The organism is Metabacillus malikii (assembly GCF_030813355.1).
Classification (GTDB): domain Bacteria; phylum Bacillota; class Bacilli; order Bacillales; family Bacillaceae; genus Metabacillus; species Metabacillus malikii.
This window is the reverse complement of record NZ_JAUSUD010000018.1, coordinates 1-57,671: the sequence shown is the minus strand read 5'-3', so window position 1 is coordinate 57,671 and position 57,671 is coordinate 1. Positions and strand designations below refer to the sequence as shown.

The window sequence follows — 57,671 nt, the reverse complement described above, 5'->3', positions numbered from 1 at the left end:
TCTTATGGGGCTTTTCTCGCTTATACCGAAAACACTTGAGACTTCATAAAGGCCTGATACGAAAAAGGGGCTACACCCATTCAGCGTAATATCTGAAAAACTACTCTATATAATACTTTACATAGGGTAGGGGGGTATGGTATTATAAATTCAAGATTAAGTCGTAGGTATCGTAATAAATCAAACACATAATCTGCAATTGATTTATCAATAAAAGGAGAGATAATCTATGGAAAAAATAACTGTAACAGTAAGTGGAATGTCATGTGGTCACTGTGTCAATGCTATAGAGGGAAATGTAGGGAATTTAAAAGGTGTATCAGAAGTAAAGGTTCACTTATCTGAAGGAAAAGTCGATGTAGTATATGATTCATCAGTTATTTCCTTAGATGAGATAATCGAAACAATTGATGACCAAGGTTATAAAATAGTATAAGTAATGACAATAAATAAAATTTGAAACGTGCTAATTTTGCACGTTTCTCTTTGGAGCAATATATACCACCAAGGGGTATAGGAGGGAATGAAGATGGCGCAGGACCTTAAAGAAGCAGTACTCCCGATAACAGGAATGACATGTGCTGCGTGTGCAGTTCGAATTGAAAAAGGGCTTAAGAAAGTGGAAGGTGTAGAAGACGCGAATGTAAACTTCGCACTTGAAAGAACATCGATTAAATACAACCCTGATGTAGTTCACATAGAAGATTTTAAAAATAAAATCAACGATTTAGGCTATGGCGTCGTTGAGGAAAAGACAGAGTTAGATATTATCGGTATGACATGTGCAGCTTGTGCGACTAGAATAGAAAAAGGTCTAAATAAAGTCGAAGGTGTAACAAAAGCATCAGTTAACTTAGCGTTAGAAAGTGCAACAGTTGAATACAACCCATCTTTAACAGGTACTAACGACTTAATTAAACGTGTTGAAAAGCTAGGTTATCAAGCAGCAATTAAAGATAACCAAAAAGATGAAAGTGCAGATAGAAAAGCAAAGGAACTAGAAACACAACAAGGGAAGTTTTTCTTCTCGCTTATTTTATCGATTCCACTTTTGTGGGCAATGGTTAGTCACTTTCGTTTCACATCATTTATATACTTGCCCGAGATGTTTATGAATCCTTGGGTACAGCTAGCGCTTGCTACACCTATCCAATTTATTGTTGGGAAACAATTTTATGTTGGGGCTTATAAAGCTATACGAAATAAAAGTGCAAACATGGATGTGCTTGTTGCGTTAGGTACATCGGCTGCTTATTTCTATAGTTTATACCTATCTATTGCTTCGATTGGCAATGGAAGTCATCATATGGTGGAATTGTATTATGAGACGAGTGCGGTTCTTATTACGTTAATTATTTTAGGGAAATTATTTGAAGTGCGTGCAAAAGGACGCTCATCTGAGGCGATTAAAAAATTGATGGGTCTTCAAGCAAAAACTGCAACAATTGTCCGTGACGGAATCGAGCAAGAGGTTGCATTAGAGGATGTTATCGTTGGAGATATTATTCTAGTAAAACCAGGAGAAAAGGTTCCCGTAGATGGAGAAATTATTGAGGGACGCTCTGCAATTGACGAATCAATGCTAACAGGTGAAAGTGTTCCAGTTGATAAAACAGTTGGCGATACAGTCATTGGTTCGACAATTAATAAAAACGGATTTCTAAAGGTAAAGGCAACAAAAGTTGGGCGTGAAACAGCATTAGCTCAAATTATAAAAGTAGTGGAAGAAGCACAAGGTTCAAAGGCACCAATTCAACGTTTAGCTGATCAAATTTCTGGCATCTTTGTCCCAATCGTAGTCGGTATTGCAATTGTTACATTCCTCATCTGGTTCATTTGGGTAGTACCTGGAGACTTTGCAGAGGCACTGGAAAAATTAATTGCGGTGCTCGTTATTGCCTGCCCATGTGCACTTGGGTTAGCAACGCCAACATCAATAATGGCCGGTTCAGGAAGAGCTGCAGAATTTGGCGTATTGTTTAAAGGTGGAGAACATCTTGAAAGAACGCACAGGTTAACAACTATTCTACTAGATAAAACAGGGACAGTTACAAATGGTGCTCCTGTTTTAACAGATGTACTAGTTGAGCAGGGTATTGACGAAAATCAATTTTTAACTCTTGTCGGAACAGCTGAAAAGCAATCTGAACACCCACTTGCAGAAGCGATTGTAGCAGGAATAAAAGAGAAAGATATTAAACTCACTGAAGTTGAGGATTTTGACGCGATACCAGGCTACGGAATTATTGCAAAGGTTTCGGGTCATGTTGTTCTAATCGGTACAAGGAAATTAATGATGCAGCATCATATTAAGGTTGAACATGCCCTTAGTACAATGGAAAACCTTGAAGAAATAGGGAAGACTGCAATGCTAGTTGCTATTGATAATCAGTATGCAGGACTTGTTGCAGTTGCAGATACAATAAAAGATACATCAAAAGCAGCAGTCAAACGCCTTAAGGAAATGGATCTAAATGTTGTCATGATTACAGGAGATAATGAGAGAACAGCCAAAGCGATTGCAAAAGAAGCGGGTATTAACACAGTTATTGCTGAAATCCTCCCAGAAGGAAAGGCAGAGGAAGTGAAAAAGCTGCAACAGCAAGGTGAAATCGTTGCAATGGTTGGAGATGGGATTAATGATGCACCTGCTTTAGCAATTGCCGACATAGGCATGGCAATTGGAACTGGAACAGATATTGCGATGGAAGCAGCGGACATAACCCTAATTCGTGGGGATTTAAATAGCATTGCTGATGCAATCTTTATGAGCAAGAAAACGATCCGAAATATTAAACAAAACTTGTTCTGGGCATTTGCCTACAATGCACTTGGTATTCCTGTCGCCGCACTAGGCTTCCTAGCCCCTTGGTTAGCAGGAGCAGCCATGGCCTTTAGTTCTGTCTCAGTTGTCCTAAATGCTCTTAGATTACAAAGAATCAAACGATAATGAAAGGGGAACTTTAGATGAAAAAGTGGATTATTTCAGCCTTTCTATATTTATCAGTTGTCATCATCGGATACTATGCCTATGGAGCTCTTATAGGATAGAATTAGTAGAAGAATTGATTGAACCTAATTATTTGAAACTTGTAATTAGTAAGCTATGTCAGAATACAGTAAAACAGAATATATCGTAATTGTCTTCATATTAATTGGAGAATAAACATCGAGAAGCTAGGGGTTACTATTTATATAGTAGCTCCTTTTTACATTAGGAAAAATAGCGAAGACTACATAATTATGCATCAATTTTTTGATCTCATTGGCCACTAATTAATAATAGTAAATACTAGAGAATCTGTATTTAGACTATAATTTTCAACTGATACCATCTATAATAAAGAAATGTGTTTTCTGTTAAACATTAGGTAAGGAGTAGAGGTAATTGGCACAGTTATTCTTTAAATACGGTGCAATGAACAGTGGGAAATCAATTGAAATCCTTAAAGTTGCCCATAACTATGAAGAGCAAAATAAACATGTATTAATCTTTACATCAGCTGTTGATACTCGTGATGAGGTCGGTATTGTGTCTTCAAGAATTGGACTAAGAAGAGAAGCGATACCGATTCATGAAGAGACGAATATATATGAAATCGTGAAAATTAATGAATTTAAACCTGCCTGTATTTTAGTAGATGAATGTCAGTTTTTAAATAAAGAGCATATATTACAACTCGCAAAAATTGTCGATGAATTGGATATTCCTGTTATGGGATTCGGACTGAAAAATGATTTTCAAAATGAACTTTTTGAAGGCAGTAAATACATGCTTTTATATGCTGATAAAATTGAGGAAATGAAAACGATTTGTTGGTTTTGTGAACGCAAGGCGATAATGGCACTTAGAGTTGAAAATGGAAAACCAGTGTATACAGGTGAACAAATAAAGATTGGTGGCAATGAGTCTTATTATCCTGTTTGTAGGAGATGTTATTCGAATCCTCCTTTATAAGAACAGAGCTGGTAAGTATTTTTAGCCCTAAAAGAAGATAGGGCTATCGACTTATGAAAAGTACTTAAGTCGATAGCCTCTTTGTATAACATAAGCGGTCAGTTAATCAAAGCTCAGAAAATCCTTTTACAAATCCCTCTATAAATGAAGGTAACTCAAGAATGAGTAGAGAAGCAATGATGCCAATTCCAATTCCATTAAATAAACGATTCTTCTTCACTTTACCAACCAGAAGGAAAACTATCCCTGATAATAGGATGAATATTGGTAATAAATAAATAAGGATTTCTGTCATCGTACTTCACCTCCTGAGTAACAGTCGATTACTTTTTACCCTTATTTTACCATATATCAAATTCATCTGTACGAAATGTTTAAAGAAATCTCCCTCTCTAAAACAGCAAGTATACAAAAGTTTTACAATTACTTCATATTCGATTAATAATTCTATTTTATAGTTAAACTATCAAGTGAATATTTAATAAAGGTGCAAATTGAGAGACCTCAAATAAGATGTATAGCGTTATATACATGTTATTTGAGGTCTTTTTGTTTTTGGGGTTAAGCACTGAGATTCACTGATTTATCATTCTAATTCTAAGAAATAGGGAGGAAAGGAAAATGAAATTATTTGTTAAGCTACTAACTGTTTTTGTATTAGGATTTTCTTTAGCTGCTTGTGGAAATGCAGGTGATGGTCAGTCTAATGTTGTCTCATCTGGGAAAGAGCAGAAAACGGTCATCGAATATTGGCATGTTAATGCGGAAACACAAGGTGGACAAGCGGTAACCGATTTAGTAGAAGAGTTTAATAAACAAAGTGACTCAGTGGAAGTTGTTGCAAAGTTTAATCCTGATATGTATAAAGGGTTAATGCAAAATCTCCAAGCAGAAGCAGCAGCAGGAAAGGCACCTGCCGTTGTACAAGTTGGCTGGTCATTTCTAGATTATTTTTCAAATAACTTTGAGTATGCTTCACCACAGGAAGTCATTGAGGAACACTTTCCGGAAGATAAAACATTTTTAAAAGACTACTTCCTAGAAAATGTCATGAGTCTAGCGAAAAATTCTGATGGAGAGCAGGTTGGCATTCCTTATTCCTTAAGTAATCCAGTTTTATATATCAATCGTGATTTATTAAAGGAAGCTGGATTAGATGAAAATGGTCCAAAAACTTGGGAAGAAGTGAAGCAATTTTCAGAGCAAATAAAGGCAAAAACAGGGAAATACGGTTTCTATCTTCAAGAACCAGCAGACAACTGGGGTACGCAAGCTTTACTTGAAAGCAACGGTGCAAGAATGATAACTGACGGGAAAGCAAGCTTTGCATCTCCTGAAGGTATTAAGGCATATGAAGTGTGGGCAGATATGGTGGCAGCTGAAGAGGCATTGCATATTGCTTGGGATCAAGGAATTCAAAGTTTCATAGATGGAAATGTGGCAATGGCCTATACGACAATTGCACAACGCTCAAACATTCAAACAAATTCAAAGTTTGATGTTGCAGCGATTAAGTCACCTGCTTGGGAAGGAAAAGAGGTCAGATTGCCTGCTGGCGGTGCGATGTTAGCCATTACTGCACAAGAAGAAGCACAGCAGAAGGCTGCATGGGAGTTTATGAAGTTTTTATATAGTGTTGAGTCAATGGCTAAGTGGACAGAAGGAACAGGTTATGTACCGCCACGTTCTGACGTTGCAGAAGCAGAAAATGGCTTAAAAGCTTATTTAGAAGAAAATGAAATGATGCAACCGGCAATTGAACAAATGGATGGCGTTGTTCCGTGGGCTTCTTTCCCAGGCGATGCTGGTCTGCAGGCAGAGCAATTACTATTAGATGTACGTGACCAAATATTAGGTGGAAGTATCTCTGTTGAAGAAGGTCTAAAGAAAACAGAGAAGCAAATTAATGAACTATTAAAATAGGGAAACTAGAGAGGTAAAGGATGGACCCCAAAAACAATAGCGATATAAGTAACAATCTGCTAATGATGTTTGCGGGGTCTGACAAATGGTTTAGAGTAACACTCTCTACTATAGGGGGAAGTCATGAGTACCTTTGGAGTCGAACTGAAAAATTCATTTCTAAAAAGGATAAGTGTAAGTAAGCAAGCGTGGGTTGCCTATAGTCTGTTAATTCCATCGCTCATCGTGTTTACGATTTTTATGTTTTGGCCATTTCTATACACAATATACTTAAGCTTTTTTGATTGGAATATGATTAGTCCAACGAAGGAATTTGTCGGCCTTAGTAATTACGTCGATGTCCTTAGTGATCCGAATACGTATAAAGTTTTTGGGAATACAGCGATATATATCGTATTGCTCCTGCTTATTAACTGTTCAGTGCCATATGTGTTTGCATTTGTCCTCGACCTTGTGTTAACAAAGTTCAATGGCTTTTATAAAAGTGCCATGTTTTTGCCGGCATTTATATCTTTAGTTGTAGGCTCCATTTTATTTACGTGGATTTTAAACCCAGTTTCTGGACCGCTTGCAATCATATTTGGATGGTTAGGTCTTGAGATACCAATTTGGAGTAAAACAGACGGTTGGGTCATTCTCGTTTTAACTATCATTACGTCTTGGAAAATATTTGGATATAATTTCATTTTATTATACGCCTCAATCAATGGGATTTCACGGGAAATCATAGAAGCAGCACGTGTTGACAATGTGCCGCTATGGAAAATATTCTTTACAATTGTCGTACCGATGAGCGGCTCAACAGGTATCTATATTTTCATTATTACGATCGTTCAAGGGCTTCAATATGTTTTTACACCGATAAAGGTTATTACACAAGGTGGCCCCAATTACGGTAGTTCGAATGTTATCTACCATGCATATCATGAAGCATTTGTTCTATACCGAACCGGTCATTCGGCAGCCCTGTCAATTTTAACAATGTTGATTTTTTTATTGTTATTAATTGTAGAATTCAGGTTTGTTGAAAGAGGAATATATTATGAAAATTAACCGCTTGCTATCAATACCGTGGCATTTTATCTTTATTGGCACAGTGATTATCTTAATCTTTCCGGTCATCTTTGCAGTAGGGACTTCATTTCGACCGTTGGAGGATGCCTATAATGACGTATTGAATTTCATTCCGCTTCAACCGACATTAGAAAACTATTCAATCTTTTTTGAGAGTTTACCAGTTATAAAGATAACATTGAACACCTTTATTATTGCATCCGTTGTGACATTATTCAAAGTAGTAACTTCATTTTTAGCAGCCTATGCATTTGTGTATTTTACTTTTAAAGGGAAAGAACTGCTGTATTTTGTTTTACTCAGCACAATTTTTATCCCATTTACAATCACGATGATTCCGAACTACTTAGTCGTTTCTGAATTAGGGTTAGTTAACAGCGTATGGGGAGTTATTTTGCCACAGCTTGCAGATGCAGTTGGCATCTTTTTAATTAGGCAATCGATGAGAAGTATTCCTTATTCACTTATAGAAGTAGCCCATGTCGATAAGATTGGACATGCTCACATTATGAAAGACATTGTACTACCATTAGTTAGGCCAGCAGTTACAGCATCAGGAATATGGTTCTTTATTACTGCTTGGAATGAATATGTCTGGCCAGTGCTCATTCTAAAAAGCACGGAGCAATATACATTGCCATTAGCATTACAAATGTACATTAGTACAGAGGGCGGCACGAACTTTACCGTTGCAATGGCAGTCTCTGTTATCACAATGTTAATCCCTCTTACACTTTATTTACTATTTCAAAAATATATAATCGGAACATTTACTTCATCGGGTATTAAATAGGAGGTGGGAATGTGAAAAATATACAATTTGACCATGTCGGAAAATCATATGGTCCCACAGAAGTTGTAAAGGGCTTGCATTTTGATATTAAAGAAGGAGAGCGACTTATTCTGTTAGGGCCATCAGGCTGTGGTAAATCAACGACATTACGGATGATTGCAGGGCTTGAGGACATTACAGCAGGCAACCTTTATATGGATGGGAAGCGGGTTAATGATATACCGAGCGGATTACGCAATGTTGCAATGGTTTTCCAAAACTATGCATTATACCCACATATGACAGTACGACAAAACATTCTTTATGCATTAAAGGTACAAAAAATGTCTAAGGCTGAAATGGATAGAAGATTAAACAACGCTTTAGAGATGCTGCATCTCAAAGAATATGAAAATCGTTTGCCAAAGGATTTATCAGGTGGACAACGGCAACGTGTTGCATTAGCTAGAGCCGTTGTGAAAAATGCCGATTATTTTTTACTTGATGAGCCGTTATCAAACTTAGATGCCCAGCTGCGTTTATCGGCGCGTAAAGAGTTGATAAAAATTCATGAAATGTATCGGCAAACGATGGTATATGTGACACATGACCAAGTGGAAGCAATGACATTTGGTGACCGGGTTGCATTATTGCATGAAGGAAGACTGCAAATGATTGATACTCCTGAAAATGTGTACCATCGTCCAGCAAATTTATTTACAGCAAAATTCATTGGTTCTCCGCCAATGAACTTAATCAACGTGAATATACAAGACAGTAATGCTTATATCGGAGGACAAGCTATATCACTAGATTTGATGTGGTTAAAACAACTGTCAAAAAGCAAAGGTGACAAAGTTATTCTAGGGATTAGACCCGAGCATCTAGCGATAACAAATACTCCAGGTGACCATTCGCTAGGAGGGGTTGTGAAATACGTTGAGAATTACGGTCCATCCTACGGAGTCTCAATTGATATGGAAGGTAACGAGATTGTCGTGATGAGTGAGGAAAAACAGTGGAGTCCAGATGAGAAAGTATATGTGAAGTTTCCAATGAAGCATTTGCATATTTTTGATGAAGAGACTACAAATTCAATAGGTTATCCGGAGCAATTGGACAGGGAAGAAGATACGACATTAAAAATGAACACGATTGGAGTGGGCTAAATAATGAAAAGTGAAATCTGCTATTCAGATTTACCATTATTAATGAGAAATATAGAGGGGAATGTTGATGTATTAATTGAAAATGGAGCTGAAAAAATTGAGTTGCTTATGGATGGTGAGAGATGGAATGATATGGAGTTGCTATTTGCAAGCTTAGCACCTAAATTAAAGGAAAAAGCCGTTGGGTATACCGTTCATCCTCCTGCATGGGACACAAATCTTACGAGTGAGAACAAAGCGATTAGGAGTGCATCTTTTTCAGAATATAAAAAGGCTATTGAGTTCGCAGGGTTAATCCAGGCTAGTCATGTCGTCATCCATCCAGGCTTCTGCTTTTCACCAGTCTTTAACCGAGAACTTGCAAAACAACGTGCATTTGAAGCGATCGGGGAACTATGTGAAGTTGCAAGACCGTTGCAAGTGAAGCTAGCGGTTGAAAATGTTGGCTACAATGGTGAATCTCTTTTTACACAAGAAGAGTTTATTAGTTTCCTAGATTCGTTGGATGATACGGCAGGTTATCTCCTTGATGTCGGACATGCGCATTTAAATGATTGGGACATTCCTGCTGTGATAAAGGCAATAGGGGACCGTTTACTTGCAGTTCATCTCCATGATAATAAGGGTAATGCTGATGACCATTTACCGATTGGTGAAGGAACGATTGAGTGGGAGCCGATTTTTGAAACATTACGTGAATATACAAAAGAATGTCAGCTTATTTTAGAATATGCACCAGGTACTAGCTTAGACGCATTACGAGAAGGTAAGGAACTTCTCAAGAAAGAGCTTCAACTTAAGAAGGCGGATTTGTTGGTTGATCCATATTGATGATTTTGCTGCTTATTGCTTTGATTTAGATGGAACAATCTATGTAGGAAAGCAATTGTTACCTGGTGTGAAAGAAACAATTCATCAATTAAGGCAACAGCAAAAGCATGTGTTATTTATTACAAATTCCCCAACCCAAACACGTAGCGAGTGTAAACAGCGATTGCAAGAACTAGGGATACTGTCTGATATTGAGGAAATATTAACTGCACCGTATGTAGCTGCTCGTTATTTTTTAAAGTGTGCTCCTAATGCGACAATTTATATTGTTGGTGAACGCTCAGTTGAGGCTGAATTTGGTCATTATCAGCTTCGAACAACTCGCGAGCCTTTACATGCAACACATGTCCTAGTAGGCTTGGATCGCGAATTTACGTATGAGAAGTTAAATTGTGCGATGAATGCTGTACGAAATGGTGCGAAATTAATTGTAACAAATCCAGATCAGGCATGTCCGGTTCCAGGAGGCTTTATCGCAGATACCCTTTCGATTGCCCGAGCAATTGAAGTTGCTGCAGAACAAACCATATCAGACATAATCGGAAAACCATCGGTACACTATGGTGACTTAATTTTAGAAAAACTAAAAATACCGAAAGAGCTTTGTCTCATTATCGGGGACCGTCTAGAGACAGATATTTTGCTAGGAAAGACAATGCAAATGGCAACCTGTTTAGTGTTAACAGGTGCATCATCAATAAAGGATATTGATCAGACAGGTATCCGCCCGGATTATGTATTGGATAATCTAAGTTTACTTTTTAAGAATTCGATTCACATATAATGAAGTCGGGCAGTCGTTGAAGGCTGCCCATTTTTTTATTGTCAGGAAATTATAAAACTCTTCTACTGTGGATAAGCGCTTCGACGTCCAGCTCCAGCGCCTAGCCCCTCTAGGGTCTAGCCACTAATGAATTGAAGACAAAGAACGTCTTCTATTCATTAGCGTCTTATTTGCCCTAGGCAGAACAGGCGCTTGCGCTTTTGTTCTGCGTTTACACAAACTTAAAAAATCTTTACAACCCCTTAAAATATCTTTTACAAAATTCGAGTAGTATTGACAATGTATAGGAATAAATAAGGAGGTACATATGAATAAAGAACGAGTAAAACGTCAGGGGAAAAGACTATTTCTCCTCATTTGTATGGTAACGATTGTATTTTCGAACTTTTTAACATTCATTCCAAGTAATGTGTATGCAGAAGAGGTAACAGAGGAAGTAATCATAACAGAGCCTAAAACACATACACAACCGAACGACCAAGACCCTAGTCAAAATAATGAAAATGAAACGATCCTCGAAGTAGAAACACCAATTGAAGGTGAGGTGCCTAGAGAAGAACATGCAGCCCAAGAGGAAGCTCAAACAGAACAGCAAGAAAAAGAATCAACCAATGAGCAAGATAAACAACCATCTAATGAAGAGCCACAACAACCACCTTTAGAAGCAAATCCAATACCAGAAAATGAAACAACCACTCCTGAACAAAATGAACAGGACGAGCCTACGAAGACAGAAGATACAGAAGACTTCAACAAAAATGCCCAACTTTTAATTACAGAATTATCGCCAAACTCAAATGGTGCTGATAACTATGAGTACTTTGAAGTTTACAACAATTCAAATCAGCCATTATCTCTCGTAAACTATTCATTTATCTATCGTTATACAGACAGTGGGAAAGAGATTTCCTTTCAAGTACCAGCTAAAATCATTCAACCAGAGGAAACGTTAGTATTCTGGTATAACACAGCAGAGCTTTCACTAGATGAGTTTAATAGCCATTTTGGTATTCAATTAACGGAAGAGCAAGTTGTTCAATTTAAAGAGGGCTTTCCTGGGTTTGCGAATGGTGGAAATCGTACTGCCGTAATCAAAGATAGTGAAGGCAATGATATAACAGCTGCAGGGTACTTACCAGGTGAAACTGATAATACCGGTCTAGTTGTGCAATACAAATATGCTCAAGGCAAAGCAGAAATGGAAAAGCATCAAGTGCTTGCACAACCAAGTCCGGGAGCCATTGAAAAGCTTCAAGTCCCAGAACAAACAGTAGCATTACCAGAGCAGCCAACTGATACAGAAGCACCGATTATTTCACATAAAGCGGTAACAAAAGGAAACCAACTACAACCACTTACATTTGAAGCGATTGTCACAGATGATCAAGCAGTCCATACTGTTACACTTCATATTAAAGCTGAAGGTGATAACCAATTTACCCAAGTACCGATGAAAAAAGGCACTGAAAATGAGTCATCATTCTCGGTTACAATCCCTGGAACAAAGATTCAGAAGAATATGATTTACTATATCGAGGCAACTGACGGACATAATTATGCAAAAACAGATGAAATTAAAGTGGAAATTAACATACCTCAGGAAACGTTTAGTAAGCAACCGCTTTTAATTACAGAGCTTGCACCGAATTCTGAGGGTGGCGGTACGGACTACTATGAATTTTTTGAACTGTATAATAATACGAATCAGCCTTTAGCAATATCAAACTACACATTTATTTATAAATACACGGATACAGGTAAAGAGGTTCCATTCCAAGTTCCAGCAAAAACAATTAATCCTCAAGAATCAGTTGTACTCTGGTTTAATAATGGAAAACGAACTTTAACACAATTTAATGCAACATTTAGCAGTAACTTAACTCCAGAACAAGTTATCGAATATACAGATCCAGCATTTCCAGGCTTTGCAAATGGTGGGAACCGGGCAATTGTCATTAAGGATAATACTGGTGCAGAGCTAGTTTCCGCTTCCTATTTAGGTAGTGAAAATGATAATACGGGTGCAGATATTCATTATACTTTTGCGACAGAAGGAACAGAAATGGTGAAGTACCAAGTGCTTGCAACACCAACACCTGGAATGATTGATTCTGTACAAGTTCCGACTAAACCTGTTGAACTTGAAGAAGTGCCAGTAGATGAAGAAGCACCTGTGATTACACATACACCTATAAAGGAAGCAGAAGCATTCTCGCCTGTAGTAGTTGACGCTTCCGTCACAGACAATCTTGCAAATCCATTTGTTACACTCCATTACAAAAAGGAGGGTGATGAATCTTATACAGCTTTAACAATGACCCTGAATGCTGAAACATCAACATATTCAGCTGTTATTCCAGGAAATATAATAGATGAATCAATTACTTACTATGTAGAAGCATCAGATGGTACGAATACTGCAAAAACAGAAACGTATGCCATAGATGTGAAAAAGAGTGAAGTAGACTATACAAAGATACCGAAGTTTTTAGTGACCGAAGTTGTACCTGATACAACGAACGTCGGTTCAGCTGATGGGTATGAATTCATTGAAATCTATAACAATACGGATAAAGATTTAAGTTTTAAAGATTACAAGATTCAATATCGATATGGAACAGACCCTGCTAGTGATGTTGTTTGGCCGTCTATTCCAGATGATGTCGTCATTCCATCACAACGTACACTCGTGTTTTGGATCATAAATGGTCAAAACACAGAGGCAACTGTTGCAGACTTTAATGCGAATTATGGGACAAGCCTAGTTGAAAACAAGGATATTGTCCGGATTTATAGTGATGGGATGGCCAACGGAAGTACACGGGGCTTAGTCGTTGCAACTAATACAAAGGAAGAGATTTCTGTTGCCTATTACAATGAAGAAGTAAACATTGATGACACTGTACCTGATAAAGGGATAGTCTACAAATACCCTGAAGATGGCTCTACTAAGTCAGTAAAAGTGAGTGCAGGGATTGAGGCAGCAACACCAGGTCATGTCGAACCATTCCAAGTGCCAAAGCAGCAAATCCATATTGAAGATGATTCGATCGCACCTCAAGTTGTAAATAAAACAACTGTTACGGAAGCAAAGGAAACAGATGATATCGAAATTGCTGCAGAAGCGACAGATAATATTGGCGTTAAATCAGTACGCCTTTTATATCGAACGAATCAACAGGAACATTTCAATGAAGTTTTACTACAACTTGATTCTGAAACAAATCAATATAAAAGTATGATTTATGCAGCAGACCTTATTGCAAAAGAGGTTGTTGAGTATTATTTTGTAGCATCAGACGGGATAAATGAAACGAAAAGTGAACCTTATCAAATAAAAATACTAAGTGATATTGACAGTTCAGACCTGCGTTTAAACATCAAGAATAACGATATTCTTTCAGGAACAAAAATAGTCAAAGGTACTTCAAATCATGACAAAGCAGACGATTTAAAATTGCTAATCGATGGAGAAGAAAAGCAGGCAGAAACGTTTAAGGCATTGGAGCACCAAGCATATATAGCATTAGAAGTAAGCGGCTTAAATATGTATTTCAAAAATGCCGTGACAATGGGTGAGGACATCCTCTACTTAATGGATAAAGATACGTTAGCAGGGTGGAAAACCTTCACAATTCCAGTTGATGCAGACCGTTTAAATTTGGGGGAAAATACGTTAACAGTCAGAGCAGGTAATAAAGCATCACCTTTTCAATTAGAAGAAAGTGAAGAAAATCGTGATGATTATAGCATACGAAACATCAGACTTATCCTTGCAGATGGTACAGTTTTAAGAGACCCGGCAAAAAATGACCCCGCAAAGGTATTTGATATGGGGGATGATGGAACGTATCGTCCGTTTGAAGACTTCAAGTTCACAATTAATGAAGAGCATACGGGAGCAAAATCATATGCTTGGGATACAACAGCTGTTGCAGATGGTGAGCACACTGTAACCGTTAAAGATAGTAAAAGTGAAGTTTCTTCGGTCATCCAAGTCGATAACACAGCACCTAATGTGAAAACGACCGTTGAAGAAGGCAAAGACTATAAAGGTCCTTTCACAATTGATACAGATGTAACCGATGAAATTGCCGGTGTACAGACCGTAAAAGTACTATTAGACGATAACCAAATAACAGTGCCGTATGAAACGGCTTCATCAAAATTAACACCAGGTGAACATACGTTAACAATTATCGCTGAGGATAAAGTCGGGAATAAGACAGAAGAAAACATTCGTTTCTCAGTCAACAATGAAAATCCGTATGCTCCAGAGCTTGTTTCACCGGCAGATGGTTTATCAACAAGAGTTGACGGTGACCCGAACCTAAAGGTAAAAGTATCAGACCCGACAAATGATGAAATGGATGTAACTTTCTATAAAGGCTATCAGTATGATGCTGCCGATACAAAGCATATTAAGGCGTATAAACATGCAAATGAAATTGAACCGCCATCTGTAATGGTTCCAGACGGTGAGGAAAGTTTGACATCTGAAGACATTTCCTTAATTGCTGAACAAGATGGAAACTATTTAACAACGAATTCTGATACAAAGTTCCCTTATCATCGTTTTGATGTCACAATTGATAACTCAATTGATGAGAATGATGAAATTGAACTTTCCTGGACAGGTCATTCCTTAGAGGGACGGAAAGTATCGATGTATGCCTGGAATCACGAAACAAACAAATGGGATATAATTACGTATAAAATCGCAGGTACCGACGATTTCGAACTAAAGGGCAATGTCACTTACAAAGAATATGTGAACGATTCAAACATTAACGTACTCGTTCAAGATGAAATCCCAAGCAGTCCAGATGAATATGATTACACATTTGTTTGGATGTCAGATACACAGTATTATTCAGAGTCCTATCCGTATATTTTTGAAAAGCAAACAAATTGGATTGCAGAAATGCAAGAAGAAATGAAAATCAAATATGTATTCCATACAGGTGACTTAGTTGATGAATCTGACAAAGTAGAACAATGGCAATATGCTGACAAATATATGGCCGTATTAGATGAACACCAAATCCCATACGGAGTATTAGCAGGCAACCATGATGTAGACCAGCTATCAAACGATTACACAGAATACTATAAATGGTTTGGTGAAGACAGATTTAAAGATAAAGACTATTATGGTGAATCGTATAAAAACAACCGCGGACATTATGACCTCATTTCCGCCAATGGTAATGACTTTATCATGGTGTATATGGGCTGGGGCGTAGAAGCTGAGGATCTGGAATGGCTAAATAAAGTGTTAAGTGAATATCCAGATCGCAAAGCAATCCTAAACTTCCATGAATATCTACTCGTTTCCGGAAATAGAAGTCCGATAGGTGAAACAATCTATACAGAAGTTGTAGAAAAAAATCCGAATGTAATGGCGGTATTAAGTGGTCACTACCATGATTCTGAAACGTTAGTTAGTAAAATTGATGATAATGGTGATGGAGAGGCAGACCGCAAAGTATACCAAATGCTTGGCGATTACCAAGGTGGACCTGAGGGTGGTCAAGGATATATGAAACTCTTACACTTTGACCAAGACAATAATCGGATCATCGTCAACACGTACTCACCGTACTTAGATGATTACAATTTCTATGACCCAGAAGAATTCCCAGGAAAAGATGAAATGATTATCGATTTTGATTTACAAATTGATGAAAAACAAGTCGCAACAGACTATTTTACTGTTAATGTAAAAACAGACGAGAAAATAGGAAATCAAGAAAATATTCAAAGTGGTGACACAGCTGAAGTCACATGGAAAGGTCTTACTGAAAATGAGACATATTCTTGGTATGCAGTAGCGAAAGATAACTACACAGGTTCTTCACAATCGGCAATTTGGTCATTTGTTAAAGGGGAAAATAACAAACAGGGTCCTGATGACGGAGAGCAACCAGGAGAAGGAGAAGAACAACCTGGTGAGGGTGATGAACAGCCAGGAGAAGGAGAAGAGCAACCTGGTGAGGGTGATGAACAGCCAGGAAAAGGAGATGGCCAACCTGGTAATGGTGAAGAAAAACCAGGAGAAGGAGAAGAACAACCTGATATGGGTGAAGAGCAACCAGGGGATAAAGAGCAACCAAGTAAAGACGAGGACAAATCAGGTCAAGATGACAATGCTCCAGTCAAAGATGGCGATAAGACAAATACTGGCGACAATAAACAACAAGAGAGACCTGCTAGCCCTTCAGATACTATCAGTAAAGACAAAGGTAGTTTCAATGTATTACCTCATACTGCAACAAATCAATTAAATTATTTACTAGTTGGCTTTATCATTCTAGCAATAGGGCTTATTGCTAGGAAAAAAAGAAGTAGTTCCAACTAATAATATAAAGGCTGTCTCAAGTTCAGAGGCAGTCTTTTAATATTGAATAAAATCACAAGTACTTTGATATAAAACTATAAACTATTTTTATGTAATTGGTATCTTTTTCCTAAAACTAATATCACTTGTAAAAAAATGTATAGTTACTAAAATAATTGTAGTGAGATTACTGGGTTCAACAATAGGTTTCGTATTCAATATTAATTTCTACTTTCTAATCGTTTTGGAATGGTTGCCCCTACAGTACTAGTTTTACACGGGGTTAAGGAAAACCAAAGTTTAAACACCTGTGAGGTCTCACTTTTCCTTCATATCCTGAATAAGTCTCTCAACTACTTCAACATACTTTGAAATTTAAATGCACAAAACCACAAACTACTAGAAAAGTCTATTGTAAAGTCAATAAGTAGTTATTCAAAATTGGTAGGAAAATATAAGTTTGCTTAAGGTCAATAATTTAGAAATATTACAATAAGGGTTGATAAGATGTTAAAAATATTTAGATTGCTCATACTTGTAATTTTTATGAGTACATTAATTACTGCTTGTAGTACTAATGAAAGTTCCAGTATCGAATCATTTTTCAAACAGGTAGACTTTGAAAATGTGAAGACCTATTTTAATGATGGTAAAGAGGGGTTCATTTTATTGGCTACAGACAACGATGAATATTATATTCCTACAGTAAAAAAAATAGCAAATGAAAAGAATGTACAAATAATTATGTATAATCCTTACCAACCTAATGGTAAAAGTGATAATGAAGATGGGCAATCTATTTGGCCTGAACCGTCAGAAGATGATATACCAGGAGGGGGCTTTCTGTATTATCTAAAGGACAATAAAGTCGTAGGTGAGTTGGAGGTTAATAGGTTTGAAAATTCACAATTAACTATTGAAGTCCAAAACTTTTTAAACTTACATAAGAAAGAAAGTTACTGATATAAAGGCTGTCTAGTAATTAAGACAGCCTTTATAAAATTGTATAAAGTCAAAAGCCAAAAATAGTACTAATAAAGTTTTTACGTTTTGGTTTTGGGGCTGGAGTTTGGTCAAATACTAGAACATTTTCCTTAATCGTTTCACGCTTTTGTTTGCTTTGCTCGAGCTCGGCAACTTTTTCCTCTAATAATGAAATCTTCGAAAGCAGTTCTTCCATTTCCTTACGATGCTGTAAGACTTGGAAAGAGACGACATCATCAGCTTTGCTTCTTACCTTTCGTTCAAGTTCATCGATGCGCTCATTCATTGCCTGAAATTTGGATATGTCATAGTTTGGAGTTGTTTTTGCAGTTCCTGTTCGTTGTTCTTTTTTTGTTGGAGTTTGTGTAGTTTGTTGACTTTCGTTTTGTGATTGTAATTGAACCTCTTTTAGACGGTTCACATCATCTTCAGTAAATTGATAGTGCCCAAGCTCATTTTTCATTAATTCAATTCCTAATTGGTCTACCCATCTCATTAAAGTACGTCTAGATACCCCAAGCTCTTTTACGACTGTAGCTGTATTCATACCGTATTCCTCCTTGAAAATTAGTAGTGTTGAAGAAGGAAGTTTATTCCCCTTCGAGCCAGCGACTATTAACTTCTCCCCAGAATAAGTCTTTCTTGTATAACTACCTTTTCTACCTTTTAAGCTCGTTCCCTTCACGTTAGACAAAACAAGTTCTCATTCGGCAAAGAAAGTGGAAGTTTTACATTATATGAATACAGCATGTCGATGTATGCTTACGCCTCGTACAATTCGATAGGAAGTCCATCTGGGTCTTGGAAAAAGGTGAACTTCTTATCTGTTATTGGGTCAATGCGAATTGGCTCTATCATAATACCTTTTTCTCTCAGTTCGTTAACAGCATCCTCTACATTTGGTACCTCAAAAGCTAGATGTCTCAACCCTGCAGCTTCTGGGTGTGTTGGACGTTTCGGAGGATTTGGGAATGAAAATAACTCTATTTGGTAAACATCATTTACTAGTAGGTCTAATTTATAGGAGTTCCGTTCTTCTCGAAAAACCTCATTTAAAATGGGCAACTCGAGAGTTTCTGTATAAAATGCTTTTGATACTTCATAGTTTGAACAGATAATTGCGATGTGATGGATTTTAGTGATGTTCATATAATAACCTCTCTTCATAAAGTTTTTATGCCTAGATGTGGCCCTTATCCTTTGTCAATTTGCTTTTGACGCTTTATGTAACCTATACTATAATTATAACGTTATACATGAAAATAGAGGTGAAACATGTATGTTAGATCGTTTACAATCGGTAGAAGACCGTTATGAAAAATTAAATCAGCTATTAATGGATCCGGATATTATAAGTGATTCAAAAAAATTACGTGAATATTCAAAAGAACAATCAGACTTACAAGAAACTGTTGAAGCGTATAGAGAATACAAAGAAGTTCGTGAACAAATTGCTGATACAAAATCAATGCTTGAGGAAAAGCTTGATGCAGAAATGCGTGAAATGGCTAAGGAAGAGTTATCTGAATTAGAGGACCGTGAAGAGGAGCTAACGGCACGCTTGAAATTACTTCTCGTTCCAAAGGACCCTAACGATGATAAAAATGTTATCATGGAAATCCGCGGTGCAGCTGGTGGAGAAGAGGCGGCGTTATTTGCTGCAAACTTATATCGCATGTATAGCCGTTTTGCTGAAATGCAAGGCTGGAAAACAGATGTCATGGAAGTGAATGCAACTGGAACAGGCGGTTATAAAGAAATTATCTTTATGATTAACGGAAAAGGTGCGTATTCTAAACTTAAGTTTGAAAACGGCGCACACCGTGTTCAACGTGTCCCTGAAACAGAATCAGGTGGCCGAATTCATACTTCAACGGCAACTGTTGCCGTGTTACCTGAGGCAGAAGAGGTAGAAGTAGAAATTCATGAAAAAGATATCCGCGTTGATACATTTGCATCAAGTGGCCCAGGCGGACAAAGTGTTAACACGACAATGTCGGCTGTACGTTTAACACATCTACCAACAGGTACAGTTGTATCATGTCAGGACGAAAAATCACAAATTAAAAATAAAGAAAAAGCAATGAAGGTCCTTCGTGCACGTGTTTATGATAAATTCCAACAAGAAGCACAAGCCGAATATGACCAAAACCGTAAGCTTGCAGTTGGTACAGGTGACCGCTCTGAACGTATTAGAACCTATAACTTCCCGCAAAACCGCGTAACGGACCACCGCATTGGTTTGACGATTCAAAAGTTAGACCAAATTTTAGAAGGAAAGCTAGACGAAGTGATTGATGCACTTATCGTTGAGGATCAATCAAGCCGTCTCCAAGCTGCTGAAGATTAATAGTCGATGAAACATGTATTCGAAGCCCTAAATTGGGCTTCTTCTTTTTTAAATGAAGCGGGAAGAGATGAAAATGCGGGGGAATTGCTGTTAAGACATCACCTGCAAATGAACCGGGCTACACTGCTTTCTAATTTGAGACAGGTCCTCTCAAATGAACAGCTTATCGCCTTTGAAGCGGACGTCAAAAAACATGCAGATGGAATACCTGTGCAATATCTAATCGGTTATGAGGAATTTTATGGGCGGACATTTATTGTCAATGAAGAGGTATTAATTCCTCGACCTGAAACAGAAGAGTTAGTAGAAGGTATCTTACAGCGAACAGAGGCATTGTTCCCTGGTCATGAACCATTAGAAGTCGTTGATGTTGGAACAGGAAGTGGAGCAATTGCGATTACACTAGCACTTGAAAACGCAAGATACCGTGTAAAAGCGATTGACATTGCACAGGAATCGTTGCATATTGCAGAACAAAATGCTGAACAATTGAAAGCAAACGTTACGTTCCTTCATGGTGATTTGCTAGAACCGATTGCATTAGATAAAGGAAGACCGAAGCTAGATATTTTAGTCTCAAATCCGCCGTACATACCAGATGCAGAAATTGAGACTCTTTCAACTGTCGTCAAAGACCACGAACCAATCCGAGCACTTGCCGGGGGAGAAGATGGATTAGACTTTTATCGAAGACTAATCCAAGACATGCTCCCACTACTCAACGAAAAAGCACTCATCGCCTTTGAAATCGGTGCAGGCCAAGGAACAGACATCAAAACCCTCATCAGCAAAGCCTTACCAACTGCAAAGGTTGAAATAGTCTATGACATTAATGGCAAAGAGCGTATGGTTTTTGCGGTTAAATAAGGGGGACAAAATAAGCAGGGACAAATGTCGAGGGACAGTCCCCCGCTCTTTTAACGCGTTAAACCAATGAGGGACTAAACCGTTGAGGGACAGTCCCCCACTCTTTTAACGTGTTAAACCATTGAGGGACAGTCCCTCACGCCTTTAATGCGACAAAGTGGGGACATTCCCCTATAGAGTTTAGATGCTTGATTATATAGTTATTAATTTTTAAGGGGACTGTCCCCGGGTAAATAGTAGAATTATATTTTTTAAAAAAGTAGTTTAAGATTCTTCTGTCCTGTCCATACTGTTTACCAAGGGAGGCGGAAGATGATGAAAAAACAATTACTTGCATTTATATATATGTTTCTATTATTAATTGGGGCTGTAGCAAATGTGTATCGTGAGCCGATGTCGGCTAGTACAGCTAGCGCACAAGAGCCAGTGGTGATTCCGGATGAGGCCATTCGTTTACGAATTCTAGCAAATAGTGATTCAGATGAAGACCAAGAGTTAAAAAGGAAAATTCGTGATGAAGTTAATGAAGAGATTACAGAATGGGTTGCAGAATTAACTTCAGTTGAAGCAGCTAGACAATTGATTCAATCACGATTACCAGAGATAGAAAAAATTGTTGAACGTGTGCTAGAGGAAGAAAACAAACAGCTACCATATTCAGTAGATTTTGATAATGTCAGCTTTCCAACGAAGCTTTATGGAAATTTCATATATCCAGCAGGCGAGTATGAAGCAATTTTAATTAGCTTAGGTGAAGCAAAAGGTGCGAACTGGTGGTGTGTCTTATTTCCACCATTATGCTTCCTCGATTTCTCAAATGGAGAAGCAGTCCAAGCAGCAGAAGTAGAAGAGGAAGATACAAAAAAAGATAAGAAAAAGACAGAGAAACTTACTTCCCTAGTCGTAGATGAAGAGGAAGACAAAGAAGAAGAAGTAGAAGTGAAATTCTTCTTAGTAGAATGGTTTGAAGGATTATTTTCATAAGGAAAAAAGATGGGGACAGTCCCCATCTTTTTTAATGGGCTAAAAGAGGGGGACTGTCCCCAAAAAAAAGAGAATATTAATAGATTTCCCCTCATAGAGTTGTAGTAGGAAAATAACGATAATGGGGTGGAAATGATGTTTTATCAATTAAAGGTTGCTGAAGAAAAGGATTTAGCGAGATTACTAGATTTTGTTGAACGAGCTGGGTTAAGTTCGAGTGGGATTGAACTTATGGTTGATTATTTTGTGATGATGGAAAATGGGGAACGAGAAGTTGTTGCATGTATCGGTGTCGAGCCGGCAGAAGATGTCGGGTTATTACGGTCACTCGTTGTCTCAGACACACTACAACAAGCCCATATTTTAACATTATTCCAAAGCATACAAACGTTAGCAGAACAAAAAGGATTAAAGCAGTTATTTTTAGTTACAAATAAAGAGGCTTCTGTACAATTCTTACAATTAATGGGGTTTACAGAAACTAATCCTGAACAGATTCCAAAACATCTATTAACAAATGAACATATTCAGAGCTCAATGAAAGAGGAAAATACAAAAATAATGGTAAAGTCCTCATAATGTGGATATATCCACATAGTTTTCCACAATTACCACAGCCTTATCCACAAATTGTGGATAAGGCTTGTTTTCATTCTGTTGATTTTATATACTACAAAGACGTATATGCTATGATTAGTAATAGAATTGAACGGTGAAAAGGGAGTTAGAACGAAATGAAAACAAAAGTATGGACTGTGGGTGAATCGGAAAACTTATCCACTAGTTATTCACATATTACACAAGCGGCACAATTATTACAGGAAAATGAGGTTGTCGCCTTCCCAACAGAAACAGTATATGGGCTAGGTGCAAATGCATTTTCAGATGATGCAGTACAGAAAATTTTTCTGGCAAAGGGGAGACCGAGTGATAATCCACTTATTGTCCACATTGCCTCAAAAGATAAGTTAAATGAAATCGTTAAAGATATCCCTGATTATGTGTATAAGTTAGTAGATGCTTTTTGGCCAGGTCCATTAACGTTTATCTTACCAAAAAAGGGTGAGCTGTTATCCACATATGTGACAGCAGGACTTGAAACGGTTGGGGTTAGAATGCCTAATCATCCTATCGCACTCGAACTTATTAAGGAAGCAAATGTACCAATAGCAGCACCGAGTGCCAATCGTTCAGGAAAGCCAAGTCCGACACTTGCATCACATGTATACCATGACCTAAATGGGAAAATCAGTGGGCTTGTTGATGGAGGTCCCACAGGTGTTGGAGTCGAGTCAACAGTGTTAGATTGTACAACAACGATTCCAACTATATTACGTCCGGGTGGAATTACAAAGGAACAGATAGAGTTTATTGTTGGCGAGGTTAAGGTCGACAAGGCATTAATCGAAGAAGGACATGCCCCGAAGTCTCCTGGAATGAAATATACACATTATTCACCAAATGCACCTGTTATTCTTGTAGAAGGTAGTGAGGAATTCCTCCAAAAGCAGATTAACCAATTTATGCAGCAAGGAAAAAAGGTTGGGTTATTAACAACAATAGAGGGATTAACTAAATATAAAGCCGATAAGGTCATTACGTGTGGAAGTAGAGCAGACCTAGAATCCGTTGCAGCCCAGCTATATGATGTGTTAAGGAAATTTGATGAGGAAGATGTTGACCTCATCGTTAGTGAAAGTTTTCCACAGTTTGGTGTGGGTGAAGCGATTATGAATAGATTGTTAAAAGCAGCAGGTAATCATGTCATCGTTGAAAATTAATAGAAAAAACCGAGGTGTGTGCAAGCCTCGGTTTTTTTGTTATAAGAAACAATGTGGCTAGTATAGGACTAGCTTTAGTCTTCTGGATTGTTTATAAAACCATATTCATCGAGCATATGTAGTAGGCTGGTATTTATAACCCATATCAAATTTTCATTATTCAACTTGTGACATTGCTTTTTACATAACATTTTATATGTATCTTCATCAGTATAGGAAAAAGTATGTAAGAGATATTCGAGTTTAAAAGAATGTAATTTTAATAAAGAATTAGCTACTTCAGTGGTTATTTCCTCTATACTACCGATACAAGAATATGAATCTACTATACGTTTATAACGAGAAGTCCTCCGACTTCTTTCTTTTAGAATATCTATATGTACTGTAGAGTCTTTAAAAGTAGGATTATCTAATGAGTCTGTGTCTTTAAAAGACTCGACCATTGGATAATTAATAAACAATTTACCTCTATCGGTAGAATCGGAAAAGTTGTCTAATAGAATTTCAAGCTTATTAGGGTCAAATTGAGGATCATGAGGGTCGAAGTCAAATATTAAAATAATATCTGTGAAATCTGCCTCATTCAATAAGGATTCACCTTCTAAATTCAGATATTCATTTAAGAATAAAGGAAGGTCAATAATATCAAATTCTATATTACCATCTGAATCAGCGTAATCATTTTTTAATCTATTATAGAAGGCATAGATATGTGTCTTATAAGCTACAATTTCTACATTATTAATACCATATAGATTATAAAAGTGTTCAAATAGATCTTTCTCTACTTTTTCACCTTCAACTAAGAGTAATATTTTTGACCTTTCCATTTATTTTTTCACCTCATTTGCTAAATTCACCACTTTGATATAACTTTTCTAAGTTATGTCCCTGTCTTAACTCTCTTAAAGTCGCATCTGCAACTGAAGTTATCTTGTCGTTCAGCATTAATAGATAACAATCTGGACGCATAAATTTGTTGTTCATTAAATCGGTATTGTGAGTGGTAACAAGAATTTGACAATCCTTCTGCCTTTTTAATGCTTGCAACATTCCCACAGAAAGTTCATAGTGAAAGTTTGCATCAAATTCATCTATAAACAAAAATTTGATTTTATTTAAATTTTTCACTATAAGGTACATCGATGTTAAAGCTTTAGTTCCACTTGATGCATTTTTAACAAATTCTATTGGACGACTATAATCGAAGTAAAGCTTTTTTTCTCCATCAGGAGTTATATCAACCTTTAGTTTTATATTTAATCCGCATTCGTTTAAAAATCTTTCGAAATCTTCGACTAAATCCTTATTGATAATGGTATGTACGATACCTTTATCAATAATTTCAGGACCTCTGAACTTAACGATGTTATCTGAAGGTCTTAAAACTGCGATTCCGCGAATATAATTGTTTAAGTCTTTTAATATCATTAATTCATGTAACTTAGAATTAGCTAAAATATACCTTAAAAGAGGAATTTGATTATCCCATTCATCAAAATTAAGATGTTGCAGCTCTTTATATTTTTTTAAATTATCTAAATTACCATTTTGTGATTCAAAGTTAAAGTCATAGAGAAGATTATTATCTATACTTAAACTTTCATATCTTAGTTCAACAACAGATTTTTTTTCATAGATATATGTTATTTCTTTATTGTTAATTAAAAATGTATACTCAAACCGGGCAAATCCATTTTTGTTATTGGCATTTAAAAATCCGACACTACCACTTTGACGCTTTTCGTTAGCAAGGACAGTATATCTTATATCAATCAAAGCATTTCCTAAATTGGTCTTACCAACAGCATTTTTCCCATACATAATTGCTTTACTTATTAGTCCATCGTTGATACATTCTTCATTAAATTTATAATCCCTTACTTTTGAAAAGTCTAAGGTAATTGGTTCATCAAAAACCCTGTAACTTGTTACAGTGAACTTTTTTAACAAGTATCTCACTCCCGTAATTTTTTTACGACATTATTAAGTATATAATAACAAATATATTTTTATACATCTAATGAAAAAGTTATATTATAGGAAATCGTTGAATTCTAAACTCGTCTTTCTTCGGAAAAAGGTGTTGAATGAAAAATAGTATATGCGTAAATTAATGGTTTAGAGGAGAAACAAAGTAAGTGGCTAGATGATAAAACACTGAATGTAGGAGGAAACGGCTATGAAAAAGGATAATGAACATGTATTAAGTGAATTTTTATCATGGATAAACAATTATCCAGTCTTAACGACAGCCTTATCTTTAATCCTGATACTTATTTTACTTTTAAGTTCCATTGAAGCCGGGCAACATATGGTGATACAACCTGGGGTTGAACATGAATATAGCATTTTCATCATGCCCTAACCTGTTTCATAAGTTCTAATCCAAATCGGACGTGCATAAGGTTAACTATGCGTGTCCGAGGAGGGTAATTATGACGTTAGAAACAATCATGAGTGAACTCATTACATTATTTATTATGGCATTGGCGTTAGGAATGGACGCATTCTCCGTTGGCTTAGGCATGGGCCTAATTAAGCTTCGAATGAGACAAATTTTATACATCGGGATTACAATCGGTGTATTTCATATATGGATGCCATTAGTCGGGATGTTTATCGGTCGTGTATTATCTGATACCTTTGGCACGATTGCAACCTTATTAGGTGGGGGACTGCTCATATTACTAGGTGTACAAATGGTTCTTTCTTCATTTAGTAAAGAAGAAAAACCGTTAATTACCCCAGTTGGCTTTGGCTTGATTGTGTTTGCACTAAGTGTCAGCCTTGATAGCTTTTCGGTAGGCTTAAGTTTAGGTATTTATGGGGCAAAAACCTTCTTAACTGTTGCAATTTTCGGATTAGTCAGTATGGTGCTGACTTGGATTGGTTTATTAGTTGGAAAACGTGTCCAATCATGGTTAGGTTCTTACAGTGAAGCGTTAGGTGGAAGTATTCTGCTTGCTTTCGGAATCAAGCTGATTTTTGGGCTATAAAAAGAAAAAGAGGCTGAGACATAACAAAAAAACTAGTTAAATACGAATATTGTATTTAGGGGTTCAATGTTACAAATTCTGTAAAAGTTATTGGAGCGGAAGTGCGAGACTCCTGCGGGATGCGTGGGAGAGGTGAGACCCCACAGGAGTTTACTCCGAGGAGGCTCACCACCCACCCCGCGGAAAGCGAGTACTGCAGCGGAAATCAACCAGAACGTCAACTCTGTAAAAACAGCACGAAGGTTGTATTGAATATAAAACCTTTTGTCCCAGCCTCACCATACGTGAGCTACGAGAGCTTATGTAAAAAAGTCTCTTCATACTTATCTTTTAAACTAGTAAGTTCTAAGCGGTCACCTATCAGGATGATGATTGGGGCTTGAGAAGAACTGATTTCTTCTATTTGAAGATGACCTGATGCATATTGAAAAGAATAGAGTGCATCTGTTTCATCAAATTTCACAATTCCTTTACCTCGTAACACCTCTTTAGGTAATTGCTTCAGCCACTTTTCAAATTCCTTCTTAGAAAACACCGGTACCTCTGTAAATTTGACTGCTTTCAATGTAGCGTGATGATGGTGTGAACAAGTGTCTCCCGAACCGCATGTACACTTTGAACTGTTAACATCTAAAGTTTGGACTCTAGCCTTCAACAATTCCTCTACCTCAACATTTCCAAACGTCGAGTTCAATATTGGAACACCAGTTGCTTGTTTTTCAATAGAAGCGACCACTTTCTTCATTTTTCTATCTGCAACTAAATCGACTTTATTCAAAATAATCAACGATGCACATGTAATTTGTTCCTTTAATAATGTCCGTATTTCTTTAGAACTTGAAAAAACACTTTGATAATCGAGGTATTGACTTGCATCTACTAAGCTTATAATCGATTGAATCGAGTAGTGGTCAATCATTTCCGGACTAACAATTGCTTCAACAATTTCATTAGGATTAGCAACACCAGTACCTTCTATAAAAAGGACATCCACCTGGTGCTCTATGAATTGATGGAGGGTTTCTTTTAAATCGTCTTGCATCGAGCAGCAAATACAGCCATTCAACAATTCTACCGTTTTTTCTAAGGCAAAGAGATGTTGTTCAACATTTGTATCACCTAGTTCATTCAAAATTACTCCTACTTGCTTCCCTTGTTGACGAGATGCTTCTACTAATTTTTTTAAAACAGTCGTTTTCCCGCTGCCTAGGAAGCCGCTAATAATATATACATCAATAGTATGACCCATATGGTCCTCACTCCTTTATATACAAATAGGAAACGTTACGATTAATAATTAATCATACGTCATTCCTAACTATTCGACAACAGCATTTGCAAAGATTTTACAAAAACTTTACATAATCTACAAATTACGTAAAAGATTCCTTAACATTTTAAAACTACCATTATATTTGTATGGTAAAAAACTAAAGGAGGAAAAATAGTGGTAGTAAAACGAGGATTATCGAAAAAACTCATTACACTAGGCGTTTTATCAACATTAGTAGTTGGTAGTTTCGCAGGCATGAATCAAGAAACTGTTAAAGCGAATACCGAAGCTTCACCGGAGATAAAAAACGTCATCTTTTTAATTGGTGATGGTATGGGGCCTTCTCCTATTACAGCTCATCGTTATATGAAAGATGACCCATCAACACCAGAAATGGAGTTAACGGAATTTGACAAACATTTAGTCGGCATGCAAACGACATATCCTGACGATCCTGCACAAAACATAACAGATTCTGCATCTGCTGCAACAGCTATGGCATCTGGTATTAAAACGTACAACAATGCAATCGGTATGGACCCAGATAAAAATCCATATGAAACCGTTTTAGAGCAAGCGAAGGAAGACGGGAAAGCAACAGGATTAGTTGCGACGTCTGAAATAACACATGCAACACCTGCTTCTTATGGTGCACACGATGAAAGTCGTAAAAATATGGATGCGATTGCAGACGATTATTACGACGAGCTAGTAAATGGTGAGCATAAAATTGATGTCCTATTAGGCGGAGGCTCTAAAAACTTTATCCCTGAAGACGGCAGAAAAATTGATGACCGCAACTTAGTTGAGGAATTCAAAAATGATGGGTATAGCTATGTCACAACGAAAGATGAATTATTAAATGATGAAAATGAACAGGTTCTAGGCTTATTTGCAACTGGAGGTCTTCCGAAAATGATCGATCGTCCTGATAACATACCTTCTTTAGAGGAAATGACTCAAGTTGCAATTGATAAGCTAAGCAAAGATGACCAAGGCTTCTTCTTAATGGTTGAAGGAAGCCAAATTGATTGGGCTGAGCATGATAACGACGTCGTTGCAACGATGAGTGAAATGGAAGACTTCGAAAGAGCCTTCAAAGCAGCAATCGACTTTGCCGAAGCAGATGGACAAACATTAGTTGTCACAACTGCAGACCATGCTACAGGTGGTCTATCACTTGGAGCAAACACAAAAGCATCACCAAATGGAGATTACAATTTCCACGTTGGACCTATTAAAGCGTTTAACAAAACACCAGATTACATCTCTGCTGAAATTTTCGCTGCAGGAGAAAATGCTGACGTAGAAGCAATCCTGAAGAAATATATTGATTCTAATTTCTATAAACAAATTTCTGCCGAAGAAATTCAAGCAGTAAAGGATGCTGTTGCTGCTAAAAATGCAACTGAAATTGATAATGCAATTGAAACGATTGTCGATGAGCATTCTGTAACAGGATGGACAACGGGCGGACATACAGGAGAAGACGTACCGGTTTACGCTTTCGGCCCACAAAAAGAACGTTTTGAAGGATTAATTGACAATACGGATCAAGCAAAAATTATATTTGCTCTATTAGAAGAAAATAAAATGCCAAATACTGCAGAACCAGGTGACGGAACAGAAGAACCAGGTGACGGAACAGAAGAGCCGGGTCATGGAACAGAAGAACCAGGTGACGGAACAGAAGAGCCAGGTGACGGAACAGAAGAACCAGGTGACGGGACAGAAGAGCCAGGTGATGGAACAGAGAAGCCGGGTGACGGAACAGAAGAACCAGGAGATGGAACAGAGAAACCGGGTGACGTTACAGAGAAGCCAGGCGATAATACAGAAAAGCCGGGCGATGACACAACAGGTCCTGGTAATGGTACAGATGAACCAAAAGATGGAACAGATAATCAGGGTGATAAGAAAGAAAATCCATCAAATAATTCAGGCGGGCAAAAGCCATCAAACGATTCCAAGGGCATCTTTAACCTACCGCAAACAGCAACAAATGTTTATAACCTGTTAATAATAGGACTTGTTATTTTAGCGGCAGGTGGTGGATTTATCCTCTATCAAAGGAAAAAGGCGAAAGCGGGAGCGTAATAGAATAGAAGGTTTCTAATGTTACAAATTGAGGAATGCCTAAAAAGGTGTTCCTGCATAACAAAACAGGAGGTAAACGAATGGTTTTTAATAGAGCATTGACAAAAAAACTAGTAACTGCTGCCGTGCTGTCAACAGTTGTCATTGGTAGCTTTGCAAGTCTTAATCAAGATTCTGCAAAGGCCGAAGATGAATCAGCTTCGAAGGTGAAAAATATTATCTTTTTAATTGGGGATGGTATGGGTCCTTCTACAATTGCAGCACATAGATATATAAAGGACAACCCTTCTACAAAGGAAATGGAAAAAACAGAGTTTGATAAATACTTAGTTGGGATGCAAACGACTTATCCGGAAGACCCTGCACAAAATATCACTGATTCTGCATCTGCGGCAACAGCGATGTCATCTGGTTATAAAACATACAATAATGCAATCGGAATGGATAACGATGGGCAAATTTATGACACAGTCCTAGAGCAAGCGAAGCGCGATGGAAAAGCGACTGGGTTAGTTGCCACATCTGAAGTAACACATGCTACACCTGCTTCTTATGGGGCCCATGATGAAAGCCGTCGTAATATGGATGCAATTGCAGATGATTATTTTGACGAGATGATTGATGGAAACCATAAAATCGATGTCATTCTTGGTGGTGGGTCTAAAAACTTTATCCCTGAAGAGGGCCGCAAGAAAGATAGTCGTAATTTAGCGGAAGAGTTTGCCGCTGATGGCTATAGCTATGTAACGACGAAAGAAGAATTGTTAAACGATGATAATGGCCAAGTATTAGGGCTATTTGCAAATGGCGGTTTACCTAAGTTAATCGACCGCGATGATTCAATCCCTTCATTAGAAGAAATGACAAAAACAGCAATTGAGCGTCTAAGCAAGGATGAGGAAGGCTTCTTCTTAATGGTTGAGGGCAGTCAAATCGACTGGGCAGAGCATGATAATGATATCGTCGGTACAATGAGTGAAATGGAAGACTTCGAAAGAGCATTTAAAGCAGCAATCGAATTTGCAGAACAAGATGGGGAAACATTAGTTGTCACAACTGCGGACCATGCAACAGGTGGTTTAACGTTAGGGTCAAACACGAAGGCAGCGGCAAACGGGGACTATAATTTCCATGTTGATCCAATAAAGGCATTCAAGAAAACACCTGATTATATTTCTGCGGAAATATTTGCTGCTGGAGCAAATGCAGATGTAGAAGGAATCATGAAGAAATACATCGATGGAAGCTTCTATAGCCAAATTACAGCTGAAGAAATTCAAGCTGTTAAAGATGCAGCAGCTGCTGTTAATGGAACAGAGATTGACAATGCAATTGAAGCGATTGTAAATGATCATTCTGTTACAGGCTGGACAACTGGTGGGCATACAGGTGAGGAAGTACCTGTTTATGCATTTGGACCAGAAAAATCACGTTTTAAAGGATTACTAGACAATACAGAACAAGCACATATTATCTTTGATTTACTAGAAGAAAATAAGTAAGACTTACGTAGAAGGTGACTCAAAAGGGTAGATAGACCCTTTTGAGTCAACCACACTGATCTCATTTTTATAATATCCTCAATGTATTCTCACGTATTAAAGAGCTATTCCCAATCTTAATGTGATGCTTAATAGAAAAATAGAGTACTTGGATAAAGGGGTTTTAACATTGAAAACGACAATGCTTAAGCAGTCAAAAGAACTAATCGGGTTAGTTCTTGTCGCCATTTTTATATACTTTTTTACATTTTGGGATTATAAAGAATTTCAAACACTCGTCTCCATTCCACAGCAATGGCTTAATTTAAATACAATTTTCCTAAGTATCGTCATCGAAGCAATTCCATTTATTTTATTAGGTGTATTTGTCTCCTCGCTCATTCAAATCTTTGTTTCAGAAGATATGGTGAAGAAATATATACCGAAAAATGCTTTCATTGCATTGTTACCTGCTGCGTTGCTAGGTGCAATATTTCCTGTCTGTGAATGTGCGATCGTTCCAGTTGTTCGCAGATTAATAAAGAAGGGAATGCCATTACATATTGCATTCGTCTTTTTAGCCTGTGCACCAATATTGAATCCGGTAGTCGCTGCGTCTACTTATTTTGCCTTTCAATCGAATATGTCAATTGTCGTTGGAAGAATGGGTCTAGCCTTTGTTCTATCAATGGTCATTGGTCTTGTTATCTATTTATTCTTTAAAAATAGCAACCAATTAAAAGTAACGTCAGAAGAGTTATTAGGTAACCAACCAAAGGAATCCAATCCTTTGCAAGTAAATAAATGGAAAGCTACATTTTACCATGCAAGCGATGAATTTTTTGATATGGGTAAATACTTGATTTTTGGTGCATTTATCGCAAGCTTATTCCAAACGTTCTTAAACAGAGAGGTATTATTATCATTAGGTTCAAATGAATATAGTTCACCTCTTGTGATGATGGGTTTTGCATTTGTTCTTTCATTATGTTCTGAGGCAGATGCCTTTGTTGCTGCTTCCTTTGGTAGTATGTTTGCGCCTGGTGCCCTATTAGCATTTCTAGTTTATGGCCCAATGCTCGATTTGAAAAATACGATTCTCTTATTCGGATATTTTAAAACGAAATTTGTCCTAGGCTTTATCGCGATCGTTACAGTTATTGTCTACTTAGGTGTCATCATGTACCAATGGATATTTTAATGAAATGGAGGGAAATCGATGGAAAACAATCATGATTTAGGATTCCAAAAATTCATTCGCGGCATTATTTTAGTAGGATTTACATTATTACTTTTTAAATTAATATTAACAGGAGATATTACAAATTTCATTGCACCTAAAATGTTGCCCTTTGTCTATTTTGCTGCTGCAGTATTTTTAATCTTAGGTATCTTACAAATATGGAGAAGTGACTCCAAAAAAGAGCTAGACATTTATTGTGATTGCGGCTTAGACCACAGTGGAAAAAGCTCACCAATTAAATCACTCGCAATCTACTCGGTATTTTTATTCCCGGTTTTAACGGGCTTCATGTTTCCAGAAGTCGTCCTAGATAGCTCTGTTATTAAAAATCGGGGGATAAATCTAGGTACAGCTAGTGTTCAGGCAGAACAGACCGAAACGACAGAAAGCTCAGCAGAAACGAAAACAGAAAAAACAACAGCAACTCAAGAAGCAAAGAGTGCAGATGATATGTACCTTGAAGGCTTATTAAATAGTGACAAAATTGTCGTCACAGATGCAGAATACTCAAAAATTACAAACTATATCGAAATGAACCTCGACAAATTTGAAGGCAAAGAAATAGAACTCGTAGGCTTCGTATATCGTGAGCCTGACTATAAACAAGATGAAATGGCAATCTCAAGGTTTACGGTTTCCTGTTGTGTAGCCGACCTCCAAGTAATGGGAACTTTAGCAACAGGAGAAGCAGCAAAAAACTTAAAAAATGATGAATGGATAAAAGTAACAGGAACAATCACAAAAACAACTCGTAATGAGCAAGAGCTTCCATTGATAGATATAGGGAATATTGAAAAAATTGAAGCACCATCAGATCCGTATATTTATGTGTTTTAACAATTTCAATAGAGATATTTAAATTTGGGTTTTGCTCAAAAAACATTTAGGAAATGATAAATAAATTGAAGAAGCGATAGCGTGATTAGCAACTAGAATGGTGATTAACATTTTTAATAAAAACCGTTCAAAGGCCAAACTTATCTGGGTTTGGCCTTTGCTTATTTCTGAAAATTACGATTAGAATAGATAACTAGACTTGTTTAATAATTTTCTCTCAATAAAGAAATTATGGAACAATGTATGGATAATGTTAATCATAAAAAATACTCTTCATATAAAAACAATGCATTTTACCTAAGGCCTCGTTTTAGCAGCTATAACGGCTATAACGTAAAAGAAGCGCTAGAGCTATTTGCCCAAAGATTTGCACTTGTAGCTACAACGGTGAAAGAAGAGCAATCTATATACCCGTATACTCTGAATTGGAACTACAACGGTAAAAGAAACGCTATCTATATGCCCGTATACTCTGAATTGCAGTTGCAACGGTAAAAGAGACGCTATCTATATGCCCGTATACTCTGATATGGAGCAGCAACGGTAAAAGAGACGCTATTTATATGCCCGTATACTCTGATTTGGAACTACAACGGTAAAAGAGAAGCTGGCTATTTGCCCAAAGACTCGCATTTGGAACTACAACGGTAAAATAGAAGCTATCTATATACCCGTATACTCTGATATGGAGCAGCAACGGTAAAAGAAGAGCTATCTATATGCCCGTATACTCTGATATGGAGCAGCGACGGTAAAAGAGAAGCCGGCTATTTGCCCAAAGACTCGCATTTGGAACTACAACGGTAAAAGAGACGCTATCTATATACCCGTATACTCTGATATGGAGCAGCAACGGTAAAAGAAGAGCTATCTATATGCCCGTATACTCTGAATTGCAGTTGCAACGGTAAAAGAGAATCCAGCTATTTGCTCAAAGATTTACATTTTTAGCTACAACGGTGAAAGAAGAGCCCGGCTATTTAAACAAAGACTAACATATGGAACTACAATGGTAAAAGAAACCTCAGCTATTTAACCAAAGACTCTCATTTCCAGCTACCACAGTAAAGAAGCATTAGCTATTTGCCCATATACTCGTATTAGCAACAACAACGGATAAAGAATATTGAAAGTCATCTTGTAGGCTTGCAGAGATTTTCATTCAACATAATTTCACTCTTGTAATCAATTAAGTTTAAAGCGAGTATATCTTTTCTTTCTCCTTAACAAATTTTCACCGAGTTTTATGTTTTATGAAATAGTTTTTTCTTTTAGTACAGTAGTTCATTAAGAAGTGCAATCTTAATCCAAAACTTGTCCATTAGATGTTTTTTCGACCAAAAAGATAAATCTATGCATCGATATAAAAATATTGCATTTATGGGTCCAGTTTAGTTTTTAACAAACAATCCCAAAAGCAAGAAACCAAGTCTTTACTACCTATCATGAGATTTGTACTTTCATATTTACTGATTTAAAATATGTAAGAAGGTAATATCGTTTATGACAGATGAATATACTAGCAGATTCCTTGCATAAACATCTTTTCGAATAGGTAAAAGGAATTACAAAAACTACAAAATGCATCTATTTTCTTAATAGCGTTTCCATTATAATGGTATAGAGGAGTGTTTTTATGACGAAAGTACTATTTGTTTGCACAGGGAATACGTGTCGTAGTCCAATGGCAGAAGCGTTACTTCGACATATGAAATCATCAAGTCAAATAGAGGTGAAGTCTGCGGGGGTCTTCGCGATGGATGGGTATGAGGCGTCACCTAATGCGATTGAGGCATTGAGTGAAAAGGGCATTAGCTGTTCACACCAGTCTTCGAGCCTTTCTAAAGACTTAGTAGATTGGGCAACGATTATTCTAACAATGACAAATGGTCATAAACAGTCCGTCATCGATTATTATCCCGAAGCTGGTCGGAAGACATTTACCCTTTCGGAATATGTAAGGAAAGATGATAGTGAACAAATCCAAGATATTTCAGACCCATATGGCGGTTCACTGGCTAACTATCGTAAAACATTATCAGATTTAGAAGGTTATATTGAAGAACTCATTGAAAAGCTTGAAAAATAGGGGAGAAAAAAATGGCGCAACGAAAAAGATATTCATTTAGTCTTAAATTAAAGCTCGTTGTCTTTACAACAGTACTTGCATTAATAACGTATTCTTCAAGTGCGTTTTTTATTTACTATGTATCCAACTTCACAGAAACGATTATGAATGAAGAAACATTTATATTAATTACTTTATTATTAGGTATTATTTGGTCAGGTGTGTTGACCTATTTTGGAGCAGGGTTCATAACGAGAGCTTTGCACAAACTGGAAGAAGCAGCATACCGTGCAGCTGATGGTGATATTCAGGAAGATGTTGAGCTGCCAAAGAGTGATGATGAAATTAAAGGATTAACAATTGCCTTTAATCAAATGCTCAAGAATATGCGCGATATGGTTCAAAGTATTGAAGGAAACTTCCACGAAACAAGTGAACGTGTTAGTCAGATGACAAACTCATCAACCAACCTAGCAAAACAAGCAGAAGCGATTTCTACGACTGTCCAGGAAATTTCCAGAGGTGCAGACCAATCAGCAACATCAATTCAAGAAACAGCAGCATCGATTGAAGATATTATCGAATTTGCTTCCCAAGTAGAAAATAAAGCGATTACGTCTGAAAAAATGTCAAAAGAAATGGTTGATTCACTAACAGAAAGTAAAAAGGTATATGATTCGCTTATTACGGGTATTCAAAAGCTTGCCAAAGAGAATGAAACATCAATGATTTCTGTACGCCGCTTAGAAGAGCATGCAAATGAAGTTTCGATGATTGTCTCCCTTGTTGGTGACATTGCAAACCAGACGAACTTGTTAGCTCTTAATGCATCAATCGAGGCGGCTAGAGCGGGCGAGCATGGAAAAGGCTTTGCTGTAGTTGCGGAAGAAGTACGGAAATTAGCAGATGAAAGTGGCAAAGCCGTTCAAGGGATAACAAACTTAATTGAGAATATTCAGCAAGAGGTCCATAATGTTGTTGGTCAAATCGGTGAACAGGTCGAAATTGCCAAGGCACAAGCTGAAAATGGTTTAACATCTGGTAAAATGCTCGATCAGACAAGTCAATCGATTATCGAAGTCGCAAACGCTGTTTCACAAATTAGTGAGCTGATTCATCAACAAATGGATTCCTTGCAAATGACAGGTGCCCAATCCGAAGAGGTTGCTGCAATTGCACAGCAATCATCAGCGGGTGCGCAAGAGGTGGCAGCAACGATTATCGAACAGACCGAAAATATCGAACAGATGAGAGAGTTAAGTACAAAACTTGCGGAAAGTGCGGACAAACTAAGGAAAACCATTGATCGTTTTAATATTCAAACGGTAGAATAAAGATAAAGGAAAAAACTATCATATTTATTCATTAGGAGGACAAAATGAAAGTAGCGATTGCATCGGACCATGGTGGCATAAACATACGAAAAGAAATCATCTCATTATTAGAGGAATTAAATATTGAATATAAAGACATGGGCTGTGAATGTGATACATCAGTAGACTATCCTGATTACGCACTCCCTGTAGCAAATATGGTTGCAAACGGTGAAGTAGACCGCGGTATTCTTATTTGTGGGACAGGTATTGGGATGAGTATTGCAGCAAACAAAGTAAAGGGCATCCGTTGCGCCCTCGTGCATGATACATTTAGTGCAAAAGCAACACGTGAGCATAACGATACAAATGTTTTATCAATGGGTGAGCGTGTGATTGGCCCAGGTCTTGCAAGAGATATCGCAGAAATTTGGTTAACAACAGAATTCCAAGGTGGGCGTCATGCTACACGTGTAGGAAAAATCAGCGAGTACGAAAACGAACATCTATAAAAAAGGAAGCGTATATAAAATGGAATATCTCGACAAGTGGCAGCGAGAATTAACGGTCATTTTTTCTGACCTTCAAGCCGAAGCACAGCTCAAAAGGGGCGACCTCCTTGTTATTGGCTGTAGTACTAGTGAAGTAATTGGTGAACGCATCGGTACAGCAGGTTCTGACGATGTCGCAAAGATGATTTTTCAAACATTGTCAGAGGAAAGTGAAAAGCTCGGATTTCATCTTGCCTTCCAATGCTGTGAACATTTAAACCGCGCACTAGTCATTGAAAAACAAGTCGCACTTGAAAAAGGCTACGAAGAGGTAACGGTCATTCCAGTCCGAAAAGCGGGTGGTGCGATGGCGACTTATGCCTATCAACATCTAGCCAATCCAGTTGTCGTCGAATTTATCAAGGCCGATGCTGGAATCGACATCGGTGATACATTCATAGGTATGCATCTTAAACATGTCGCCGTGCCACTACGGAGTACGATCAAGCAAATTGGCTCTGCCCACGTAACAATGGCGAAAACTCGACCAAAGCTAATCGGTGGTTCACGAGCAATATACGAAACAAATTCTGAAAATCAATCATGTCATTAAGTAAAGAGGGTTACTCTAAACAGGACTGACTTCTTACCATAAGAAGTTAGACATCGTTATGAGTTGCTCTCTTTTTTGTATTGTTTTGACCTCCAATCGAAAACAAGCTGAAGGACTCATAAAGTGAATAAGTATTTTTTACTATTTGACCAATAGTTTCTCTAAATATATGATAAATTAGTAGGATAAATAATAACTGATTTGTACCCGGTGTGACCGTCTGGAAAATCCCCAACTCAACAAGTGGAAGATAATGGACGCTAACACCCTAATTGGTTCGACTAATAATAAATCAGTGGGGCAACCCCGACTGATTTAAGTTTCACTTTATGATAAGGAGCGATAAATTTGTACGGTAGGATTAATAGAATTGCCGTTTCACTTGTTGCAACACTCATGATTGGTGGCTGCGGCGGAAACCAAGTAATAACAACGAATGCTAATGATGAAACAGGTGCAAATCATGCAGTATTTATGAGGTCAATTAATATAGATAAAGAAATAAAGGCCTTTGAATCTAAACAAGGTGAAGGAAAAGAAATAAATAAAATAGAAGATGAATCACTAGCTGAGGCAGCAAAGGAAGCAACGATACCAAAGGCATCAACCGAAACTGAAGCACCAAAGCAAAAAGCGCCTCAACAGGAAACTAGTGTGAAACAAGCCAAAAGTATAGAACGTGTTGACATCCAACAGAGCCAAGGTCAAAAAATCACCAAAGAAATAAAGAAACCTATTCCCAAAATATCAAACAATAACACCGAAATCATACAATCCATTTTACCTGATGAAAACTCAAAACCACGGACAACTCCGATAACACATGTATTAATTCATTTTTCAAGCAATGTAGTGAACAATCCAAAAAACCCTTTCATTGTAAATGATATACGACAAGTTTTTATTGATTATGGAGTGTCTGCCCATTACCTCATTGACCGTAACGGAAAGATTCATCAATTCGTCCCAGAAAACCGTGTCGCGTACCATGCCGGGAAAGGAAACTTGAAAGCATTCCCGCAATACCGTGACAAAATGAACGACTACTCAATCGGTATCGAACTTATGGCAATCGGTACAAAGGAAGAAATGAGTATCATGATGTCTGAAGAAAACTATCAAAAAATACCGCAAAACTTTATAGGTTATACGAGTGAACAATACGACTCATTAAACGGATTACTAGATGAGATTCTTACACGAAACAACATGATCTCCCGAGATAGACAACATATAATCGGACATGACGAGTATGCACCAGAACGTAAGACAGATCCCGGTTCACTATTTGAATGGTCTAAAATCGGCTTCTAGTCTTAAGAAAATTCAAACTTTTAAGTTGACAGGGCAGAGAAAAGTAACGAAAATAGGTTGTATCTATCTTTTTCATAATAAAAAGTAACAAAACGAATGATAGAGCTATTAGTATTTGGTAATATTCGTTTTTAAGACGAAAAAATGTAAGAATTTCTGAAAAAAATGAAAAATATTTAGAAATCTATTACATTCTTGCTGATTACCGTGTACAATATAGATGGAATTAGACGTTTATAATTAATTATTTTGCTATTCATGAAGGGAGATACGAAATCAGTATGAAACATTTACCAGAACAAGATGCAAAAATTTTCGAAGCGATTCAGCTTGAACGTACTCGTCAAGAATCTAAAATTGAACTTATTGCTTCAGAGAACTTCGTTAGCGAAGCAGTAATGGAAGCGCAAGGATCTGTCCTAACAAATAAATATGCAGAAGGTTACCCAGGTCGTCGTTATTATGGTGGCTGTGAACATGTTGATGTTGTAGAGGATATTGCAAGAGACCGTGCGAAACAAATCTTTGGTGCTGAATATGTCAATGTTCAACCACACTCAGGTGCACAAGCGAACATGGGTGTTTACTTCACGATTTTAGAAACTGGTGACACTGTTTTAGGGATGAACCTTTCACACGGTGGTCACTTAACACACGGTAGCCCAGTGAACTTCAGTGGTGTTCAATACAACTTTATTGAGTATGGTGTTGATGAAGTAACACATCGCATTAACTATGACGACGTGAGAGAAAAAGCGTTAAAGCATAAGCCGAAATTAATCGTTGCTGGTGCAAGTGCATACCCAAGAGCAATTGATTTCAAAAAATTCCGTGAAATTGCTGACGAAGTAGGCGCATATTTCATGGTTGATATGGCACATATCGCAGGATTAGTTGCTGCAGGTCTACATGAAAACCCAGTACCTTACGCTGATTTCGTAACAACGACAACACATAAAACACTTCGTGGCCCACGTGGTGGGATGATCCTTTGTAAAGAAGAATTCGGTAAGAAAATTGACAAGTCAATCTTCCCAGGAATTCAAGGTGGCCCACTAATGCACGTAATCGCTGCAAAAGCTGTTTCATTTGGTGAAGCTCTTCAAGATAGCTTTAAAACATATGCACAAAACATCATCGACAACGCAAAACGCTTAGCAGAAAAATTACAATCTGAAGGATTAACATTAGTATCAGGTGGTACTGATAACCACTTATTACTAGTAGACGTACGTTCTCTTCAATTAACAGGTAAAGTCGCTGAGCATGTTCTTGATGAAATCGGAATTACAGTGAACAAAAACACAATTCCATTCGAAACAGAAAGCCCATTCGTAACAAGCGGTATCCGTATCGGTACAGCTGCAGTAACAAGCCGTGGCTTCGGTGCTGAAGAGATGGACGAAATCGGCAGCATCATCGCATTCGCACTTAAAAACCACGAAGACGAAGCAAAACTTGCAGAAGCAAGACAACGTGTAGAAGATCTTACAAGCAAGTTTCCTTTATATCGTAACTTATAAGATTTGAATGTGAGAAAAGACGACATGTGTATTGTCGTCTTTTTTGTGTGATGGTAAGAGAACTTTTTATGGGGCGTGAGGAGAGACTTGATGAAGATGTTTTATTGAAGAAGTACATTTCTAGGGTTTTTGCTGAAAAGAGCTATTCGTCCTGGTAGTGAAGTCCATTTTGAATTTTCACAGGTAGAGAATGTTCTTCATAAAGTGGATGAAGGAGATTTTGAATGATTCCGGGAAGAGAAATGTGCTTCATAAAGTGGATGAAGGAGATTTTGAATGATTCCGGGAAGAGAAATGTTCTTCATAAAGTGGATGAAGGAGATTTTGAATGATTCCGGGAAGAGAAATGTTCTTCATAAAGTGGATGAAGGAGATTTTGAATGATTCCGGGAGGAGAAATGTTCTTCATAAATTGTATGAAGCCGATTTTGAACGTACTGACGGAGTGAAATGTTCTTCATAAGGCCGATGAAGGAGATTTTGAACGTACTGACGGAGCGAAATGTTCTTCATAAGGTGGATGAAGGAGATTTTGAACGTACTGACGGAGCGAAATGTTCTTCATAAGGCCGATGAAGGAGATTTTGAATGTTCGCACGGAGCGAAATGTTCTTCATAAGGCCGATGAAGCCGATTTTGAACGTACTGACTGAGCGAAATGTTCTTCATAAGGTGGATGAAGGAGATTTTGAATGTACTGACGGAGCGAAATGTTCTTCATAAGGCTGATGAAGCCGATTTTGAATGTTCGCACGGAGTGAAATGTTCTTCATAAGGTAGATGAAGCCAATTTTGAATGTTCACACGAAGAAAAACCGCCTTCACCCCGCCACTAAATGATATTCTCTCTGCACCCACTATAATCTATTAATCCTCACTTTCAATCAATCAAAAAGTCATACCAAAAATTCAATTCGAAGCCCTACCTTAAAAGAACTGCCCTACAATCATCAGTAAAAAAAGAACGTACATACACGCCCATCAATACTCCAAAACAGACCCCAAGCCCAGCATTCTCTCATACATAAAAATCACCTCAACCTGTCACACCATAGACAATAGTCCCAGAAATAATGAATAAATCCTTTGATAGAACTTGAAACTATAATCGATATTCTGTAAAATTTATTGAAGTGTCTATGAAAAGGAGATGATTTGGTGGGGAAAGTATATGTTTTTGATCATCCATTAATTCAACATAAACTTACATATATTCGTGATAAAAGTACAGGAACAAAGGAATTTCGTGAGTTAGTCGATGAAGTTGCAAGTTTGATGGCATTTGAAATTACAAGAGATTTACCATTGAAAGAAGTAGATGTGGATACGCCTGTAACGACAGCTAAATCGAAAATTTTATCTGGTAAAAAGTTAGGGATTGTCCCAATTTTGCGCGCAGGTTTAGGAATGGTTGATGGGATTCTAAAACTAATTCCAGCTGCAAAAGTTGGACATGTTGGGTTATATCGTGACCCTGAAACACTACAACCGGTTGAGTACTATGTTAAATTACCATCTGATATAGCTGAACGTGAACTAATCGTTGTTGACCCGATGCTCGCAACAGGTGGTTCTGCTGTTGAAGCAATTAATAGTTTGAAAAAACGCGGTGCGAAAAATATTAAATTTATGTGTTTAATCGCAGCACCAGAAGGCGTTGAAATTGTAAAAGAAGCACATCCTGATGTGGATATTTACATTGCTGCATTAGATGAAAAGTTAAATGATCACGGATATATCGTTCCAGGCTTAGGTGACGCTGGAGACCGTCTATTCGGAACAAAATAATAAAATGAGGAATCACAATTTGTGGTTCCTTTTTCAATAAGTAAAAAAACCACACTAATTTCCGTCTCTCATCATTAGCTTTAAACCCCACCCCTTCCACGACCTTACATTGTTTATAAAAAATCGTGCAAACTAATAAGGAGGTGGAATAAATGAGAAAAATAATCTTAATAATCAGCATGATAAGCACTCTAATCCTCTTCGCAACAAATGTACACGCCATAACCTATCCAAATCGACCCCCATTACAAGAAGAGTCCGATGGGACAACACTTAAAAAGGTCATCGTCATCATAAACGAACAAAACGAAGCTGACTTTCAAGCTCAGTTAAAAAAACACCCTAATATAAAAATTCGCCAAAAATTTAAACATGTTTTTCGTGGCTACTCGATTGAAGGTCCACATAACGAAATTGAACAAATGACAAACAACCGCGCTGTGCTGCAGTCAAGTGAGGTTGCCACCTATTCTGCTCATATTACTGAAAGTGTACCATTTATCGGTGGAGATGAAGTGAGAGGCTTATTCGACCGTGATAATCATCGCTTAACGGGTAAAGGAGTCAAAGTTGCAGTCATTGATACGGGCATTGATTACAACCATCCAGATTTGTCGCGAAGTTACCATGGTGGTTATGACCTCGTTGACAATGATGATGATCCGATGGAAACCGGTGGTGGTGATACTGTACATGGTACGCACGTAGCTGGAATAATTGCGGCAAATGGAAAGCTGAGAGGTGTTGCGCCAGAGGCAGAAATTATCGCATACCGGGCGCTAGGTCCAAGTGGCATGGGCACTTCAGAGCAGGTTATTGCTGCGATTGATAAGGCGATAGAAGCGAAGGTAGATATCATTAACCTCTCTTTGGGCAATACGATAAATGGTCCAGATTGGCCAACAAGTATTGCACTTAATCGTGCCGTTGAAGCAGGGATTGTTGCGGTTACCTCAAGTGGGAATTCAGGTCCGAATGTTTGGACGGTCGGCTCTCCAGGAACATCAGCAAAGGCAATATCAGTAGGGGCATCCTCACCTCCGTTAGAAATGCCCTATCTTGATATCCCGGGACTTGACGAGCTTGTGCCTATGAACACACTGCAAGGTGCAGCAGCTTGGAATTTAAAAGGATTAAATCAGGTTACCTTTAAAAATATAGGTGAAGAAACAGATTTCAAAAAGTCGGTTAAAAACCAAATCGTTTTAGTAGACAGAGGGAAGATATCTTTTACAGAAAAGGTAGTGAACGCGAAAAAGGCGGGGGCAAAAGCTGTAATTATTGCAAACAATGTGACAGGTAATTTTTCCGGTGCGTTAGAAATTGAACTAGATATTCCAGTTGTTTCAATCTCAAAACAAGCAGGTGAGCGACTGAAAGCGAACCTTGCTAAAAATCCAAAAATCCGCACGGTGTATAAAAAAGAAGAAGACGTACTTGCACCGTTTAGTTCAAGAGGGCCTGTTACAAATACATGGGAGATAAAGCCGGATTTAGTTGCTCCAGGAGTAGCGATAACAAGTACAGCACCGAACGGGTACTTAGCTTTACACGGCACAAGCATGGCGGCACCACATGTAGCCGGGGCATGTGCACTAATTAAACAAGCGCACCCAGATTGGAATCCGCAACAAATAAAAGCTGCACTAATGAATACGACAAAACAACTGAGAAACAAAAATCAACAACCACTAAAGCCAACTGAACAAGGGACAGGGCGTTTGGATATAAAAGCAGCTATAAATGCGGAGGTACTCATTTATCCAGGTTCACTTACGTTTGGGCAGTATAAAACGACATCTCAGCGCACGAAAAAAACGGAAAAAGTTACACTAGAGAATATGACTGATTATCCACAACGCATCTCAATTAAAATGCCGAAAGCTGAAAAGGGCATTCAATGGCATTTACCATCATCAATAACACTTCAACCAAAGGAAAAAAAGCATGTTGAAATATCATTAGATATAACACCTAGTGTTATAGAAGCAGGAATTCACGAACAATGGCTAGAGGTAGAAACATCAAAAAGATCGATCCGACTTCCTTATATATATGTCGTTGATGAACCTGATTATCCGAGATTAATGGGCTTTGATTTTGTACAGGGTGATAACGAGGACTCATATAAGTATCAAGCATATTTGCCAGGTGGTGCGGATGAATTCGGTATTGCAGTATATGACCCTGACACACTGGCGTTTATTTGTTTCCTCGACCAGCGAAAGAATGTAAACCGCGGGTTAATCGAAAGGGAGATAAAATTAAATAAGAAATTGAAAAAGCAGTTGTATAAGGTTGTAGTTTTTGCTAAAAAAGAGGAGAAAGAAGACCATATGGAAATGAATATTTTACTTAGTGAATAATTCAGGTAAATTAGTAAGTCAATAGAAAAAAAGACAAAATTGTGAACGATTTGTGAGAATATGACAAGATTGTGAATTTTTTAACTTTAACAGATTGACACGAACTATATGCTATTGTATGCTAAACGAGGGTATTGTGATAAGGTTTTCAATATCACGAAAATGCCCTCTGAAAAACCCCTCTAACCATTATAAATCAGCAAGTAGCGAGGATTTATATGAATGAGACAAAAACAACGATTTCCCATTAAAGGATTAGCAATAAAGTCAGCAATTTTATCACAATTAGTAGGTTGTATATTAATTGGAACATTCGGTGGAATGTGGATAGATAGCTACTTTAAGACAAAACCGGTGTTTTTGATCGTTGGCCTTCTGCTTGGACTAGCCACCGGCGTTTACGCTATAATTAAATTAGTCTACCACTATTTCTCAGGAGAATAAACAATTCATGTCTGATATGCATCTGATGTTTCACAGGTATCGTAAATACATATTTTATTTACTGGCTCTCTACGTTGTAGGTTGGGGCTTTACGGAATATCAGTCTGTATTCCTAGGTTTAATTCTTGGGACGAGCATAAGTTTATATAATTTGTGGGCAATGGTAAGGAAACATAGACTATTTGACAAGGCGTTGCAGGAAGGTAAAAAAGTATCTCTAGGAACTGCGTCTAGAATGGCAGCTGCAGTTGTTGCTGTGTTCTTTTCATTAAAGTTTCCAGAATATTTTCATTTAATTAGTGTGGTTATTGGATTAATGACGATGTATGTTGTCATTATGATAGATTTTTTCATTCAACATTCACGTACATAGCTTGGAAGAGAGGTGAATCTATTTGGATCACGGAGCTCCTGTGAAAGAGTTTTTAGGTTTAACTTTTAATTTATCAAATGTTTTAATGATAACGGTAGCAAGTGTTATCGTCTTCATTCTAGCAATTGCGGGAACTAGAAATCTACAAATGTATCCAACAGGAATGCAAAACTTCATTGAATGGATAGTGGATTTCGTTAAAGGCATTATCGGCAGTACGATGGATTGGCAAACAGGTGGCCGTTTTATTACGCTAGGTATGACCTTATTAATGTATGTTTTTATATCAAATATGTTAGGTTTACCATTTGCCGTTGTTGTTGATCACGATTTATGGTGGAAATCACCAACTGCTGACCCAGCTATCACTCTGACTCTAGCAGTCATGGTTGTAGCACTCACACATTACTATGGAATTAAAATGAAGGGCTTTAAACAGTATGGAAAAGAATTCTTTAAACCAATGAAATTTATGTTCCCACTGAAAATCATTGAAGAATTCTCAAACACACTAACGCTCGGTCTTCGTCTCTATGGTAATATATATGCAGGTGAAATTCTTTTAACACTACTTGCTGGACTAGCTGTAGGAGGCTATGAATCAAGTATCTTTACAGGTGTGTTAGGAACAGTCGTAGCGGCTGTACCGATGATGATTTGGCAAGCATTTAGTATTTTTATTGGTTCTATCCAAGCATTCGTATTTACGATGTTAACAATGGTTTATATGGCACACAAGGTGAGTCAAGACCATTAATTATAAATAAACAAGTAATTTATACTCAAGGAGGAATTATATAATGGGAGCTTTAGCTGCTGCAATTGCAATTGGACTAGCTGCATTAGGTGCAGGTTTAGGTAATGGTATGATCGTTTCAAGAACTGTAGAAGGTATCGCGCGTCAACCAGAAGCGAAAAATGACCTTCAAACAACGATGTTTATCGGGGTTGCGTTAGTAGAGGCGATTCCAATCATCGCTGCTGTTATTGCATTTATCGTAATGTTCCAATAATTTTTATCTTAAATAAAACTGGTTCATAGTGGCGAAGTCGTCTCAAGTGAGAACCTTCGCCTTTGCTTTATGTCTATATGAAACTACAAATGTTTAAAATTACTGTGTAAATGAATATAATAGGCTCTTATTATAGCCAATTAATAAATCGTTACAAATTTAGTAAGGCAAATATCATAACCCATCGTGGAACTCTTGAAGGGAGTGAAACCGAGCTATGTTAAAAGTTGATCTTGCACTAGGCGCTGCTGCAGGCCTAAATACGGGCGATATCGTATTCCAACTTGTCATGTTCTTAATCCTTCTTGCACTACTTAGTAAGTATGCGTTTGGGCCAGTATTAGGCATGATGAAAAAGCGTGAAGACCATATCGCAAACGAAATTTCAAGCTCAGAAGAAAGAAATAAACAAGCACAAAAACTAATCGAAGAGCAAACTGAGCTATTAAAAGAAGCTCGTAAAGAAGCTCAAGCTTTAGTTGAAAATGCGAAAAAGCTTGGTGAACAGCAAAAAGAAGAAATTATCCAAGCAGCTCGTTCTGAGGCTAATCGTTTAAAAGATGGTGCTTTAAAAGAAATCGAAACACAGAAAGACCAAGCTGTTGCTGCATTACGTGAGCAAGTTGCATCTCTATCTGTACTGATTGCTTCTAAAGTCATTGAAAAAGAATTAAATGAACAAGAACAAGAAAAATTGATTAACGACTACATCAATGAGGTAGGCGAAGGTCGATGAGTAAGGAATTAATTGCAAAACGGTATGCGGTTGCATTGTTTCAACTAGCACAAGAACAAAACCAAGTAGATAAAATTGAAAGTGATTTATTAGTTGTAAAGGAAGTATTCGCAGCTAATAAAGAACTTTTTAATGTATTCAATCATCCAAAGGTGAGTGCTGACACGAAGAAGTCAATCTTAAAAGATTCATTTTCAGCTCTATCTGAACAAGTTGTTAATACATTATATCTTTTAGTTGACCGTCATCGCATTGCGAATATAAATGAGATTGTTTCATATTTTGTTGAAATCGCAAATGAAGCACGTGGCACCGAGGATGCAATTGTATATTCAGTTCGTCCGTTAACAGACGTTGAATTGTCAGCAATTTCAACATCTTTTGCTAAGAAGATTGGCAAAGTTTCTTTACGCCTGCAAAACATTGTTGATAAAAACCTGTTAGGCGGCGTTAAATTAAGAATCGGTAATCGTATATATGATGGTAGCATAAGCGGTAAGCTTGAACGTATCGAGCGACAATTAGTCGCAAATAGATTGTAGATAGGGGTGAAACTCATGAGCATCAAAGCTGAAGAGATTAGTGCGCTTATAAAGAAGCAAATTGAAAACTATCAGTCAGAAATAAAAGTTAGCGACGTTGGTACGGTTATCCAAGTTGGGGACGGTATCGCTCGTGCTCATGGCCTCGACAATGTCATGGCTGGAGAGCTTTTGGAATTCTCAAACGGCGTTATGGGTATGGCTCAGAACCTAGAGGAAAATAACGTTGGTATTATTATCTTAGGGCCTTTCACTGATATTCGTGAAGGTGATGAGGTTCGCCGTACAGGACGTATCATGGAGGTTCCTGTAGGTGAAGCGTTAATTGGACGTGTAGTAAACTCATTAGGACAACCTGTTGATGGACTTGGTCCAATCGAAACAACAAAAACAAGACCGATTGAAAGTCCAGCACCTGGTGTTATGGATCGTAAATCTGTTCATGAGCCACTTCAAACAGGTATTAAAGCGATCGATGCGCTTGTACCAATTGGACGTGGACAACGTGAGTTAATTATCGGTGACCGTCAAACAGGTAAAACATCTGTAGCAATTGATACAATCTTGAACCAAAAAGATCAAGATATGGTATGTATCTATGTTGCAATCGGTCAAAAAGAATCAACGGTTCGTGGTGTTGTTGAAACATTACGTAAGCATGGTGCATTAGATTACACAATCGTTGTAACAGCTTCTGCATCACAACCAGCTCCATTATTATACTTAGCTCCATATGCTGGTGTAACAATGGGTGAGGAATTTATGTACAATGGCAAGCACGTTCTTGTTGTATATGATGACCTTTCAAAACAAGCTGCTGCATACCGTGAGCTTTCTTTATTACTTCGTCGTCCTCCAGGTCGTGAAGCATACCCTGGTGACGTTTTCTACTTGCATTCTCGTTTATTAGAGCGTGCAGCTAAATTAAGTGATGCTAAAGGTGCAGGTTCACTTACAGCATTACCATTCATTGAAACACAAGCTGGTGACGTATCTGCGTATATCCCAACAAACGTTATCTCAATCACTGATGGACAAATCTTCCTTCAGTCAGACCTGTTCTTCTCTGGTGTACGTCCAGCGATTAACGCAGGTTTATCTGTATCACGTGTTGGTGGTTCTGCGCAAATTAAAGCGATGAAAAAAGTTGCAGGTACATTACGTCTTGACCTTGCATCATATCGTGAGCTTGAGTCATTTGCTCAATTCGGTTCTGACCTTGATAAAGCAACACAAGCAAAATTAAATCGTGGTGCACGTACTGTTGAAGTACTAAAACAAGGTTTAAATAAACCACTAAAAGTTGAAAAACAAGTAACGATTCTTTATGCATTAACAAAAGGATTCTTAGACGATATCCCAGTAGCAGATATCACACGTTTTGAAGATGAATTCAATGCATACTTAGACCAAAATCATGCGTCTCTTCTTGAAGGAATTCGCACAACTGGTAATCTTCCGAAAGATGAAGATATGGTTGCGGCAATCGAAGGCTTCAAAAAGACATTCGCTGCTTCTGAATAAAATTTGTAATGAAAACGGTAGGGTCTGCCTCCCTAGTGGGGTCTGACCCTTGTTAGATGATTTTAATTAAAGGTGGTGAGAACCTTTGGCATCATTACGTGATATAAAGTCTAGAATTACATCAACGAAAAAGACTAGTCAGATTACGAAAGCGATGGAAATGGTTTCTGCAGCTAAGTTAAACCGTGCAGAAAACAATGCAAAAGCTTTTGTACCTTACATGGAGAAAATACAAGAGGTTGTTGCAAGCATTGCTAGCGGAAGTACTGATATTAGTCATCCAATGCTAGAAAGCAGAACGGTAAAGCGTACCGGCTATTTAGTTATTACGTCAGACCGTGGTCTAGCAGGAGCATTTAACAGTAGTGTTCTTCGTGCCGCATATCAAGCCATTCAAAAACGCCATAAATCAAACGATGAGTTTGTCATTATTGCGATTGGAAGAATGGGTCGTGATTTCTTCAAAAAACGTGGAATGAACGTTATATCTGAAATTATTGGTGTCGGCGATGAAACTAACTTTGCTACAATTAAAGATATTGCAAGTGGTGCAGTAAATATGTACTCAGATGAAACATTCGATGAGTTATACCTATATTACAACCACTTCGTTAGTGCAATTCAACAAGATGTAACCGAGAAAAAGCTTCTTCCGTTATCTGATTTATCTTCTGCAGGCAAAAAGCATACATCGTATGAATTCGAGCCTAATCAGGAGGAAATTCTTGAAGTGTTGCTTCCACAGTATGCTGAAAGTCTCATCTATGGAGCGTTGCTTGACAGTAAAGCTTCGGAACATGCGGCTCGTATGACTGCAATGAAGAATGCAACAGATAATGCAAAAGAACTTATTAATGGTCTTACATTAACATATAACCGTGCTCGTCAAGCTGCGATCACTCAAGAGATTACCGAAATCGTTGGTGGAGCTGCTGCGCTCGAGTAGAAATAATTATCATATCAGGCGTCAATCGCTTTAGGCTCTTTGCCATTTAGCAGGCGTCTTGCGCTTTTTCTTATAAGATAGGAGGGAAAACGATGAATAAAGGACGCATTACCCAAATTATGGGTCCGGTAGTTGACGTTAAGTTCGAAAGTGGTCAATTGCCTGACATTTATAATGCCCTTACAATCAAAACTGAAGGTAGTGAAACAGAAGTTGCTGTTGATCTTACTTTAGAAGTTGCCTTACATTTAGGTGATGATACAGTTCGTACTGTTGCGATGTCTTCTACAGATGGACTTGTTCGTGGTTTAGAAGTAACGGATACAGGAGCTCCAATTTCTGTACCAGTTGGTGATGTTACTCTTGGACGTGTATTCAACGTTCTAGGTGATAACATTGACTTAGATGAGCCAATTGCTGCGGATGCTCGTCGTGATCCGATTCACAGAGAAGCACCGAAGTTTGATCAGCTTTCAACAGAAGTTGAAATTCTTGAAACTGGAATCAAAGTTGTTGACTTACTTGCTCCTTACATTAAGGGTGGTAAAATCGGTCTCTTCGGTGGTGCCGGTGTAGGTAAAACGGTATTAATTCAGGAGTTAATTAACAACATCGCACAGGAGCACGGTGGTATTTCTGTATTCGCAGGTGTTGGTGAGCGTACTCGTGAAGGAAATGACCTTTACCATGAAATGACTGATTCAGGAGTTATTAAGAAAACAGCAATGGTATTCGGACAAATGAATGAGCCGCCTGGAGCACGTATGCGTGTTGCGTTAACTGGGTTGACAATGGCTGAATATTTCCGTGATGCACAAGGACAGGACGTACTTTTCTTCATGGATAACATTTTCCGATTCACACAAGCAGGTTCTGAGGTATCAGCCCTACTTGGCCGTATGCCATCTGCCGTTGGTTACCAACCAACATTAGCAACAGAGATGGGTCAATTACAAGAACGTATTACGTCAACAAACGTAGGTTCTGTTACATCTATCCAAGCAATTTACGTTCCAGCCGATGACTACACGGATCCGGCTCCGGCAACAACATTCGCTCACTTAGATGCAACAACGAACTTAGAGCGTAAATTATCTGAGATGGGTATTTACCCTGCGGTGGATCCGCTTGCTTCAACTTCTCGTGCGTTGTCACCTGAAATCGTTGGAGATGAGCACTATGAGGTAGCACGTAACGTTCAACAAACATTACAACGTTACCGTGAACTTCAAGATATCATTGCAATCTTAGGTATGGACGAGCTTTCTGATGAAGATAAGCAAACTGTTGCTCGTGCTCGTCGTATTCAGTTCTTCTTATCTCAAAACTTCCACGTTGCTGAGCAATTCACAGGTCAACCGGGATCATATGTACCTGTAAAAGAAACAGTTCGTGGCTTTAAAGAGATTCTTGAAGGCAAATATGACCACCTTCCTGAAGATGCGTTCCGTTTAGTTGGACGTATTGAAGAAGTGGTTGAGAATGCTAAGAAAATGGGTGTAGAAGCCTAATTTTGGGACCTAGGAGGGTATGAGTATGAAGACAGTATTAGTCAATGTCGTTACTCCCGATGGCCCAGTTTACGATGCAGACGTAGAAATGGTGAGTGTAAAAGCTCAAAGTGGTGAGCTTGGTATTTTACCAGGTCATATTCCTATGGTTGCCCCATTAGAAATTGGCGCAGTTCGCTTAAAACAAGGGAGTAGCACAGAGCTTGTTGCCGTTAGTGGCGGATTTATTGAAGTACGCCCTGACAAGGTAACAATCTTAGCTCAAACTGCTGAAAAAGCTGAGAACATCGATGTACACCGTGCAGCTGAAGCAAAAAGACGTGCTGAAGAACGTCTAACTCATAAATCAGATGAAATCGATTTTAAACGTGCTGAATTAGCACTTCGTCGTGCAATCAATCGTTTAAATGTAACGAAATAATATAAAGAAAAGGATAATATTTGAGAATATGGTCTCTTATATTATCCTTTTTTACTTCAAGTAATTTATCTCCGACTGATCGAATCCATTATATACACAATTCCGTCACAATTTTATACTAAATAATGACATGACATACGTTGACACATAGTAAAATAGAAGAGCTAGGTCAACATGTAAAAGTTTCTTAAAGAAACTGTAAAAAAGTACTGTATTTCGTAAAAATTTTGATAAATTAAAAAATCAATCATGATAAGGTAAAAAATTTATATACTATTCAAGGGTATATACCAAATCGTTTCATTATCAATAATTTTTAGGTAAATTTGTACTTGTTTTTTTTTATAAATATTGTATGATTTATCTTGTTTTGAATCTTTCAAAAATGGCATTTTTGATGTAGAAATAGCCAAAATCAAAACTTCAAAATTAAAGCAATAGTAGAAGCAGTGTTTGATGGAGGGATGAATCATGCCCGATTATAGCCACCTTGCCTTAATTAGTATGATTGTAAATCTTGCCTTTATAATCATAACCTGGTGGGCTTTACAAGCATTAAATATCGAAAAATGGATAAAAGCGGGCAAAGTAATACAAGCAAGAGTACTTTTAATCCTTTTAACAATAGCAATTGGTTCGTTAGTTAGTAACTTTTTCCTTGATTACTTACTATGGTCACAACAGCTGCCATTATTATTCTAATGGTGCTGTATTGTTATGGTTTTGTTTAGTAGATGCTTGTCATGGTTAAAAGTCTACATACTCAAAGTGCTCAATGTTTAACGTACACTGAATGGGTTGATTGAACAAAAGCAGTACTAGACTTTTTCAGGTTACAAGGTAATACAAACTCGTTATTGAATCCAAAATATAATGACAAACGAAACAAAAGATTAATGTCTTATTATGACGACTATTTCCACGTATGCCACTTTCTATTCTGGTAACAATGTTACTAAGGAGAGGAAGTGACCGTATATGAAAAAGAGAGAAATAGCAGTATTTGCTTTATCAATTATTTTATTATTAACAATCGCTGTCAATCATATTGGTGCAACTGGTAACGATACGAAGATTTTGCAACTTATTGAAGGCATGCAAAAGCAGAATATAAAAATTAATGAATGGTCGTTATATACAAAGAGTAATGTCGAGAAAAAAACAGCAGAAGAAATGAAACTATTTGCCGATCAATATCGTCATTATAATTGGACGTTTGAGGAAGGCGATGACTTTGATAAGGCAGTTGGAGTTTATCAAAATAAAGAACATAAAATAACTGAGAAGTTACAAATAATTTCGACCCACAAAAATCAGATAGAAGATACGTATATCCTTTATGAGGTAAATGGTGTAGGTATGCGCTCAAACATGGCTGAAATGAATGAATATTTTCAAAATCAAGCTTTCGACATATTTCGTGAATATCCCACAACTTTTGCTTGTGTGAACGGAACGGTTGATGATATGATGAAAGTTGGTTTGCATGAAATAAATGAAGAATTATTAAAACAATTTGATGCCCATGCAATAGAGAGACTTGAGGAAGACGAATTCCTCTCAATATCAGCAAAAACAACGATGTGGGAAGATTTTATACCAGCTTTAAATGACGAAATGAACTTACAAATTGCCTTAAGAACTGACGGATTGGGCGATAGTACTACGGTTGTAATAGGAACACCAATCATAACGTCTGAATATTAATATAGAGAAATTGGGACGCGGAGGGGAATACTTTGGAAAAAATCATCGTCCGCGGCGGTCGTAAGTTAAACGGCACTGTTAAAGTAGAGGGAGCAAAAAATGCCGTTTTACCCGTTATCGCTGCATCTTTGTTAGCTAGTGAAGAAAAAAGTATCATCAGTGATGTACCTACGCTCTCCGATGTGTATACAATTAATGAAGTGTTGCGTCATCTTGGCGCAGATGTCCATTTTGAACATAATCAAGTAATTGTAGATGCATCAAAAGAGCTATCAACAGAAGCACCATTTGAATATGTACGAAAGATGCGTGCCTCAGTCCTCGTTATGGGTGCCCTATTGGCTCGTAATGGTCGTGCACGTGTAGCATTACCAGGCGGTTGTGCAATCGGTTCAAGACCGATCGATCAACACCTTAAAGGATTTGAAGCAATGGGAGCTTCAATTAAAGTCGGAAATGGCTTTATTGAGGCAGAGGTTAACGGAAGACTAAAGGGAGCGAAGATTTATTTAGATTTCCCAAGTGTTGGCGCAACAGAAAACATCATTATGGCTGCAGCACTCGCTGAAGGTACGACTGTCATCGAGAATGTTGCAAAAGAACCTGAAATCGTTGACTTAGCAAATTATATCAATGCAATGGGTGGAAAAATCCGTGGCGCTGGTACTGGAACAATCCGTATTGAGGGTGTAGATGCTCTCAAAGGTGCATATCACACGATTATCCCTGATCGCATTGAAGCAGGAACTTTCATGGTTGCAGCAGCAATTACAGGTGGTAACGTCCTTGTAAAAGGTGCTGTCCCTGAACATTTGACATCACTTGTAGCGAAAATGGAAGAAATGGGTGTAACCATCATTGAAGAAAAAGATGGACTTCGTGTAATTGGCCCAGAAAAATTGAAATCCGTAGACATTAAAACAATGCCACATCCTGGTTTTCCTACAGATATGCAATCACAAATGATGGCATTACTTCTACAAGCAGATGGCACAAGTATGATTACGGAAACAGTATTTGAAAACCGTTTTATGCATGTAGAAGAATTCCGTCGTATGAATGGCGATATTAAAATCGAAGGACGTTCAGTTATTATTAATGGACCAGTCGGCTTACAAGGTGCAGAAGTAGCTGCTACAGATTTACGTGCAGGCGCAGCACTTATTCTTGCAGGACTTTGTGCAGAAGGGCATACACGCGTAACCGAACTGAAACACCTTGACAGAGGATATGTAAACTTCCACGAAAAACTCGCAGGCATCGGTGCTGACATAGAGCGAGTAAAAGAAGAAGTCATCGTAAAAACAGACCAGCAAGCAGCTGTATCTGATTAATGAGATAATGCCTTTTATAAAGGAAGCAGGTAGTCGAACGTGGCAATCTGCTTCTTTTATTTTGCCTACATGAACACGACCTTAATATATTGTCTATAAATATAAAGATTTATACATATTCGGTAATTATTTTCCAAGTACATTTATTCTTTAAAAAAATCACACCTAACCTGTTTTAGTAATTCATATCAATTTTATGAATAGTTGCCTAAGTGTAAATTTGAAACATGCACGAATAAACAGTCATAATAGCTTGTCCAAGCCCATAAGATGAATTATAAACGTTCTACTCACCCTAAATCTTATTGGAGGCTACTACATGAAACAAATGAGACCAGTTCTTTTTGCACTAGGTGGTTTATTCATTATCATACTACTAATCCCAACACTATTAGTTACGCCGTTTATGGACCAGTCCAAAGGTAAATTAGGTGAAGACTTAAAGGTTGCCAAAAAAGAAGAAATTCCTGTTTTAGCTGAATCCCCTGTTGCCGTACCGGTATACAGAACACAAGCAAATAAAACAGAAACGATACCGTTAGAGGAATATGTAATCGGAGTAGTCGCTTCTGAAATGCCAGCAGAATTCGAGCATGAAGCATTGAAAGCACAAGCACTAGCAGCGAGAACATATATTACAAAAAAGCTAGTAAACAACGATTCAATGGGAACTCCAGAAGGCTCTAACTCCTTAGTAACAGATACACAAGCACATCAAGTATATAAAAGTAAGGAAGAGCTCCAGGAAATTTGGGGAAATGACTACTCATGGAAAATAAAGAAAATCACAGAGGCAGTTGCAGCAACACAAGGAAAAATCCTTACATATGAAAGCAAACCAATCGACGCGTTATTTTTCTCAACTAGTAACGGCTATACAGAAAACTCTGAAGCATATTGGCAAGGCAAAATCCCATATTTACGAAGTGTCGAAAGCACATGGGATGAAAAGTCACCAAAATTCCATGACCAAAAAGTAATTTCCATTAACGAATTTGAGAAAAAACTAGGTGTGAAAATCAACAAATCAATCGGAACAATTAAAGAATTAACGCCAGGTAAACGCGTCGCAAAAGTTGAAGTAGGCGGCAAAGAATTTACCGGAAGAGAAATTAGAGAAAAACTAGAACTGAAATCATCTGATTTTACATGGGAAATCAAAGGCAACTCAGTCGTCATTGAAACAAAAGGCTTCGGCCACGGCGTCGGCATGAGCCAATATGGCGCAAACTTCATGGCTGAATCAGGAAAATCTTACACAGACATCATCTCACACTACTACCAAAACACAGAAATCGCCACAGCAGAACCATTCCTATCAAAATATACCGCAACTAAATAAGGTAGAGGTCAGCTAACCTGAGGTGGGGTGGCTGGCTTTTTTTGTTTGGTTTTGAATAGGTTATCAAGGTGAATGTATGATGAGGTGGGAGAAGTTCTTTGTAAAAGTAGTGAAGACTAAAATGCAGGTCGAGCAGCAAAGAAAAGTCCTTCATAAAAGCGATGAAGCCCAAAATACAGGGTGAGCAGCAAAGAAAAGTCCTTCATAAATGCGATGAAGCCCAAAATGCAGGTCGAGCAGTAAAGAAAAGTCCTTCATAAAGGTGATGAAGACCAAAATGAAAATATGAGGAGAAAGAAATGTTCTTCATAAAAGTGATGAAGCCCAAAATGCAGGGTGAGCAGCAAAGAAAAGTCCTTCATAAATGCGATGAAGCCCAAAATGCAGGTCGAGCAGTAAAGAAAAGTCCTTCATAAAGGTGATGAAGACCAAAATGAAAATATGAGGAGAAAGAAATGTTCTTCATAAAAGTGATGAAGCCCAAAATGCAGGGTGAGCAGCAAAGAAAAGTCCTTCATAAATGCGATGAAGCCCAAAATGCAGGTCGAGCAGTAA

50 protein-coding genes and 1 pseudogene are annotated in these 57,671 nt (G+C 37.7%); 45 read left to right on the top strand and 6 right to left on the bottom strand.

Features of this window, described 5'->3' with window-relative positions:
• The first annotated feature begins 229 nt into the window (after window positions 1-229).
• The 3 genes from copZ to J2S19_RS16100 all read left to right on the top strand — a co-directional run bounded on the left by copZ (window position 230) and on the right by J2S19_RS16100 (window position 3,958).
• Window positions 230-436: a copper chaperone CopZ gene (copZ, locus tag J2S19_RS16110; RefSeq protein WP_307344184.1), complete on the top strand. Its 207-nt coding sequence runs from the start codon at window positions 230-232 to the stop codon at window positions 434-436.
• Window positions 437-529: 93 nt separating this feature from the next.
• Window positions 530-2,950, top strand: a complete 2,421-nt coding sequence (locus tag J2S19_RS16105) for a heavy metal translocating P-type ATPase (protein WP_307344183.1) — start codon at window positions 530-532, stop codon at window positions 2,948-2,950.
• 438 nt (window positions 2,951-3,388) lie between these two features.
• Entirely contained in the window at window positions 3,389-3,958 is a 570-nt protein-coding gene (locus J2S19_RS16100) for a thymidine kinase (RefSeq protein ID WP_307344182.1), read from the top strand.
• Window positions 3,959-4,064: 106 nt separating this feature from the next.
• Here the strand turns inward: J2S19_RS16100 and J2S19_RS16095 are convergent, their stop codons facing one another.
• Window positions 4,065-4,253, bottom strand: coding sequence for a hypothetical protein (locus J2S19_RS16095; protein WP_307344181.1), 189 nt, complete (start codon window positions 4,251-4,253; stop codon window positions 4,065-4,067).
• Window positions 4,254-4,579: 326 nt separating this feature from the next.
• Between J2S19_RS16095 and J2S19_RS16090 the strand changes: the two genes are divergently transcribed.
• The 8 genes from J2S19_RS16090 (at window position 4,580) to J2S19_RS16055 (ending at window position 17,814) form a co-directional block, all read left to right on the top strand.
• Window positions 4,580-5,881: an ABC transporter substrate-binding protein gene (locus J2S19_RS16090; protein WP_307344180.1), complete on the top strand. Its 1,302-nt coding sequence runs from the start codon at window positions 4,580-4,582 to the stop codon at window positions 5,879-5,881.
• 123 nt (window positions 5,882-6,004) lie between these two features.
• Window positions 6,005-6,934: a carbohydrate ABC transporter permease gene (locus J2S19_RS16085; RefSeq protein WP_307344179.1), complete on the top strand. Its 930-nt coding sequence runs from the start codon at window positions 6,005-6,007 to the stop codon at window positions 6,932-6,934.
• Window positions 6,924-7,748 carry a carbohydrate ABC transporter permease gene (locus J2S19_RS16080; RefSeq protein ID WP_307344178.1) on the top strand — a complete coding sequence of 275 codons (825 nt, stop codon included), beginning with the start codon at window positions 6,924-6,926 and terminating at the stop codon, window positions 7,746-7,748. The genes J2S19_RS16085 and J2S19_RS16080 overlap by 11 nt, the downstream gene beginning before the upstream one ends.
• An 11-nt stretch (window positions 7,749-7,759) precedes the next feature.
• Window positions 7,760-8,896 (top strand): ABC transporter ATP-binding protein, encoded by a 1,137-nt coding sequence (locus J2S19_RS16075; protein WP_307344177.1) that lies wholly within the window; start codon window positions 7,760-7,762, stop codon window positions 8,894-8,896.
• Window positions 8,897-8,899: 3 nt separating this feature from the next.
• On the top strand, window positions 8,900-9,727 hold the full coding sequence (locus J2S19_RS16070) for a sugar phosphate isomerase/epimerase family protein (protein ID WP_307344176.1): 828 nt from the start codon (window positions 8,900-8,902) through the stop codon (window positions 9,725-9,727).
• A complete protein-coding gene (locus tag J2S19_RS16065) occupies window positions 9,714-10,511 on the top strand; it encodes an HAD-IIA family hydrolase (protein ID WP_307344175.1) in 798 nt (265 codons plus the stop codon). Before J2S19_RS16070 ends, J2S19_RS16065 begins: the two co-directional genes overlap by 14 nt.
• A 307-nt stretch (window positions 10,512-10,818) precedes the next feature.
• Window positions 10,819-16,872, top strand: a complete 6,054-nt coding sequence (locus J2S19_RS16060; RefSeq protein WP_307344174.1) for a lamin tail domain-containing metallophosphoesterase family protein — start codon at window positions 10,819-10,821, stop codon at window positions 16,870-16,872.
• A gap of 486 nt (window positions 16,873-17,358) precedes the next feature.
• Window positions 17,359-17,814 (top strand): hypothetical protein, encoded by a 456-nt coding sequence (locus J2S19_RS16055; RefSeq protein WP_307344173.1) that lies wholly within the window; start codon window positions 17,359-17,361, stop codon window positions 17,812-17,814.
• 49 nt (window positions 17,815-17,863) lie between these two features.
• Here the strand turns inward: J2S19_RS16055 and J2S19_RS16050 are convergent, their stop codons facing one another.
• Window positions 17,864-18,382, bottom strand: a complete 519-nt coding sequence (locus tag J2S19_RS16050; RefSeq protein ID WP_307344172.1) for a MerR family transcriptional regulator — start codon at window positions 18,380-18,382, stop codon at window positions 17,864-17,866.
• Between the two features lie 215 nt (window positions 18,383-18,597).
• Window positions 18,598-18,984, bottom strand: coding sequence for an SMU1112c/YaeR family gloxylase I-like metalloprotein (gene gloA2 / locus J2S19_RS16045; protein WP_307344171.1), 387 nt, complete (start codon window positions 18,982-18,984; stop codon window positions 18,598-18,600).
• 130 nt (window positions 18,985-19,114) lie between these two features.
• Here gloA2 and prfA point away from each other — a divergent pair, with 130 nt between their 5' ends.
• From prfA to J2S19_RS16020, 5 genes are all read left to right on the top strand, one after another.
• Window positions 19,115-20,185, top strand: a complete 1,071-nt coding sequence (gene prfA, locus J2S19_RS16040; RefSeq protein ID WP_307344170.1) for a peptide chain release factor 1 — start codon at window positions 19,115-19,117, stop codon at window positions 20,183-20,185.
• 6 nt (window positions 20,186-20,191) lie between these two features.
• Window positions 20,192-21,052, top strand: coding sequence for a peptide chain release factor N(5)-glutamine methyltransferase (gene prmC / locus J2S19_RS16035; RefSeq protein ID WP_307344169.1), 861 nt, complete (start codon window positions 20,192-20,194; stop codon window positions 21,050-21,052).
• Window positions 21,053-21,367: 315 nt separating this feature from the next.
• Window positions 21,368-22,036, top strand: coding sequence for a stage II sporulation protein R (spoIIR, locus tag J2S19_RS16030; RefSeq protein WP_307344222.1), 669 nt, complete (start codon window positions 21,368-21,370; stop codon window positions 22,034-22,036).
• Between the two features lie 135 nt (window positions 22,037-22,171).
• Window positions 22,172-22,615 carry a GNAT family N-acetyltransferase gene (locus tag J2S19_RS16025; protein ID WP_307344168.1) on the top strand — a complete coding sequence of 148 codons (444 nt, stop codon included), beginning with the start codon at window positions 22,172-22,174 and terminating at the stop codon, window positions 22,613-22,615.
• Window positions 22,616-22,770: 155 nt separating this feature from the next.
• Window positions 22,771-23,817, top strand: a complete 1,047-nt coding sequence (locus tag J2S19_RS16020; protein WP_307344167.1) for an L-threonylcarbamoyladenylate synthase — start codon at window positions 22,771-22,773, stop codon at window positions 23,815-23,817.
• A 74-nt stretch (window positions 23,818-23,891) separates the two neighbouring features.
• Here the strand turns inward: J2S19_RS16020 and J2S19_RS16015 are convergent, their stop codons facing one another.
• Window positions 23,892-24,647: a hypothetical protein gene (locus J2S19_RS16015; RefSeq protein WP_307344166.1), complete on the bottom strand. Its 756-nt coding sequence runs from the start codon at window positions 24,645-24,647 to the stop codon at window positions 23,892-23,894.
• A gap of 13 nt (window positions 24,648-24,660) precedes the next feature.
• Window positions 24,661-25,770, bottom strand: a complete 1,110-nt coding sequence (locus J2S19_RS16010) for an AAA family ATPase (protein WP_307344165.1) — start codon at window positions 25,768-25,770, stop codon at window positions 24,661-24,663.
• 229 nt (window positions 25,771-25,999) lie between these two features.
• Here J2S19_RS16010 and J2S19_RS16005 point away from each other — a divergent pair, with 229 nt between their 5' ends.
• Both J2S19_RS16005 and J2S19_RS16000 read left to right on the top strand, forming a co-directional pair.
• Entirely contained in the window at window positions 26,000-26,185 is a 186-nt protein-coding gene (locus J2S19_RS16005; protein WP_307344164.1) for a hypothetical protein, read from the top strand.
• A gap of 70 nt (window positions 26,186-26,255) precedes the next feature.
• Window positions 26,256-26,816, top strand: a complete 561-nt coding sequence (locus J2S19_RS16000; protein WP_307344163.1) for a manganese efflux pump MntP — start codon at window positions 26,256-26,258, stop codon at window positions 26,814-26,816.
• Between the two features lie 289 nt (window positions 26,817-27,105).
• Here J2S19_RS16000 and J2S19_RS15995 read toward each other — a convergent pair whose 3' ends face one another.
• Window positions 27,106-28,065: a CobW family GTP-binding protein gene (locus J2S19_RS15995; RefSeq protein ID WP_307344162.1), complete on the bottom strand. Its 960-nt coding sequence runs from the start codon at window positions 28,063-28,065 to the stop codon at window positions 27,106-27,108.
• 198 nt (window positions 28,066-28,263) lie between these two features.
• Here J2S19_RS15995 and J2S19_RS15990 point away from each other — a divergent pair.
• From J2S19_RS15990 to spoIID, 27 genes and pseudogenes are all read left to right on the top strand, one after another.
• Window positions 28,264-29,670: pseudogene (locus J2S19_RS15990) on the top strand (alkaline phosphatase); the annotation flags it as partial.
• A gap of 12 nt (window positions 29,671-29,682) precedes the next feature.
• The gene (locus tag J2S19_RS15985) at window positions 29,683-30,186 is read left to right on the top strand and encodes an LPxTATN C-terminal sorting signal domain (RefSeq protein WP_307344221.1); all 504 of its coding nucleotides are present in this window, start codon (window positions 29,683-29,685) and stop codon (window positions 30,184-30,186) included.
• An 80-nt stretch (window positions 30,187-30,266) separates the two neighbouring features.
• Window positions 30,267-31,688 carry an alkaline phosphatase gene (locus J2S19_RS15980; protein ID WP_307344161.1) on the top strand — a complete coding sequence of 474 codons (1,422 nt, stop codon included), beginning with the start codon at window positions 30,267-30,269 and terminating at the stop codon, window positions 31,686-31,688.
• A gap of 181 nt (window positions 31,689-31,869) precedes the next feature.
• Window positions 31,870-32,868 (top strand): permease, encoded by a 999-nt coding sequence (locus J2S19_RS15975; RefSeq protein WP_307344220.1) that lies wholly within the window; start codon window positions 31,870-31,872, stop codon window positions 32,866-32,868.
• An 18-nt stretch (window positions 32,869-32,886) separates the two neighbouring features.
• Window positions 32,887-33,747: a TIGR03943 family putative permease subunit gene (locus J2S19_RS15970; protein ID WP_307344160.1), complete on the top strand. Its 861-nt coding sequence runs from the start codon at window positions 32,887-32,889 to the stop codon at window positions 33,745-33,747.
• A 1,636-nt stretch (window positions 33,748-35,383) separates the two neighbouring features.
• On the top strand, window positions 35,384-35,836 hold the full coding sequence (locus J2S19_RS15965; RefSeq protein WP_307344159.1) for a low molecular weight protein arginine phosphatase: 453 nt from the start codon (window positions 35,384-35,386) through the stop codon (window positions 35,834-35,836).
• Between the two features lie 11 nt (window positions 35,837-35,847).
• Window positions 35,848-37,149: a methyl-accepting chemotaxis protein gene (locus tag J2S19_RS15960; protein WP_307344158.1), complete on the top strand. Its 1,302-nt coding sequence runs from the start codon at window positions 35,848-35,850 to the stop codon at window positions 37,147-37,149.
• Between the two features lie 44 nt (window positions 37,150-37,193).
• A complete protein-coding gene (rpiB, locus tag J2S19_RS15955) occupies window positions 37,194-37,640 on the top strand; it encodes a ribose 5-phosphate isomerase B (protein ID WP_307344157.1) in 447 nt (148 codons plus the stop codon).
• A 19-nt stretch (window positions 37,641-37,659) separates the two neighbouring features.
• Window positions 37,660-38,232 (top strand): TIGR01440 family protein, encoded by a 573-nt coding sequence (locus tag J2S19_RS15950; protein WP_307344156.1) that lies wholly within the window; start codon window positions 37,660-37,662, stop codon window positions 38,230-38,232.
• A 348-nt stretch (window positions 38,233-38,580) separates the two neighbouring features.
• Complete coding sequence (locus J2S19_RS15945) at window positions 38,581-39,546, top strand: N-acetylmuramoyl-L-alanine amidase (protein ID WP_307344155.1); 966 nt, start codon at window positions 38,581-38,583, stop codon at window positions 39,544-39,546.
• A 281-nt stretch (window positions 39,547-39,827) separates the two neighbouring features.
• Entirely contained in the window at window positions 39,828-41,069 is a 1,242-nt protein-coding gene (glyA, locus tag J2S19_RS15940; RefSeq protein WP_307344154.1) for a serine hydroxymethyltransferase, read from the top strand.
• 1,158 nt (window positions 41,070-42,227) lie between these two features.
• Window positions 42,228-42,857, top strand: a complete 630-nt coding sequence (upp, locus tag J2S19_RS15935; protein WP_307344153.1) for a uracil phosphoribosyltransferase — start codon at window positions 42,228-42,230, stop codon at window positions 42,855-42,857.
• Between the two features lie 152 nt (window positions 42,858-43,009).
• Entirely contained in the window at window positions 43,010-45,223 is a 2,214-nt protein-coding gene (locus tag J2S19_RS15930) for a S8 family serine peptidase (protein ID WP_307344152.1), read from the top strand.
• A gap of 222 nt (window positions 45,224-45,445) precedes the next feature.
• Entirely contained in the window at window positions 45,446-45,667 is a 222-nt protein-coding gene (locus J2S19_RS15925; protein ID WP_307344151.1) for an AtpZ/AtpI family protein, read from the top strand.
• Between the two features lie 7 nt (window positions 45,668-45,674).
• Window positions 45,675-46,040, top strand: a complete 366-nt coding sequence (locus J2S19_RS15920; RefSeq protein WP_307344150.1) for an ATP synthase subunit I — start codon at window positions 45,675-45,677, stop codon at window positions 46,038-46,040.
• A 22-nt stretch (window positions 46,041-46,062) separates the two neighbouring features.
• A complete protein-coding gene (gene atpB, locus J2S19_RS15915; protein WP_307344149.1) occupies window positions 46,063-46,797 on the top strand; it encodes a F0F1 ATP synthase subunit A in 735 nt (244 codons plus the stop codon).
• A 43-nt stretch (window positions 46,798-46,840) separates the two neighbouring features.
• On the top strand, window positions 46,841-47,053 hold the full coding sequence (atpE, locus tag J2S19_RS15910) for a F0F1 ATP synthase subunit C (protein ID WP_072578182.1): 213 nt from the start codon (window positions 46,841-46,843) through the stop codon (window positions 47,051-47,053).
• A gap of 217 nt (window positions 47,054-47,270) precedes the next feature.
• Window positions 47,271-47,789: a F0F1 ATP synthase subunit B gene (gene atpF / locus J2S19_RS15905; protein WP_307344148.1), complete on the top strand. Its 519-nt coding sequence runs from the start codon at window positions 47,271-47,273 to the stop codon at window positions 47,787-47,789.
• Window positions 47,786-48,331, top strand: coding sequence for a F0F1 ATP synthase subunit delta (locus J2S19_RS15900; protein ID WP_307344146.1), 546 nt, complete (start codon window positions 47,786-47,788; stop codon window positions 48,329-48,331). The genes atpF and J2S19_RS15900 overlap by 4 nt, the downstream gene beginning before the upstream one ends.
• Window positions 48,332-48,346: 15 nt before the next feature.
• Window positions 48,347-49,855 (top strand): F0F1 ATP synthase subunit alpha, encoded by a 1,509-nt coding sequence (atpA, locus tag J2S19_RS15895; protein WP_307344144.1) that lies wholly within the window; start codon window positions 48,347-48,349, stop codon window positions 49,853-49,855.
• A gap of 85 nt (window positions 49,856-49,940) precedes the next feature.
• Complete coding sequence (locus tag J2S19_RS15890) at window positions 49,941-50,801, top strand: F0F1 ATP synthase subunit gamma (RefSeq protein WP_307344142.1); 861 nt, start codon at window positions 49,941-49,943, stop codon at window positions 50,799-50,801.
• Window positions 50,802-50,893: 92 nt separating this feature from the next.
• Window positions 50,894-52,312 carry a F0F1 ATP synthase subunit beta gene (gene atpD, locus J2S19_RS15885; RefSeq protein WP_307344140.1) on the top strand — a complete coding sequence of 473 codons (1,419 nt, stop codon included), beginning with the start codon at window positions 50,894-50,896 and terminating at the stop codon, window positions 52,310-52,312.
• 25 nt (window positions 52,313-52,337) lie between these two features.
• On the top strand, window positions 52,338-52,733 hold the full coding sequence (locus J2S19_RS15880; protein WP_307344138.1) for a F0F1 ATP synthase subunit epsilon: 396 nt from the start codon (window positions 52,338-52,340) through the stop codon (window positions 52,731-52,733).
• A 471-nt stretch (window positions 52,734-53,204) separates the two neighbouring features.
• Window positions 53,205-53,435, top strand: coding sequence for a DUF1146 family protein (locus J2S19_RS15875; protein ID WP_307344136.1), 231 nt, complete (start codon window positions 53,205-53,207; stop codon window positions 53,433-53,435).
• Between the two features lie 276 nt (window positions 53,436-53,711).
• Window positions 53,712-54,440: a YwmB family TATA-box binding protein gene (locus tag J2S19_RS15870; protein WP_307344133.1), complete on the top strand. Its 729-nt coding sequence runs from the start codon at window positions 53,712-53,714 to the stop codon at window positions 54,438-54,440.
• A 32-nt stretch (window positions 54,441-54,472) separates the two neighbouring features.
• Entirely contained in the window at window positions 54,473-55,774 is a 1,302-nt protein-coding gene (gene murA, locus J2S19_RS15865) for a UDP-N-acetylglucosamine 1-carboxyvinyltransferase (protein ID WP_307344131.1), read from the top strand.
• A 328-nt stretch (window positions 55,775-56,102) separates the two neighbouring features.
• Complete coding sequence (spoIID, locus tag J2S19_RS15860; RefSeq protein WP_307344219.1) at window positions 56,103-57,116, top strand: stage II sporulation protein D; 1,014 nt, start codon at window positions 56,103-56,105, stop codon at window positions 57,114-57,116.
• Window positions 57,117-57,671 lie beyond the last annotated feature (555 nt).

What these genes read in the sequence shown, in the direction of transcription:
- copZ (WP_307344184.1), top strand. Translation starts at nt 230, where the DNA reads ATGGAAAAAATAACTGTAACAGTAAGTGGAATGTCATGTGGTCACTGT.
- J2S19_RS16105 (WP_307344183.1), top strand. Translation starts at nt 530, where the DNA reads ATGGCGCAGGACCTTAAAGAAGCAGTACTCCCGATAACAGGAATGACA.
- J2S19_RS16095 (WP_307344181.1), bottom strand. Translation starts at nt 4,253, where the DNA reads ATGACAGAAATCCTTATTTATTTATTACCAATATTCATCCTATTATCA.
- J2S19_RS16090 (WP_307344180.1), top strand. Translation starts at nt 4,580, where the DNA reads ATGAAATTATTTGTTAAGCTACTAACTGTTTTTGTATTAGGATTTTCT.
- J2S19_RS16085 (WP_307344179.1), top strand. Translation starts at nt 6,005, where the DNA reads ATGAGTACCTTTGGAGTCGAACTGAAAAATTCATTTCTAAAAAGGATA.
- J2S19_RS16080 (WP_307344178.1), top strand. Translation starts at nt 6,924, where the DNA reads ATGAAAATTAACCGCTTGCTATCAATACCGTGGCATTTTATCTTTATT.
- J2S19_RS16070 (WP_307344176.1), top strand. Translation starts at nt 8,900, where the DNA reads ATGAAAAGTGAAATCTGCTATTCAGATTTACCATTATTAATGAGAAAT.
- J2S19_RS16060 (WP_307344174.1), top strand. Translation starts at nt 10,819, where the DNA reads ATGAATAAAGAACGAGTAAAACGTCAGGGGAAAAGACTATTTCTCCTC.
- J2S19_RS16055 (WP_307344173.1), top strand. Translation starts at nt 17,359, where the DNA reads ATGTTAAAAATATTTAGATTGCTCATACTTGTAATTTTTATGAGTACA.
- J2S19_RS16050 (WP_307344172.1), bottom strand. Translation starts at nt 18,382, where the DNA reads ATGAATACAGCTACAGTCGTAAAAGAGCTTGGGGTATCTAGACGTACT.
- gloA2 (WP_307344171.1), bottom strand. Translation starts at nt 18,984, where the DNA reads ATGAACATCACTAAAATCCATCACATCGCAATTATCTGTTCAAACTAT.
- prfA (WP_307344170.1), top strand. Translation starts at nt 19,115, where the DNA reads ATGTTAGATCGTTTACAATCGGTAGAAGACCGTTATGAAAAATTAAAT.
- prmC (WP_307344169.1), top strand. Translation starts at nt 20,192, where the DNA reads ATGAAACATGTATTCGAAGCCCTAAATTGGGCTTCTTCTTTTTTAAAT.
- spoIIR (WP_307344222.1), top strand. Translation starts at nt 21,368, where the DNA reads ATGAAAAAACAATTACTTGCATTTATATATATGTTTCTATTATTAATT.
- J2S19_RS16025 (WP_307344168.1), top strand. Translation starts at nt 22,172, where the DNA reads ATGTTTTATCAATTAAAGGTTGCTGAAGAAAAGGATTTAGCGAGATTA.
- J2S19_RS16020 (WP_307344167.1), top strand. Translation starts at nt 22,771, where the DNA reads ATGAAAACAAAAGTATGGACTGTGGGTGAATCGGAAAACTTATCCACT.
- J2S19_RS16015 (WP_307344166.1), bottom strand. Translation starts at nt 24,647, where the DNA reads ATGGAAAGGTCAAAAATATTACTCTTAGTTGAAGGTGAAAAAGTAGAG.
- J2S19_RS16005 (WP_307344164.1), top strand. Translation starts at nt 26,000, where the DNA reads ATGAAAAAGGATAATGAACATGTATTAAGTGAATTTTTATCATGGATA.
- J2S19_RS16000 (WP_307344163.1), top strand. Translation starts at nt 26,256, where the DNA reads ATGACGTTAGAAACAATCATGAGTGAACTCATTACATTATTTATTATG.
- J2S19_RS15995 (WP_307344162.1), bottom strand. Translation starts at nt 28,065, where the DNA reads ATGGGTCATACTATTGATGTATATATTATTAGCGGCTTCCTAGGCAGC.
- J2S19_RS15985 (WP_307344221.1), top strand. Translation starts at nt 29,683, where the DNA reads ATGCCAAATACTGCAGAACCAGGTGACGGAACAGAAGAACCAGGTGAC.
- J2S19_RS15980 (WP_307344161.1), top strand. Translation starts at nt 30,267, where the DNA reads ATGGTTTTTAATAGAGCATTGACAAAAAAACTAGTAACTGCTGCCGTG.
- J2S19_RS15975 (WP_307344220.1), top strand. Translation starts at nt 31,870, where the DNA reads ATGCTTAAGCAGTCAAAAGAACTAATCGGGTTAGTTCTTGTCGCCATT.
- J2S19_RS15970 (WP_307344160.1), top strand. Translation starts at nt 32,887, where the DNA reads ATGGAAAACAATCATGATTTAGGATTCCAAAAATTCATTCGCGGCATT.
- J2S19_RS15965 (WP_307344159.1), top strand. Translation starts at nt 35,384, where the DNA reads ATGACGAAAGTACTATTTGTTTGCACAGGGAATACGTGTCGTAGTCCA.
- J2S19_RS15960 (WP_307344158.1), top strand. Translation starts at nt 35,848, where the DNA reads ATGGCGCAACGAAAAAGATATTCATTTAGTCTTAAATTAAAGCTCGTT.
- rpiB (WP_307344157.1), top strand. Translation starts at nt 37,194, where the DNA reads ATGAAAGTAGCGATTGCATCGGACCATGGTGGCATAAACATACGAAAA.
- J2S19_RS15950 (WP_307344156.1), top strand. Translation starts at nt 37,660, where the DNA reads ATGGAATATCTCGACAAGTGGCAGCGAGAATTAACGGTCATTTTTTCT.
- glyA (WP_307344154.1), top strand. Translation starts at nt 39,828, where the DNA reads ATGAAACATTTACCAGAACAAGATGCAAAAATTTTCGAAGCGATTCAG.
- J2S19_RS15930 (WP_307344152.1), top strand. Translation starts at nt 43,010, where the DNA reads ATGAGAAAAATAATCTTAATAATCAGCATGATAAGCACTCTAATCCTC.
- J2S19_RS15925 (WP_307344151.1), top strand. Translation starts at nt 45,446, where the DNA reads ATGAGACAAAAACAACGATTTCCCATTAAAGGATTAGCAATAAAGTCA.
- J2S19_RS15920 (WP_307344150.1), top strand. Translation starts at nt 45,675, where the DNA reads ATGTCTGATATGCATCTGATGTTTCACAGGTATCGTAAATACATATTT.
- atpE (WP_072578182.1), top strand. Translation starts at nt 46,841, where the DNA reads ATGGGAGCTTTAGCTGCTGCAATTGCAATTGGACTAGCTGCATTAGGT.
- atpF (WP_307344148.1), top strand. Translation starts at nt 47,271, where the DNA reads ATGTTAAAAGTTGATCTTGCACTAGGCGCTGCTGCAGGCCTAAATACG.
- J2S19_RS15900 (WP_307344146.1), top strand. Translation starts at nt 47,786, where the DNA reads ATGAGTAAGGAATTAATTGCAAAACGGTATGCGGTTGCATTGTTTCAA.
- atpA (WP_307344144.1), top strand. Translation starts at nt 48,347, where the DNA reads ATGAGCATCAAAGCTGAAGAGATTAGTGCGCTTATAAAGAAGCAAATT.
- atpD (WP_307344140.1), top strand. Translation starts at nt 50,894, where the DNA reads ATGAATAAAGGACGCATTACCCAAATTATGGGTCCGGTAGTTGACGTT.
- J2S19_RS15880 (WP_307344138.1), top strand. Translation starts at nt 52,338, where the DNA reads ATGAAGACAGTATTAGTCAATGTCGTTACTCCCGATGGCCCAGTTTAC.
- J2S19_RS15875 (WP_307344136.1), top strand. Translation starts at nt 53,205, where the DNA reads ATGCCCGATTATAGCCACCTTGCCTTAATTAGTATGATTGTAAATCTT.
- J2S19_RS15870 (WP_307344133.1), top strand. Translation starts at nt 53,712, where the DNA reads ATGAAAAAGAGAGAAATAGCAGTATTTGCTTTATCAATTATTTTATTA.
- spoIID (WP_307344219.1), top strand. Translation starts at nt 56,103, where the DNA reads ATGAGACCAGTTCTTTTTGCACTAGGTGGTTTATTCATTATCATACTA.